Annotated in this window: 46 protein-coding genes and 2 pseudogenes (1 of these 48 cut by a window edge); 20 read left to right on the top strand and 28 right to left on the bottom strand. The window is 71.1% G+C overall.

Going from position 1 to position 57671, the window contains the following annotated elements:
• Positions 1–484, bottom strand: the 5' portion of a protein-coding gene (locus E0H26_RS11480; protein WP_131303582.1) for a bifunctional methylenetetrahydrofolate dehydrogenase/methenyltetrahydrofolate cyclohydrolase. Its footprint begins 377 nt before the window's first position; only the first 484 of its 861 coding nucleotides appear in the window; its start codon is at positions 482–484; its stop codon lies beyond the left edge, outside the window.
• Between the two features lie 437 nt (positions 485–921).
• Here E0H26_RS11480 and E0H26_RS11475 point away from each other — a divergent pair, with 437 nt between their 5' ends.
• From E0H26_RS11475 to E0H26_RS11450, 6 genes are all read left to right on the top strand, one after another.
• Positions 922–2526: a peptide ABC transporter substrate-binding protein gene (locus E0H26_RS11475; protein WP_131303581.1), complete on the top strand. Its 1605-nt coding sequence runs from the start codon at positions 922–924 to the stop codon at positions 2524–2526.
• A gap of 84 nt (positions 2527–2610) precedes the next feature.
• Positions 2611–3549: an ABC transporter permease gene (locus E0H26_RS11470; RefSeq protein ID WP_131303580.1), complete on the top strand. Its 939-nt coding sequence runs from the start codon at positions 2611–2613 to the stop codon at positions 3547–3549.
• 18 nt (positions 3550–3567) lie between these two features.
• Positions 3568–4524 (top strand): ABC transporter permease, encoded by a 957-nt coding sequence (locus E0H26_RS11465; protein ID WP_131303579.1) that lies wholly within the window; start codon positions 3568–3570, stop codon positions 4522–4524.
• A gap of 119 nt (positions 4525–4643) precedes the next feature.
• Positions 4644–5681 carry an ABC transporter ATP-binding protein gene (locus E0H26_RS11460; RefSeq protein ID WP_131303578.1) on the top strand — a complete coding sequence of 346 codons (1038 nt, stop codon included), beginning with the start codon at positions 4644–4646 and terminating at the stop codon, positions 5679–5681.
• Positions 5665–6693, top strand: coding sequence for an ABC transporter ATP-binding protein (locus tag E0H26_RS11455; protein ID WP_131303577.1), 1029 nt, complete (start codon positions 5665–5667; stop codon positions 6691–6693). The genes E0H26_RS11460 and E0H26_RS11455 overlap by 17 nt, the downstream gene beginning before the upstream one ends.
• Positions 6694–6813: 120 nt before the next feature.
• Positions 6814–9186, top strand: coding sequence for a putative bifunctional diguanylate cyclase/phosphodiesterase (locus E0H26_RS11450; protein ID WP_240742112.1), 2373 nt, complete (start codon positions 6814–6816; stop codon positions 9184–9186).
• 35 nt (positions 9187–9221) lie between these two features.
• Here E0H26_RS11450 and purH read toward each other — a convergent pair whose 3' ends face one another.
• Entirely contained in the window at positions 9222–10793 is a 1572-nt protein-coding gene (purH, locus tag E0H26_RS11445) for a bifunctional phosphoribosylaminoimidazolecarboxamide formyltransferase/IMP cyclohydrolase (protein WP_131303575.1), read from the bottom strand.
• Positions 10790–11401 (bottom strand): phosphoribosylglycinamide formyltransferase, encoded by a 612-nt coding sequence (gene purN / locus E0H26_RS11440; protein WP_131303574.1) that lies wholly within the window; start codon positions 11399–11401, stop codon positions 10790–10792. The genes purH and purN overlap by 4 nt, the downstream gene beginning before the upstream one ends.
• A gap of 159 nt (positions 11402–11560) precedes the next feature.
• Here purN and E0H26_RS11435 point away from each other — a divergent pair, with 159 nt between their 5' ends.
• Entirely contained in the window at positions 11561–11860 is a 300-nt protein-coding gene (locus E0H26_RS11435) for a CD225/dispanin family protein (RefSeq protein ID WP_131303573.1), read from the top strand.
• 6 nt (positions 11861–11866) lie between these two features.
• Positions 11867–12559, top strand: coding sequence for a DUF4190 domain-containing protein (locus tag E0H26_RS11430; RefSeq protein WP_131303572.1), 693 nt, complete (start codon positions 11867–11869; stop codon positions 12557–12559).
• A gap of 99 nt (positions 12560–12658) precedes the next feature.
• Here E0H26_RS11430 and E0H26_RS11425 read toward each other — a convergent pair whose 3' ends face one another.
• Positions 12659–13951: a cell division protein PerM gene (locus E0H26_RS11425; protein WP_131303571.1), complete on the bottom strand. Its 1293-nt coding sequence runs from the start codon at positions 13949–13951 to the stop codon at positions 12659–12661.
• Positions 13952–14110: 159 nt separating this feature from the next.
• Here E0H26_RS11425 and E0H26_RS11420 point away from each other — a divergent pair, with 159 nt between their 5' ends.
• Positions 14111–14371: a DUF4190 domain-containing protein gene (locus E0H26_RS11420; RefSeq protein ID WP_131303570.1), complete on the top strand. Its 261-nt coding sequence runs from the start codon at positions 14111–14113 to the stop codon at positions 14369–14371.
• Between the two features lie 46 nt (positions 14372–14417).
• Here E0H26_RS11420 and sucD read toward each other — a convergent pair whose 3' ends face one another.
• The 3 genes from sucD to E0H26_RS11405 form a co-directional block, all read right to left on the bottom strand.
• Complete coding sequence (gene sucD / locus E0H26_RS11415; RefSeq protein ID WP_131303569.1) at positions 14418–15305, bottom strand: succinate--CoA ligase subunit alpha; 888 nt, start codon at positions 15303–15305, stop codon at positions 14418–14420.
• A gap of 3 nt (positions 15306–15308) precedes the next feature.
• Positions 15309–16487 carry an ADP-forming succinate--CoA ligase subunit beta gene (gene sucC, locus E0H26_RS11410; RefSeq protein WP_131303568.1) on the bottom strand — a complete coding sequence of 393 codons (1179 nt, stop codon included), beginning with the start codon at positions 16485–16487 and terminating at the stop codon, positions 15309–15311.
• Positions 16488–17022: 535 nt separating this feature from the next.
• Entirely contained in the window at positions 17023–17427 is a 405-nt protein-coding gene (locus E0H26_RS11405; protein ID WP_111214750.1) for a coenzyme B12-dependent isobutyryl CoA mutase small subunit, read from the bottom strand.
• Between the two features lie 458 nt (positions 17428–17885).
• Between E0H26_RS11405 and E0H26_RS11400 the strand changes: the two genes are divergently transcribed.
• Positions 17886–18599 (top strand): M23 family metallopeptidase, encoded by a 714-nt coding sequence (locus E0H26_RS11400; protein WP_131303567.1) that lies wholly within the window; start codon positions 17886–17888, stop codon positions 18597–18599.
• A gap of 276 nt (positions 18600–18875) precedes the next feature.
• Complete coding sequence (locus E0H26_RS11395) at positions 18876–19715, top strand: M23 family metallopeptidase (protein WP_131303566.1); 840 nt, start codon at positions 18876–18878, stop codon at positions 19713–19715.
• 4 nt (positions 19716–19719) lie between these two features.
• On the opposite strand, the gene E0H26_RS11390 is transcribed toward E0H26_RS11395, so the two are convergent.
• Positions 19720–21285, bottom strand: coding sequence for an ATP-binding cassette domain-containing protein (locus E0H26_RS11390; protein WP_131303565.1), 1566 nt, complete (start codon positions 21283–21285; stop codon positions 19720–19722).
• 332 nt (positions 21286–21617) lie between these two features.
• Positions 21618–24056, bottom strand: a complete 2439-nt coding sequence (gene pcrA / locus E0H26_RS11385; protein ID WP_131303564.1) for a DNA helicase PcrA — start codon at positions 24054–24056, stop codon at positions 21618–21620.
• Positions 24057–24435: 379 nt separating this feature from the next.
• On the opposite strand from pcrA, the gene E0H26_RS11380 reads away from it, so the two are divergent.
• Complete coding sequence (locus E0H26_RS11380; protein ID WP_131303758.1) at positions 24436–24753, top strand: chorismate mutase; 318 nt, start codon at positions 24436–24438, stop codon at positions 24751–24753.
• Between the two features lie 140 nt (positions 24754–24893).
• On the opposite strand, the gene E0H26_RS11375 is transcribed toward E0H26_RS11380, so the two are convergent.
• The 7 genes from E0H26_RS11375 to E0H26_RS11345 all read right to left on the bottom strand — a co-directional run bounded on the left by E0H26_RS11375 (position 24894) and on the right by E0H26_RS11345 (position 33164).
• Entirely contained in the window at positions 24894–25904 is a 1011-nt protein-coding gene (locus tag E0H26_RS11375; protein ID WP_131303563.1) for an ABC transporter ATP-binding protein, read from the bottom strand.
• Positions 25897–26934 carry an ABC transporter ATP-binding protein gene (locus E0H26_RS11370; RefSeq protein WP_131303562.1) on the bottom strand — a complete coding sequence of 346 codons (1038 nt, stop codon included), beginning with the start codon at positions 26932–26934 and terminating at the stop codon, positions 25897–25899. The genes E0H26_RS11375 and E0H26_RS11370 overlap by 8 nt, the downstream gene beginning before the upstream one ends.
• Positions 26935–27019: 85 nt before the next feature.
• Positions 27020–27961, bottom strand: coding sequence for an ABC transporter permease (locus tag E0H26_RS11365; protein ID WP_131303561.1), 942 nt, complete (start codon positions 27959–27961; stop codon positions 27020–27022).
• 152 nt (positions 27962–28113) lie between these two features.
• The gene (locus E0H26_RS11360) at positions 28114–29127 is read right to left on the bottom strand and encodes an ABC transporter permease (RefSeq protein WP_131303560.1); all 1014 of its coding nucleotides are present in this window, start codon (positions 29125–29127) and stop codon (positions 28114–28116) included.
• Positions 29128–29227: 100 nt separating this feature from the next.
• On the bottom strand, positions 29228–30865 hold the full coding sequence (locus tag E0H26_RS11355; protein ID WP_131303559.1) for a peptide ABC transporter substrate-binding protein: 1638 nt from the start codon (positions 30863–30865) through the stop codon (positions 29228–29230).
• Between the two features lie 362 nt (positions 30866–31227).
• Positions 31228–31914: a response regulator gene (locus E0H26_RS11350; RefSeq protein ID WP_131303558.1), complete on the bottom strand. Its 687-nt coding sequence runs from the start codon at positions 31912–31914 to the stop codon at positions 31228–31230.
• Positions 31914–33164, bottom strand: coding sequence for a PspC domain-containing protein (locus E0H26_RS11345; RefSeq protein WP_420812819.1), 1251 nt, complete (start codon positions 33162–33164; stop codon positions 31914–31916). Before E0H26_RS11345 ends, E0H26_RS11350 begins: the two co-directional genes overlap by 1 nt.
• A 183-nt stretch (positions 33165–33347) precedes the next feature.
• Here E0H26_RS11345 and E0H26_RS11340 point away from each other — a divergent pair, with 183 nt between their 5' ends.
• The 3 genes and pseudogenes from E0H26_RS11340 (at position 33348) to E0H26_RS11330 (ending at position 36973) form a co-directional block, all read left to right on the top strand.
• Positions 33348–35099, top strand: coding sequence for a PspC domain-containing protein (locus E0H26_RS11340; RefSeq protein ID WP_131303556.1), 1752 nt, complete (start codon positions 33348–33350; stop codon positions 35097–35099).
• Positions 35096–35362, top strand: a pseudogene (locus tag E0H26_RS29840) (hypothetical protein); the annotation flags it as partial. The gene E0H26_RS11340 and the pseudogene E0H26_RS29840, both read left to right, overlap by 4 nt.
• 363 nt (positions 35363–35725) lie before the next feature.
• Positions 35726–36973, top strand: coding sequence for a phosphatidylserine decarboxylase (locus E0H26_RS11330; RefSeq protein WP_131303554.1), 1248 nt, complete (start codon positions 35726–35728; stop codon positions 36971–36973).
• 55 nt (positions 36974–37028) lie between these two features.
• Here the strand turns inward: E0H26_RS11330 and E0H26_RS11325 are convergent, their stop codons facing one another.
• From E0H26_RS11325 to E0H26_RS11315, 3 genes are all read right to left on the bottom strand, one after another.
• Positions 37029–37961, bottom strand: coding sequence for a CDP-alcohol phosphatidyltransferase family protein (locus E0H26_RS11325; protein WP_131303757.1), 933 nt, complete (start codon positions 37959–37961; stop codon positions 37029–37031).
• A 371-nt stretch (positions 37962–38332) separates the two neighbouring features.
• The gene (locus E0H26_RS11320; protein ID WP_131303553.1) at positions 38333–39238 is read right to left on the bottom strand and encodes an NUDIX hydrolase; all 906 of its coding nucleotides are present in this window, start codon (positions 39236–39238) and stop codon (positions 38333–38335) included.
• A gap of 88 nt (positions 39239–39326) precedes the next feature.
• Complete coding sequence (locus E0H26_RS11315; protein WP_131303552.1) at positions 39327–40274, bottom strand: NUDIX hydrolase; 948 nt, start codon at positions 40272–40274, stop codon at positions 39327–39329.
• Positions 40275–40418: 144 nt separating this feature from the next.
• Here E0H26_RS11315 and E0H26_RS11310 point away from each other — a divergent pair.
• Positions 40419–40721, top strand: a pseudogene (locus tag E0H26_RS11310) (PspC domain-containing protein); the annotation flags it as partial.
• A 277-nt stretch (positions 40722–40998) separates the two neighbouring features.
• Here E0H26_RS11310 and guaA read toward each other — a convergent pair.
• Both guaA and E0H26_RS11300 read right to left on the bottom strand, forming a co-directional pair.
• Positions 40999–42555, bottom strand: coding sequence for a glutamine-hydrolyzing GMP synthase (gene guaA, locus E0H26_RS11305; RefSeq protein WP_131303551.1), 1557 nt, complete (start codon positions 42553–42555; stop codon positions 40999–41001).
• Positions 42556–42708: 153 nt separating this feature from the next.
• Positions 42709–44376: an FAD-dependent oxidoreductase gene (locus E0H26_RS11300; protein ID WP_131303550.1), complete on the bottom strand. Its 1668-nt coding sequence runs from the start codon at positions 44374–44376 to the stop codon at positions 42709–42711.
• A 191-nt stretch (positions 44377–44567) separates the two neighbouring features.
• Here E0H26_RS11300 and E0H26_RS11295 point away from each other — a divergent pair, with 191 nt between their 5' ends.
• Positions 44568–45899, top strand: coding sequence for a hypothetical protein (locus tag E0H26_RS11295; RefSeq protein ID WP_131303549.1), 1332 nt, complete (start codon positions 44568–44570; stop codon positions 45897–45899).
• Positions 45900–46055: 156 nt separating this feature from the next.
• Positions 46056–47132, top strand: coding sequence for an LCP family protein (locus E0H26_RS11290; protein WP_240742111.1), 1077 nt, complete (start codon positions 46056–46058; stop codon positions 47130–47132).
• 13 nt (positions 47133–47145) lie between these two features.
• Here E0H26_RS11290 and E0H26_RS11285 read toward each other — a convergent pair whose 3' ends face one another.
• From E0H26_RS11285 to guaB, 3 genes are all read right to left on the bottom strand, one after another.
• The gene (locus tag E0H26_RS11285) at positions 47146–48549 is read right to left on the bottom strand and encodes a M1 family metallopeptidase (RefSeq protein ID WP_131303755.1); all 1404 of its coding nucleotides are present in this window, start codon (positions 48547–48549) and stop codon (positions 47146–47148) included.
• Between the two features lie 138 nt (positions 48550–48687).
• Entirely contained in the window at positions 48688–49806 is a 1119-nt protein-coding gene (locus E0H26_RS11280) for a GuaB3 family IMP dehydrogenase-related protein (RefSeq protein WP_131303548.1), read from the bottom strand.
• A gap of 39 nt (positions 49807–49845) precedes the next feature.
• Positions 49846–51408, bottom strand: a complete 1563-nt coding sequence (gene guaB / locus E0H26_RS11275) for an IMP dehydrogenase (RefSeq protein WP_131303547.1) — start codon at positions 51406–51408, stop codon at positions 49846–49848.
• Between the two features lie 209 nt (positions 51409–51617).
• Here guaB and E0H26_RS11270 point away from each other — a divergent pair, with 209 nt between their 5' ends.
• Positions 51618–52028, top strand: a complete 411-nt coding sequence (locus tag E0H26_RS11270) for a DUF5319 domain-containing protein (RefSeq protein ID WP_131303546.1) — start codon at positions 51618–51620, stop codon at positions 52026–52028.
• 64 nt (positions 52029–52092) lie between these two features.
• On the opposite strand, the gene E0H26_RS11265 is transcribed toward E0H26_RS11270, so the two are convergent.
• Positions 52093–52887, bottom strand: a complete 795-nt coding sequence (locus E0H26_RS11265; protein WP_131303545.1) for a helix-turn-helix transcriptional regulator — start codon at positions 52885–52887, stop codon at positions 52093–52095.
• A gap of 249 nt (positions 52888–53136) precedes the next feature.
• Between E0H26_RS11265 and E0H26_RS11260 the strand changes: the two genes are divergently transcribed.
• The gene (locus E0H26_RS11260) at positions 53137–53520 is read left to right on the top strand and encodes a WhiB family transcriptional regulator (RefSeq protein ID WP_131303544.1); all 384 of its coding nucleotides are present in this window, start codon (positions 53137–53139) and stop codon (positions 53518–53520) included.
• Between the two features lie 209 nt (positions 53521–53729).
• On the opposite strand, the gene E0H26_RS11255 is transcribed toward E0H26_RS11260, so the two are convergent.
• The 3 genes from E0H26_RS11255 to groES form a co-directional block, all read right to left on the bottom strand.
• A complete protein-coding gene (locus E0H26_RS11255) occupies positions 53730–55409 on the bottom strand; it encodes a sulfite oxidase (protein WP_131303543.1) in 1680 nt (559 codons plus the stop codon).
• Between the two features lie 146 nt (positions 55410–55555).
• Entirely contained in the window at positions 55556–57202 is a 1647-nt protein-coding gene (gene groL / locus E0H26_RS11250; RefSeq protein WP_131303542.1) for a chaperonin GroEL, read from the bottom strand.
• A 70-nt stretch (positions 57203–57272) separates the two neighbouring features.
• Positions 57273–57587, bottom strand: a complete 315-nt coding sequence (groES, locus tag E0H26_RS11245) for a co-chaperone GroES (protein WP_018222648.1) — start codon at positions 57585–57587, stop codon at positions 57273–57275.
• Positions 57588–57671 lie beyond the last annotated feature (84 nt).

Here is a 57671-nt window from a genome sequence, read left to right as displayed (position 1 = left end):
CGACGTTGGCGCCGCGCAGCGGCACGTCGTGCCGGCGGAGCAGTTCCACGATGCCGCGCGGGGTGCACGGCAGCGGCGCGTCGTAGCCGAGCACCAGCCGCCCCAGGTTGACCGGGTGCAGACCGTCGGCGTCCTTGTCCGGGTCGATCAGCTCCAGCACCCGCTGGGTGTCCAGGTGCCCGGGCAGCGGCAGCTGGACGATGTAGCCGTGACACGCCGGGTCGGCGTTCAGCTCGGCGATGGTCTCGTCGACCTGCGCCTGGGTGGCGTCGGCCGGCAGCTCCCGGCGGATCGAGGCGATGCCGACCTCGGCGCAGTCGCGGTGCTTGCCGTTGACGTACGCCTGGGAGCCGGGATCGTGCCCGACCAGTACCGTGCCGAGCCCTGGCACGGTGCCCCGCTCCGCCAGCGCCTTGACCCGTGCCCGCAACTCGTCCTTGATCTCGGCTGCGGTCGCCTTGCCGTCCAGAAGCGTCGCCGTCACGCCCTGATCGTCTCACGACCGACCGCGCCGGCTTGCGCGGACCACTCCAGCTCGGCGACACCCGCACCAAAGAGCTACTTTGCGTAACGTGGGCATAGTCACTTTGAGTGATTAGATGTGCGGTCGGCCATAACAGCTCGGGACAGCCAGGCAGGAATCCCCGTAACACGGCAGCCACGCCGATTCGGCGCGATACGGCAGCAGCAGAGCCGGACTCCGCTGAACCACTCCCCACTTTGCCCCACGTCATCTCGGAAATTCCGGGCGTTCGTATAGCACGGGTGCCGGCACCCGGCAACGCAGGGGGTCTCGTTCTGTTACCCGTTCGCAACCGCTACGTTGCCGACTCGCGGCGCGCGACCTACCGTTGCCCGTCGTTGCGCAGAGTCACCCCACGTTGGGTCTGACTGCGCTGCGTAAGGAGATGAGGAGGCTTAATGCGTGTTCGTAGGCTCGCTGCCTGGACCGCCCTCCCGCTCGCGGTGACCCTGGGCCTGGTGGCCTGCGGCTCGGGCGGCGATGGTGGATCCGGCGAGAGCGACCCCAACGCGGCGGTGCGGATCGAGATAGCCGAGCCGCAGCACCTGGTGCCGACCAACACCAACGAGACGAGCGGCTCGCAGGTGCTCGCGGCCCTGTTCAGCCCGCTGGTGGACTACGACGAGACGAACAAGCCGTACGAGGTGGCGGCCGAGTCGATCACGTCCGAGGACAACACCACCTGGACCGTGAAGCTCAAGGACGGCTACACGTTCCACAACGGCGAGGACGTCACCGCCGACAACTACATCGACGCCTGGAACTACGGCGCGTACGCCCCCAACGGCCAGAACTCCAGCTACTTCTTCGAGAAGATCGCCGGCTACGACGACCTGCAGGGCGAGAGCCCGAAGGCCACCGCGCTCAGCGGGCTGAAGAAGGTCGACGACGACACCTTCACCGTCACGCTGTCCCAGCCGTACAGCGAGTTCAAGTCGATCCTCGGCTACACCGCCTTCTACCCGCTGCCGCAGGCCGCCTTCTCCGCGCCCGGCAAGCTGGCCGAGGGGTACGAGCAGGCTCCGGTCGGCCAGGGCCCGTTCAAGATGAAGGGCACCTGGCAGCACGACGCCAAGGTCGAGGTGGAGCGCTACGACGCCTTCCCCGGCGAGCAGCCGAAGGTGGCCGGCGTCGAGTTCCGGATCTACCAGCAGCTGACCGCCGCCTACGCGGACGTGCTGTCGGACAACCTCGACGTGATCAAGACCATCCCGACGGAGAACCTCTCGACGGCCGCCACCGACCTGGGTGACCGGTTCCAGCAGAGCCCTGCCTCGTCGCTGCACTTCCTGGCCTTCCCGACCTTCCAGCAGGAGTTCAGCAACCCGGACGTGCGCAAGGCGATCTCGATGGCGATCGACCGCGAGGAGATCACCAAGTCGATCTTCAAGGACTCGCAGCAGCCGGCCCGCTCGTTCGTCTCGCCGGTGGTCGCCGGCTACCGGGAGAACACCGTCGGTGCGGCGGGCGAGTTCGACCCGGCCAAGGCCAAGGCGCTGTACCAGGCGGCTGGCGGCCCGTCGAAGATCACCCTGTCGTACAACGGCGACGGTGGCCACAAGGACTGGATCGACGCCACCTGCAACCAGCTCAAGGCCAACCTGGGCGTGGACTGCGTCGGCAACGCCGAGCCGAAGTTCGCCGACCTGCTGACCAAGGTGAAGGCCAAGCAGCCGGTCGGTCTGTTCCGGCTGGGCTGGATCATGGACTACCCGTCCATGGAAAACTACCTGGGCCCGCTGTACAGCACCAACGGCTCGTCGAACTACTACGGCTACAGCAACCCGGAGTTCGACAAGCTGCTCGCCGAGGGCATCAGCGCGCCGAACGAGGACGAGGCGATCAAGAAGTACCAGGCCGCCGAGGACCTGCTGGCGGAGGACCTGCCGGTGATCCCGCTGCGGTTCGGCCAGAACAACTTCGGGCACTCGACCAAGGTGAAGAACGTCGAGGTGGACCTCTTCGACCGGGTCAACCTGCTCAAGATCGAGGCCGTCAAGTAACAGCCGCACGGTACGCGGGTCGGATCATCGGGCGATGATCCGACCCGCCACGCGATTCGCCCCTTTTCAGAGAGACTGCCAAGTATGTTCCGCTTCATCGTGCGGCGGCTGCTCCAGATGGTCGTGGCCTTCTTCGGCACCACGCTGATCGTCTACGCCCTGATGTTCGCCGGCCAGGGCGACCCGATCCAGGCGCTGGCCGGCGAACGTCCGGTCACCGCCGCGCAGCGGGCGTACCTCACCGAGAAGTACCACCTCGACGCGACCGGCGTCGGCGGCTTCTTCTACCGCTACTTCGACTACATCTCGAACCTGCTCCGGGGTGACCTGGGCGAGTCGCTCACCGGCCGGTCGATCGGGGACATCCTCGCCGCCGCCTGGCCGGTCACCATCAAGCTGGCGTTGATCGCCATCGCGGTCGCCGTCATCTTCGGCGTCACCGCGGGGGTGCTCGCCGGCATCCGGCGGGCCAGCATCTTCGACAACGCCACGCTGCTGCTGACGTTGCTGGTGCTCGGCATCCCGACGATCGTGCTCGCCCCGCTCGCGCAGTACTTCCTGGGCGTCAAGTGGCAACTGTTCCCGGCCACCGCCGGTGCCGACCCGGATTTCTACGCGCTGCTGCTGCCCGGCATCGTTCTCGGCTCGCTCTCGCTGGCCACCGCGTTGCGGCTGACCCGTACCTCGGTGGCGGAGAACCTGCGCGCCGACTACGTGCGTACCGCCCGGTCGAAGGGCCTGCCCAACCGGCGGGTGGTCAGCGTGCACGTGCTGCGCAACTCGCTGATCCCGGTGATCACCTTCCTCGGCGTCGAGCTGGGCAACCTGATGAGCGGCGCGATCATCACCGAGGGCGTGTTCAACATCCCGGGCGTCGGCTTCAACCTCTTCCGCGGCATCCGCACCGAGGACGGCCCACTGGTGGTGGGCATCGTCAGCGTGCTCGTCGTGGTCTACCTCGTCTCCAACCTGGTGGTGGACATCCTGTACGCCGTACTCGACCCGAGGATCCGCTATGAGTGAGCGCAGCGAGGTGGCGGCATGAGCGACTTCGAAACCGTGGCGGCCTCCGAGAACCAGGCCGCGCGGCGGGGGCCGTCGGGCGAACCGGGTACGCCGAACCAGGTGGGCCAGCCGCGCAAGCCCCGCAGCCTGGCCGGTGACGCCTGGCGGGACCTGCGCCGCAAGCCGATCTTCTGGATCAGCCTGGTCCTGGTCCTGCTGGTGACCGCGATGGCCATCGCGCCGGGGCTGTTCACCAGCAACGATCCGGCGAGCTGCGTGCTGTCCCGGCAGCATGCCGCGCCGTCCGGCGGGGCTCTCTTCGGGTACGACTTCCAGGGCTGCGACACGTACGCCCGGGCGGTCTACGGCGCTCGCGCGTCACTGCTGGTCGGCGCCCTGTCGGCGCTGCTCACCGGCGTGATCGCGCTGGTCGTGGGGATGCTCGCCGGCTACTTCGGCGGCTGGGTCGACGCGGTGCTCTCGCGGGTGATCGACATCGTGCTCGGCATCCCGCTGCTGCTGGCCGCGATCGTGCTGTTGAAGCGGGTGGCCAGCGACAGCGCCACGGTGCGCCTCGGCTCGGTCATCTTCGTCCTGGCGGTGCTCGGCTGGACGACCGCCGCCCGGGTGGTCCGCTCCTCGGTGATCACCGCACGGGAGCAGGACTACGTGGCCGCGGCCCGGATGCTCGGCGCCGGCAACGGTCGGATCATGTGGCGGCACATCCTGCCGAACGCGCTCGCCCCGGCGATCGTGGTGCTGACCATCGCGCTCGGCTCGTTCATCGCCGCCGAGGCGACCCTGTCGTTCCTCGGCATCGGTCTCAAGGAACCGACCATCTCGTGGGGCATCGACATCAACAACGGTCGGGTGCACATGCGGGAGTCGGCCACCCCGCTGGTCGTCCCGTCGACCTTCCTCGCGTTGACCGTGCTGGCGTTCATCATGCTCGGCGACGCGATCCGCGACGCCTTCGACCCGAAACTGCGGTGAGTCATGCGAGCGCGAGGAGTGAGCGCAGCGAGCCCCGCAGTCGCGAGCGAAAGGCAAACACCGCGAGCGCGAGGAGTGAGCGCAGCGAGCCCCGCAGTCGCGAGCGAAAGGCAGGCCCCGTGAGCCAGTACGCCGTCCGGCCGACCCCGGCCTCCCCCACCCCGCCCGGCGGGCACCTGCTCGAAGTGCGCGACCTGCACATCGAGTTCCGTACCGGTGAGGGCGTGGCCAAGGTGATCAACGGGGTCAGCTATCATCTCGACCCCGGCGAGACGCTCGCCGTGCTGGGCGAGTCCGGCTCCGGGAAGTCGGTCACCGCCCAGGCCATCATGGGCATCCTGGACAGCCCGCCGGCGCACATCAGCTCCGGCGAGATCCGCTACCAGGGCCGGGACCTGCTCGGGCTGCCCGAGGAGCGGCGCCGGCAGGTACGCGGCAAGGAGATCGCGATGATCTTCCAGGACGCTCTCTCCGCGCTGAACCCGGTCTTCCCGGTCGGCTGGCAGATCGGTGAGACGCTGCGCCAGCGGCTCGGCATGTCCCGCGCCGACGCCCGGCGCCGCGCGGTGGAGCTGATGGACCTGGTGCAGATCCCGGCGGCGGCCAAGCGGCTCGGCGACTATCCGCACCAGTTCTCCGGCGGCATGCGGCAGCGCGTCATGATCGCGATGGCGCTGGCCATGGAGCCGAAGGTGCTCATCGCCGACGAGCCGACCACCGCGCTCGACGTCACCGTGCAGGCCCAGATCATGGATCTGCTCGCCGACCTGCGGCGGGACCTGGACATGGCGATGATCCTGATCACCCACGATCTCGGTGTGGTCGCCGACGTGGCGGACCGGATCGCGGTCATGTACGCGGGCCGGATCGTCGAGCACGCCGACGTCCGCTCGCTGTACCGGGCGCCCGCGCACCCGTACACCAAGGGGTTGTTGGAGTCGATTCCGCGCCTGGACCAGCGCGGCGGAAAGCTCTCCACGATCCGGGGCCTGCCGCCCAACCTTATGCGGATCCCGAGCGGCTGCCCCTTCCACCCCCGGTGCCCGTACGCCCAGCAGGTCTGTGTGGACGTGGTGCCGCACGACCTGGTCCTCGGCGACGGCCGGACCAGCGCGTGCCACTTCGCGCAGGAGGTACACGATGACCGCACCCACTAGGCCCACCAAGGTCCGGGGCGAGACGATCCTCGACGTCGACCACGTGGTCAAGCACTTCCCGATCACGCAGGGCGTGCTGTTCAAGAAGAAGGTCGGCGCGGTCAAGGCGGTCGACGGGGTCAGCTTCGAGCTGCGCCGGGGCGAGACGCTGGGCATCGTCGGCGAGTCGGGCTGCGGCAAGTCCACCCTCGCCCGGCTGCTGATGCGGCTGGAGCGCCCGACCGCCGGCCGGGCCACCCTGGGCGGGCAGGACCTGTTCGCCGCCTCCGGCGCCGAACTGCGGCGGATCCGGCGCAACATGCAGATGGTCATGCAGGACCCGTACACCTCGCTGAACCCACGGATGACGGTGGGCGACATCATCGGCGAGCCCTTCGAGATCCACCCGGAGGCCGCTCCCAGGGGCAGCCGCGAACGGCGGGTCCAGGAACTGCTCGACGTGGTCGGGTTGAACCCGGAACACATCAACCGCTACCCGCACCAGTTCTCCGGCGGCCAGCGGCAGCGCATCGGCATCGCCCGGGCGCTGGCCCTGCGCCCCGAGGTGATCGTCTGCGACGAGCCGGTCTCCGCGCTGGACGTCTCCATCCAGGCCCAGGTGATCAACCTGTTGGAGGAACTCCAGGACGAGTTCGGGCTGTCGTACATCTTCATCGCCCACGACCTGTCGGTGGTCCGGCACATCTCGGACCGGATCGCGGTGATGTACCTCGGCCGGATCGTGGAGATCGGCACCGAGGACGAGATCTACCAGCGGGCCACCCACCCGTACACGCAGGCGCTGCTCTCCGCCGCGCCGGTGCCCGACCCGGAGGCCCGGGGACACCGCAGCGTCATCCGGCTGACCGGCGACGTGCCGAGCCCGGCCGACCCGCCGAGCGGCTGCCACTTCCGGACCCGCTGCTGGAAGGCGCAGGACATCTGCGCCACCCAGGACCCGCAGGCGGTGCCGCGGGCGGCCGACCCGCACCCCTCCGCCTGCCACTTCGCGGAGCTGCGCCCGCAGCGGTAGGGACCGGCTCCGTCCTCGGTCGCGCGGTACGGGGCGGGCAGCGGCAGCGCGCCGATCCCTTGTGGAACAAGCTCCTGTCGACGGATGGCGCGCTCCCACGAACTGACTAGGGTCAGAGCCGTGACGCAGGTGGCGCTTCTGCCAACGACGGACCCCACGGTCGAGGTCGCCGCGAGGGACCGCCAGATCACTCCACGGTACGTGTGGACCACTGTCGCGGTCGCCGCCCTCGGTGCCGCCTGGTGCGCCGCGAACTTCACGGTCGGCGCCGGCACCGAGGCGCTCGCGTACACCTTCGTACCCGTCGGCGGGGTGTTCGCCGCCGCGTCCGTCGTCGATCTGCTCCGCCGCGCCGACCTCGCCCCGGTCACCCGACGCTTCTGGCGTGCGCTTCTCGTCGCCGCGGTCGCCATCACCATCGGGTACGGCTGGCTGGCGCTGGACATGTTGACGCACGCCGCCGAGACCCGTACGCGAAGCATGCCGTTGCCGGCCGCGGCCTGCGTGGCGATCGGTTTCGTCGTCGCCATCTGGGCGGTGGCCCGGGTGCCGGTCGTCGAGGCCGGCGGGGTCGAGCGGTGGCGCATCCTGCTCGACCGCATGATCGCGTTCCTCGGCTGCGCGGCGCTGCTCTGTTACGTCGGGCTGGCCCCGATGCTGGCCGCCGACGAGCCGTGGAGCCCGCAGGCGATGGCACTGGTCGGGCTCGCGTTCCTGGTCGCGGTCGGCGCCGCGACCAAGGTGTCCTTCGTCGCGGGCGGCCCGGTGGACCGCGTCGCGCTACGACTCGTCGCGGCCAGCGGCGGCGTCACCGCCGGGCTCGTCGCCGTACTCGCGGTCCGGTACGGGTACGTCGCCGCCATCCCCGCCCAGGCGATCGTGATGCCACTGACCCCGGTGCTCTTCACGCTCGGCGTCAGGGCGCAGTGGCGGGCCGAGCTCGGGACCCGGCGCGGTCGGCCCCGCAACGGCATGCTCCTGCCGTACCTGGCCGTGGTGGCGGTCGACGTGCCGCTGCTGGCGGTGGCGTTCGGTGCCCCGCTGAACTGGCCGGTCCGGGTGGTCCTGATCGCCGCCGTGGTGGTGACCGCGCTGGTCAGCGCCCGGCAGTTCATCGCCTACCGGGAGAACGCCCGACTGCTGCGGAACACCCGCGTCCAGGAGGAGCGCCTCCAGTACGAGGTCAGCCACGACGGCCTGACCGGGCTGGCCAACCGGGTGCTCTTCCGGGACCGGCTCGCCTCCGCGCTCACCGCGACGACACCCGCGTCGGTGCTCCTGGTCGACCTGGACGACTTCAAGACCGTCAACGACCTGCTCGGCCACGGCGTCGGTGACCGGCTACTCGTCTCGGTCGCCCAACTGCTGCGCGCCGAGGTCGGCGACGACGGCCTGCCGGTACGGGTCGCCGGTGACGAGTTCGCCGTCCTGCTCGCCGGCGCGGAGACCGACCCCGAGGAACTGGCCGGCCGGCTGTTGGCCGCGCTCGACCAGCCGATCAGCCAGCACCGCCTCCTGGTGCAGGCCAGCATCGGCATCGCCGACGCCGTACCCGGTGCCACCGTCGACTCGGTGCTGCGCGACGCCGACGTCGCCATGTACACGGCCAAACAGCGCGGTAAGGCGAGCTTCGTCCGGTACGTCGACGGCATGGGTGAGCCGGTACTGGCGCACATGCAGCTCGGCGGCGAGCTGCGGCGGGCCCTGGACGACAACGAGCTGCGGGTCGTCTACCAGCCGATCCTGCGGCTCGACGACAACCGGCTGGTCGGGGTCGAGGCGCTGGTCCGCTGGCACCACCCGACCCGGGGCGTCGTCGGCCCGGCCGAATTCATCCCCGCCGCCGAACGGACCGGCCTGATCGTGCCGCTGGGCCGGTTCGTGCTGCGCGAGACGTGCCGCCAGGCGGCGGCGTGGTCACTGGAGTTCGGGCCGGACGCACTCCGCGAGGCGGGCCTGAACGTCTCCGCGCGGCAACTGCACGACCCCGACTTCGTCGCCGACGTGACGGCCGCGCTCGCCGACAGCGGACTCCCCTGTGAGCAACTGGTGCTGGAGGTGACCGAGTCGGCGGTGCTCCGCGGTCAGCAGGTCTCCCGGACCCTCGTCGAACTCGACCGGATGGGGATCCGCCTCTCGCTCGACGACTTCGGCACCGGCGAATCGTCGCTGAGCCTGCTGCGGGCCTTCCCCGCCGCGATCGTGAAGCTCGACAAGTCCTTCGTCGACGGCATCGAGATCGACGACGGCCAGGCCGCGGCGGCGGACGCCCGGCAGGCGGTGGCCCGCGCGGTGATCCAACTCGCTCACGCGCTCGGCCTGGAGACCGTCGCCGAGGGCGTCGAGAGCGCCGAGCAGGTCGCCGTGCTCCGCGACCTCGGTTACACCCGTGGCCAGGGCTACTACCTGGCCCGGCCGATGACCGCCGACGGCGTCTCCGGTCTACTGGCCCACCAGCAGACCGCGGATCTTGGTGCGAATTGGCCTCCATAGAGCCCGTTCCGTACCAAGATCCGCGAGACAGCAGCCTAGTGGAAGAAGTGGCGGGTGCCGGTGAGGTACATGGTGACGCCGGCCTGCTTGCAGGCGGCGATCACCTCCTCGTCGCGGATCGAGCCGCCGGGCTGGACGATCGCCTGGATGCCGGCATCGAGGAGGATCTGCGGGCCGTCGGCGAAGGGGAAGAACGCGTCCGAGGCGGCCACCGCGCCCCGGGCCCGGTCGGCACCGGCCCGGCTGACCGCCAGTCGGGCCGAGTCGACCCGGTTGACCTGGCCCATGCCGACGCCGACGGTGGCGCCGTCGCGGGCCAGCAGGATGGCGTTGCTCTTCACCGCGCGCACCGCCCGCCAGGCGAAGACCAGGTCGGCCAGGGTGGTCTCGTCGGCCGCTTCGCCGGTGGCCAGCCGCCAGCTCGACGGGTCGTCGCCGCCGGCGTCGATGGCGTCCCGCAACTGCACCAGGACGCCCCCGGTGACCTGCCGCCACTCCGCCGGCAGCGGGCGGAACTCCGGCGCCCGCAGCAACCGGATGTTCTTCTTGGCCTGGAGCACCTCGGCCGCGCCGGGCTCGTAGCCGGGCGCCACCACGACCTCGGTGAAGATCTCGGCGATCTGCCCGGCCAGGTCCACCGAGACCGGACGGTTCACCGCGATGACGCCGCCGAACGCGGAGACCGGGTCGCAGGCGTGCGCCTTGCGGTGCGCCTCGGCCACGTCCGCGCCGACCGCGATGCCGCACGGGTTGGCGTGCTTGATGATCGCCACCGCCGGCTGGTCGGCGAAGTCGTTGGCGGCCCGCCAGGCGGCGTCCGCGTCGACGTAGTTGTTGTAGGACATCTCCTTGCCGTGCAGCTGCTCGGCCTGGGCCAGGCCGGGCGGGCTGGCCGGGTCGGCGTAGAGGGCGGCGGCCTGGTGCGGGTTCTCGCCGTAGCGCAGCACCGCCTGCCGGCGCAGCGCCTGCCCGGCGAACTGCGGCCAGCCGTCGGCGGCCGGGGCCAGGGTGCTGGCGAACCAGTCGGCGACCGCCACGTCGTACTCGGCGATGTCGGCGAAGGCGCGGGCGGCCAGCGCCCGGCGCTGGTCCAGGGTGAAGCCACCGCCGTCGAGCGCGGCCAGCAGCAGCGGGTACGCGGCCGGGTCGGTCACCACCGCCACCGAGGCGTGGTTCTTCGCGGCGGCCCGCACCATCGCCGGCCCGCCGATGTCGATCTGCTCGACGCACTCGTCCTGACTCGCCCCGGAGGCGACGGTGGCCTGGAACGGGTACAGGTTGGACACCAGCAGGTCGATGCCGGCGATGCCGTGCTCGTCGAGCTGGGCGGCGTGGGCGTCCTTGCGCAGGTCGGCGAGGAGGCCGCCGTGGATCTTCGGGTGCAGGGTCTTCACCCGGCCGTCGAGGATCTCCGGAAAGCCGGTCACCTGCTCCACACCGGTCACCGGCACGCCGGCACCGGCGATCGTCGACGCGGTGCTGCCGGTGGAGACGATCTCCACTCCGGCCGCGTGCAGCGCCCGGGCCAACTCGACCAGGCCAGCCTTGTCGTAGACGCTGACCAGTGCCCGCCGGATCGGGCGGCGGCCATCCTCAGTGGAACTCACGGAACTGTGACCTTTCGTCCGGTGATCGTCCAGCCTTCGCGGACCAGTCGGCCCACCTGCTCGACGAGTTGCTGCCGCTCGGCTTCCTTGATGCGCTCGGTGAGCGTGTCGACGTCGTCGTCGTCGCGTACCGGCACCGCCACCTGCGCGACGATCGGGCCGGTGTCCATCCCGGCGTCGACGAAGAAGAGGGTCGCTCCGGTGACCTTCACGCCGTAGGCGAGGGCGTCACGCGGGCCGTGGATGCCGGGGAACGCCGGCAGCAGGGTGTTGTGCGTGTTGAGGTACCGGTCGCCGAAGGCCGCGAGGAAACGTGGGCCGACCAGCTTCAGGAACCCGGCCGAGATGACCAGGTCGGGTCGGTGCTCGGCGACCCGAGCGGTGAGCGCGGCGTCCCACTGGTCCCGCGTCGGATGGTCCTTGACCCGCTCCACGAAGGTGGGTACGCCCGCCGCAGCGGCCCGGTCCAGCCCGGCGATGCCGTCGCGGTCCGCGCCCACGGCGACCACCCGTGCCCCGTACGCCTGGTCGGCGGTCGCGTCCAGCAGGGCTTGCAGGTTGCTCCCGGAGCCGGAGACGAGGACGACGATGCGGGCGGGCTCGGTCACCGGCTCACCCTATCCGGCGGTCGACCGCTGCCCAGACGCTGGGCGCCACGCGGCTCGGCGACTGCCGAATTCGCGCGGACCAGGTACGCTGCCGGTCGCTCGGACCGGCGCACATCCGGCCCGCACCCATCAGCGAAAGCGAACTGAGGAGCACTCAAGATGCAGCCCGAATACCCCTCCCAGCCGCCCCAGCAGATCGACAACAACATGACAATGTCGATCGTCGCGATCTTCCTCTTCTGGCCGCTGGCCATCCCCGCGATCATCAACGCCTCGAAGGTCAACCCGCTGCTCCAGCAGGGCGACTTCGCCGGTGCGCAGGCCGCGGCGACCGAGTCGAAGAAGTGGTCGAAGTGGGCCCTGATCGTCGGCATCGCCTGGATCGCGATCGTCCTGCTGTGCTGCGTTGGTGGCGGCATGCTCGGCGCGATCAGCGGCGGCAACGCGATGAGCTACTGAGCCCGGATGCAGCCCGGTAACCCCGGTCAGGACCCGTACGGCCAGCAACCGCCGTACGGGGACCCGACCTCGTCGCCGCCAGCCAATCCGTACGCTCCACCGCCGGCCAACCCGTACGCCCCGCCGCCGGCGAACCCGTACGCCCCGCCAGCGGATCCGTACGCGCCGCCGGCCGAGGCGAACCCGCCACCGGCGGATCCGTACGGTCAGCAGCCGTACGGCCAGCCGCCGGCCTCTCCCGCACCGTACGACCCGTACGCGCCACCGCCCGCCGGCCAGCCCCCGGCCTACGGGCAGCCACCGGCCTACGGGCAGCCGGCTTACGGGCAGCCACCGACGGGCCAGCCGTACGGCCAGCCCTACGGCGACCCGTACGCATCGCAACAGCCGTACGGTGGCCCGCCGATGTACCCGCAGGCCGGCTTCGCCGGTCCGGGGGGACAACAGAACACCCTCGGCCTGTTGTCGATGATCCTCGGCATCGCGTCGATTCCGTTGTCCTGCTGCTACCTCGGCATTCCGCTGGGCGTGGCCGCGGTGATCACCGGCTGGCTCGGCAAGCAGAAGGCGGACCAGGGTCTGGCCGGCAACTCGGGACAGGCGCTCGCCGGCCTGATCTGCGGTGCGGTCGGGGCGCTGCTGGGCCTGCTCCAGGTCGTGCTGCTGGTGGTGAACTTCAACCTGCCCATGCAGCCGTGACAAAGCTGGATCGAGGGGCGTTCCGGTACGTCGGGACGCCCCTCGACCGTCTCCACCGCCTCCCCGAGTAGCGGTCCTACCCGGAGGCGACGCCGTCGTTCAGGAGGCGAACCGGGTCAGCCAGCGGGTGGCGGCGGCACCGAGCAGCGCACCGGCGCCGATGACCACGGTCGCGGCGAGCGCCACCTGCCAACCGACCGGGCCGAGTTCGGCCAGCCGGCCCGCGCCGAGCGGTCCACCCGACGCCTCCGCGACCGCGCCCATCAGCAGGCCCGCCACCGGCCCGGCGAGCACGGCCGGGAACAGCAACGCCCCCCAGCTCAGCGGCGCCCGTCCGGCGGTGGTCGTGCGGAGCATTCGGCGGGCGAGCAGCCCGCCAACGGCCATCCCCACCAGGGCCGGCAACGCCAGGATCAGGGCCGACCAGAAGCCGTCGACCGGTCCACCCGGAAGGCCGGCGAACAACGGCAGGGCCGGCAACGCGCCGACGGCGACCTCGCTGGTGCGAACCGCCGTGTCGGTGCCCACGGCGAAGCCGGGGCCGAGCAGGTAGCTGGTCGACCAGATGGTGGCGTTGGGCGCGTAGGCCAGGCTCACCAGGGTGATGCCGGCCTGACCGGCCACGCCGGTGCGGTAGGCACCGATCAGGTCGGCCGCGTCACCGCCGCCGGTCGCCACGGCCAGTCCCGCCACCGCCGCACCCGCGCCGAGCAGCACCAGCCCGGCCACCAGTCCCGCCTGCGCGCCCGCCCGCAGCGGCTTCGGCGTCCGGGTGGCAAGCAGTTCGGACACTCCGCTGGTGCGGGCCGCGCCGACACCAGCGGCCAGCCCACCGAGGACGGCGAGGGTGAGCCCGGCCCGCACCACCGACACGCCGAGCCCGCCGGTCCCGACCAGCAGCGCGCCGAGCACACCCAACAGGGCGTACGCCAAGCCGACCGCCGCCGCGGCGGCGAGCGTACGGCCCGCCGACCGGCTGCCGCGCGCCCCGATCGCACGGGTGACGTGCACCCCCGCCCGGGACAACCGCCACACCGCCAGGGCGGTCACCGCGAGCGGCGCCAGACCCAACGGCCCGGTGGCGGTGTCCAGCGGCACCCCGTGCCCGAGCAGCCAGCCGGCCGTCCCGGCGCGCACGGCACCGAGCAGGCTGGCGGCACCCTCGCTGAGCTGGAACAACCAGAGCACGAGCGCCACCGGCAGCCAGGAGGTGAGCGCGGCACCACCGGCGGCCACCAGGGCGGCGACCACCAGCGGAGCGTGGCTGCGGCCGGCGGGCTCGGCGCGAGGCAGCGGCACCCGACGCGGTGGACCGGCACGGCCGGGGGGCCGGGCGCCGGCCTCACGGGCGTCGGTGGCGCGCCGGGGCTGGTCAGGGGTGACAAATGACATTGCTTCTACTCTGGCATGCCGCGCCACCGTCGGCTGTCCGACACCACACCACCAGGGCATCTAGTTGGCCTGATTGCGTGTGACGCCGCGGGTCCTCCTCTAGCCTCGGCACAGGGAGCCGCGATCCACGTGGCGGCAGCTGACGTCCGGAGGAAAGCCGTGAACACTCCGTATCCACCGCCCCCGCCACCGCCCGCCGGCCGGGACCGCACCACGCTCTGGGGCGTGCTGGGCATCGTGACCGGCCTGCTCTGTTGCGGCATCCTCGGCATCGTCTTCGGCTGGTTGTCGATCCGCGACGCGCGGCGCTACCGCAAGTCCCCGGTGCTCGGCTACGTGGCCATCGGGCTCGGCGTGCTCAACATCGTGGTCAGCCTGATCCTGCGGGGCACCGGGAACTACCCGTACTGGAACCGCTGAGGGGCCGACCTCGCGGTCGGCCCCTGCGCGCGGGTGAGCGGTCCGGTCAGCGGCCGGACATGATCTCCCGCATCAGCTTGGCGGTCTCGGTCGGCGTCTTGCCGACCTTGACGCCGACCGCTTCCAGCGCGGCCTTCTTGGCGTCGGCCGTGCCGGCCGAGCCGGAGATGATCGCACCGGCGTGGCCCATGGTCTTGCCGGGCGGCGCGGTGAAGCCGGCGATGTAGCCGACCACCGGCTTGGTGACGTTGGCCTTGATGAACTCGGCCGCCCGCTCCTCGGCGTCGCCACCGATCTCACCGATCATCACGATGGCGTCGGTGTCCGGGTCCGCCTCGAACGCGGCCAGCGCGTCGATGTGCGTGGTACCGATGATCGGGTCGCCGCCGATGCCGACGCAGGTCGAGAAGCCGATGTCGCGCAGCTCGTACATCATCTGGTAGGTCAGCGTGCCGCTCTTGCTGACCAGGCCGATCCGGCCGGTGCCGGTGATGTCGGCCGGGATGATGCCGGCGTTGGAGGCGCCCGGCGAGGCGATGCCGGGGCAGTTCGGCCCGACGATCCGGGTCCGCTCACCCTTGGCCACGTTGTACGCCCAGAAGGCCGCGGTGTCGTGCACCGGTACGCCCTCGGTGATCACCACGGCCAGCGGGATCTCGGCGTCGATCGCCTCGATGACCGCGCCCTTGGTGAACTGCGGCGGTACGAAGATGACGGTGACGTCGGCACCGGTGTTCTTCATCGCGTCGGCCACGTTGGCGAAGACCGGCAGCTCGGCGCCGTCGAAGTCGACGGTGGTGCCCGCCTTGCGCGGGTTCACGCCACCGACGACGTTGGTGCCGGCGGCAAGCATCCGCCGGGTGTGCTTGGAACCCTCGGAACCGGTCATCCCCTGGACGATGACCTTCGAGTCCTTGGTCAGCCAGATTGCCATGATTCAGACCCCCGCAGCCGCCAGCTCGGCGGCCCGCTCGGCCGCGCCGTCCATGGTGTCGACCCGCTCGATCAGCGGGTTGTTCGCGCCGTCGAGGATCGCCCGACCGGCCTCGGCGTTGTTGCCGTCCAGCCGGACGACGAGCGGCTTGGTGACCTCTTCGCCGCGCTGCTTGAGCAGGTCCAGCGCCTGGACGATGCCGTTGGCGACCGCGTCGCAGGCGGTGATGCCGCCGAAGACGTTGACGAAGACGCTCTTGACCGAGGGGTCGGAGAGCACGATCTCCAGGCCGTTGGCCATCACCGCGGCGCTCGCGCCGCCGCCGATGTCGAGGAAGTTGGCCGGCTTGACGTTGCCGTGCCGCTCACCCGCGTAGGCGACCACGTCGAGCGTGGACATGACCAGGCCCGCGCCGTTGCCGATGATGCCGACCTCGCCGTCGAGCTTGACGTAGTTGAGGTCCTTCTCCTTGGCGGCCTGCTCCAGCGGGTCCACCGTGGCCTGGTCGACCAGGGCCTCGTGGTCCGGGTGCCGGAAGCCCGCGTTCTCGTCCAGCGAGATCTTGGCGTCCAGCAGCAGCAGCTTGCCGTCCTTGGTCTTGGCCAGCGGGTTCACCTCGACCAGGGTGGCGTCCTCGGCGATGAACGCCTGCCACAGGCCGACCGCGATCTCGACGACCTGGTCGGCGACCTCGGCCGGGAAGCCGGCGGCGGAGACGATCTCCCGCGCCTTGGCCTCGTCGACGCCCTTGACCGCGTCGATCGGGGCCTTGACCACCTTTTCCGGGGTCTCGGCGGCGACCTGCTCGATGTCCATACCGCCGGCCACGCTGGCGATGCAGAGGAAGGTACGGTTCGCCCGGTCGAGCAGGTACGAGAAGTAGTACTCGTCGGCCACGTCGGCGGTCACCGTGATCATGACCTTGTGGACCGTGTGACCCTTGATGTCCATGCCGAGGATGTCGGTGGCCCGGGCCACCGTCTCCTCCGCGCCCTCGGCCAGCTTGACGCCGCCGGCCTTGCCTCGGCCGCCGACCTTCACCTGTGCCTTGACGACCACCCGGCCGCCGAGGCGTTCGGCGATCGCGCGGGCCTCCTCCGGGGTCGTTGCGACGCCGCCGGCGAGCACGGGCAGGCCGTGCCGCTCGAACAGGTCCCGCCCCTGGTATTCGTACAGGTCCACGATTGCGCGTCCCGTCCCGTCTCCGCGGCGCACCGTCGCGCCGCCACCAGCGTATGGAAAGAAAACAGTGCGATGCCTGACATCAGTGGAAGTTGACGCAGGCCATTGGGCGCAGCCTAGCGATGTCGGCACGGCGGGCAACCGAGCGGGTGCGCGGTGTGCGGTAATCCACAGCCGTCGCAGACGCTGCGTCACCGCTGCGCAGCGGACCGGTCCACGGATCACCCGATCGAGCGATCTTGCCAGGTCGGCGAGGGATCTCGGCGACTGCGCGTAACCCCGCCGGAAGGGCGTCGTTGAGTCAGGTGTCGGAGCGCTGCGAGGCGCGAGGACGCAGCAGACGGCCGATGCCCTGTCGGTCGAGGGGTGGCGGCGGGGCATCGTGCATAGAGGGGCCGGACGTGTGAGGGGTGCGTCCGGCCCCTCACTCTGCCTATGAACCGCCGGGCCACCTCTTCCGGTCCGCAGCGGGGTGTGTTTCGAGCGGGCCACCCGCTGGACGAGCGGTGGCGCCAGCCGGCCGAGCAGCCGGAGGTCAGCCCACCGGCTGCGCGACGTTCTCCCGGACCCACTCCACGATGGACTGCGTCGTGGCGCCCGGCGTGAAGATCTTGGCAACGCCGAGTTGCTCCAACTCGGGAAGGTCGGCATCCGGAATGATGCCGCCGCCGAAGACCACGATGTCCCGGGCATCGCGCTCGTCGAGCAGTTCGAGCACCCGCCGGAACAGCGTCATGTGCGCCCCGGAGAGCACCGACAGGCCGACCGCGTCCGCGTCCTCCTGGATCGCGGTCTCCACGATCTGCTCCGGCGTCTGGTGCAGGCCGGTGTAGATGACCTCCATGCCGGCGTCCCGCAGCGCGCGAGCCACCACCTTTGCGCCACGGTCGTGGCCGTCCAAGCCCGGCTTGGCGACGACGACCCGAACACGAGAGCTCATCTGCGCATCCCTTTCACCGGCTCCGCGGCAATCACCTGAACGAACGGTAACCCGCGCGACCGGGGCCGGGGAACCGGGGCTGGCGAAGACAGCGCGCGGCAGCGGTGGACGGTCGGCGGGAACGAGCGGAACTCCCCGGCATCGCGGCTTCACGCACAGGCACGACCGACACCGGACGAGTCAAGGAGGACGACTCAGCCGATCGGTCACGGTGCGCGACGAACGGACGATAACCAGGACACCCTCCTGGTAGCGGAAGGCATGACAATCATGGACGGAAAGGGACAGAATGGAGCAACGAGTTCGGCGCTCCGGCTTGTGACTCGACTGACGGTTGGCTACCGTGTCCACGGTTGTCATCAGGTCTACGGACGGGTGACGACGCGTCCCAGCCGACACTCGGGCCTCCTCCGGGTGCGGGCTGGACCGCATCGGAACCCCGACAACGGAGGGTATGCGTGCGCCAGCGCCTGTCGTCTGAGCCCGATCGATATCGCGGTCGCCGCCGCGTACCCACCCCCCCACGTAGTCGCTACGCCGCTGTGGTCACCACCGCCTTCGTCGGCGCCGGTGTGGTGGCCCTGGGTGCCAGCGCACTGCCGGACGCCAAGAGCGTCAGCCCGTCGGTGCTCGACGAGCTGAAGCAGGCGTCGATCAGCAGCCAGGGTGCGGCGGACCGCGCCGATGCCGCGGAGCGGGCCTCCCGCGACGGCCGGGGCAGCTCGGAGACCGCCGCCGACACCGGGGTCTGGCTGCTCCCCCTTCAGGGCTACGACTTCAACTCCCCGTACGGCATGCGCTGGGGCAAGCTGCACACCGGCGTCGACCTGGTCGCCCCCGAGGGCACCCCGTACGTGGCGATCCACGAGGGCACGGTCACCAAGGCGGGCTGGTTCGGCGGCTACGGCTACGCCGTGATCGTCCAGCACACCGACGGCAGCGAGGCGATCTACGGCCACTCCTCCGCCGTCACCGTCCGGGAGGGCCAGCAGGTCAAGGCCGGCGACCAGCTCGGCCTGGTCGGCAACACCGGCCACTCGTACGGCGTCCACCTGCACCTGGAGATCCATGTCAACGGCAAGCCGCTCGACCCGGTGCCGTGGCTCCAGGAGCGCGGAGTGGACATCAAGCTACAAGTCGAGGCAATCTACAGCGAGGTAGCCGACTCCTGACTACCAGTAAGGCCCGATGACCGCCCGGATCACGCGATCCGGGCGGTTTTGTTTTGTCGACCCGGCGGCAATGTTCCCCAGCTCACATCCGCGACTGTGGCGGACGCCACAGCTCCGCGCCCGCACGGGTTCGGCCAGTCGGCCACATCGGCGGACAGAACCGGACAGCGGTACGACCTCGGCGGACCGGCACCACCAACCCCGGTACCCACGACATGTCGGATCGACACCAGGATTTCGAAGTCACGTGCCACTTCGATCCAGTGAGGTCCGCCCGTGCAGGACGACAACTCCACCCCGTACCGGAAGATCCCCGACGCCCCGGCCCGCCACCGGCGGCGGGTCGGCTGGCGCGACCGCGGCCTGGTCATCGGTGCGGTCGCCCTGGTTGGTCTCGGCGGCGTCGCCGTCGCGACCCGCGACGGCGACCCCACGCCGAGCCCGGTCTCCCTCGACGCGCAGGCCGAGGCCGCCGCCCGCGCCGAGGCCGCCGCCCGCGCCGAGGCCGCCGCCCGCGCCGAGGCCGCCGGCCGGGCCGACCGCTCGGCCCGCGAACCGGTCGCCCCCAGCACCTCCCCCACGTCGACCCCGACGCCGAGCCCGACCGCGAGCGCCAGCGCCAGCGCCAGCGCCAGCCCGACGGCGAAACCCAGCCCGAAGGCCACCAAGACCACCAAGGCCACGCCGAAGCCGACCAAGAGCGCGACGCCGAAGTCCGCCTGGGTGATCCCGATGGCCGGCGCCGCCATCACCTCGTGCTACGGCCCTCGCTGGGGGACCCTGCACGCCGGCATCGACTTCGCGTTGCCGGCCGGCACCCCGGTCCGCGCCGCGTTCGGCGGAACCGTCACCAAGGCCGGCGACGTCGGCGACGGCTACGGCATCTCCGTCTTCATCGACCACGGCAACGGCTACCTGACCCACTACGCCCACCTGAGCACCGCCAAGGTGAGCGTGGGCGACAAGGTCAGCACCGGGCAGACCATCGGCCTGGAGGGCTCCACCGGCGACTCGACCGGCCCGCACCTGCACTTCGAGGTGCACCAGGGTCAGATGTGGAATCAGATCGACCCCGCACCGTTCCTGCGGGCGCGTGGCATCGACGTGGCCTGCTGACCGGTCAGGACCCCTCCTCCCCGTTGCCGGTGAGCGACAGGACGGGCCAGGCCGCGAGGTCGACGAGCATCTGACGGTCATGGCTGGCCACCACGACGGCCGCCGCGGTTTCCCGCAACGCCGCGGTCAGCTCGTCGACCAACGGCGCCGACAGGTGGTTGGTGGGTTCGTCGAGAATCAGCAGGTCGGGCCGCTCGGCGAGCCGCAGCGCGAGGTTCAGCCGGCGTTGCTGCCCCAGGGACAACCGCCCGACCGGGGTACGAAGGGCCTCCCGGTCGAGCAGGTTGGTCGCGGTCAGGGGCAGCCGGTCACTGTCGCGCAGCTGTCCCCGGGACTGGAGTTGACCGACGTGCCGGTCGTACAGCTCGTGCGCGAGCGCGGTCGGCGGCCAGGCCGGCACCTCCTGCCCGAGATACGCGACGCGGGCCCGCGGCAGCTGGCGTACCGCACCGGTCGACGGTTCGAGTTCACCCGCCAGCACCGCGAGCAGCGTCGACTTACCCGCTCCGTTGGGCCCGGTCACCAGCAGTCGGTCCGCACTGTCGAGGGTGAGCGTGACGGGGTGACGCAGCCGCCCGGTCACCGTCACGCCGTCGCAGTGCAGGATGGCTGACCGCGCGCAGCCGCCGAGTTCGGGCCACCGCAGGCGCAGCGGCGGCTCGGGCACGGTGAGCTGGTGGGCCGCGAGGTCCTCCTGCCGGCGCCGGAGCGCCTGGACGACACCGGGGGCGCGAGACTGGCGCTGGTGCTTGCCGTGCCCCTTCTCCGGGCGCCACCCCGTGCTCAGTCGTTGCTGTGCCTCGTTCACCGCGTCGGCGAGCCGCTGGTGTCCGACCTGCTGGGCCTCGTAGTCCCGCGCCCAGCGTTCGCGCTCCCGGCGACGCCCCTCCTGCCAGCCGGGGTACCCGCCGGCGAACAGCAGCGGTCGACCGTCCTGGCTCGGGTCGAGGTCCAGGAACTCCACGGCCACGTCGCGGAGCAGTGCCCGGTCGTGTGTCACGACCACCACCCCGCCCGAATGCTGACGCAGCCGCCCGGTGAGGAACGTCAGGCTGTCGGCGTCGAGATGGTTGGTCGGCTCGTCCAGCATCAGCAGGTCGTGGCGGGCCCCCAACAGGCAGGCCAGGCGAACCCGGTAGCGCTGACCGACCGACAGTGTCGACAACGGGCGCTGCCGGTCGGTGCAGGCGTCGAGCCCGGCCAACGCCACGTCGACCCGACGCTCGGCGTCCCAGGCGTCCAGCCGGGTGGCCGCGTCGAGCGCGGCGGCGTACGCCGCGTCCGCGCCCGGCACCTCCTCGGCCAGCGCCGTCGCCGCGTCGTCGAGCGCCCGCAACGCGCGGTGGGACTCCCGGGTGGCGGCCCGGACGAGGGTGCCGACCGTCTCGCCGTTGCGCGCTTCGAGCGCCTGCCCGGCCAGGCCGATCGTGCCGGCCCGCTCCACCGTGCCCTGGTCGGGTGCGGTCACCCCGGCCAGTACGTGCAGCAACGTCGTCTTGCCCCGGCCGTTCTCGCCGACGATGGCCAGGCGCGAGCGGGCCGAGACGGTCACGCTGACATCGGACAGCACGACACGTCCGCCCAGTACCACCCGAACACCCTCGGCGCGTACGTGCGCCCGGTGCCCCGCCGGCAGCTGGCTGCCCCAGGATTGTGCTGAATTCAGTTCAAGATTGTTCACTGTCTGCTCTTCGGCTCGTCATGGAGCCGGGCAGCACGAAGACGCCGCCCGGCGAGAACACCAGGACGGCGGAACAGAGCACGATCAGAAGAAGCTGGTCAACCCTGCCGCCGTCAGCGGCGGAACCAGGGCTTCATCGAGAAGGCGCACGAGTACATGCCCCGACGATAGCGCAGCCGCCGCCCACCCCGCTTGTCCGGCGGTGATCGGCGGCGGCTGGCTCAGAGCTTCTCGATCGGGGCGTGCCGCAGCACCAGCCACAAGGTCTGATCACCGAAGTCGATCTGCGCGCGGGCGCCGGGGCCGTGCCCCTCCACGGTCACCACCCGGCCCAGCCCGTACCGCTGGTGGTTCACCCGGTCCCCGGCGCTGACCTTCGGCCCCTGCGGCAGCTCGCTCGCGGTGGCCAGTCGGCTGCCGTCCACGCCGAGCTTGCGCGCCAACTGGACGGCTCTGGGCGTACCTCCGGTGAAGGTGCCACGCCCGCCGGGCGCCCGGTCCGCGCGGCCTCCCACGCCGCCACCACCGCCACCCCACGAGGTGTACGACCCCTCGGTCCGCTCCCAGCGGACCAGTTCGGGCGGCAGTTCCTCGACGAACCGGGACGGCGGGTTGTACGCCGGCTGCCCCCAGGCCGACCGGGTCACCGCCCGGGAGAGGTAGAGCCGCTGCCGGGCCCGGGTGATGCCGACGTACGCCAGCCGGCGCTCCTCCTCCAACTCCCGGGTGTCGCCCAGCGAGCGCAGGTGCGGGAAGACGCCGTCCTCCAGGCCGGTCAGGAAGACCACCGGGAACTCCAGCCCCTTGGCGGTGTGCAGGGTCATCAGGGTGACCACGCCCTGGTAGGGCGCGATGTCGTCCGCCTCGGCACCGTCCGCTGCCGAGCCGGGCTGCGCGGGCACCTGGTCGGCGTCGGCGACCAGCGCGACCTGCTCCAGGAAGCCGGCCAGGGTGGCCCGCTCCCCGTCCGCGCCGGTCGCCTCGATCCGTTCGGTGTACTCGCGGGCGACGCTGACCAGTTCCTGGAGGTTGTCGACCCGGCCGGCGTCCTGCGGGTCGAGGCTCTCCTCCAACTCGGTCAGGTATCCCGAGCGGGTCAGGATCGCCTCCAGCACCTCCTCCGGCGTGCCGTCGACGGCCAACTCCCGGGCGGAGTCGAGCAGCGCCACGAAGTCGGCGATGCCGTTGGCCGCCCGGCTGGAGATGCCCGGCGCGTCCTTGGCCCGGCGCAGCGCGGCACCGAAGGAGATCCGGTCGCGGTTGGCCAACGCCTCCACGCACGCCTCGGCGCGGTCGCCGATGCCCCGGCGCGGCGTGTTGAGGATCCGGCGGAGGCTGACCGTGTCGTCGTCGTTGACCACCGCCCGCAGGTAGGCCAGGGCGTCGCGCACCTCCTTGCGCTCGTAGAAGCGCACCCCGCCGACGACCTTGTACGGCAGGCCGACCCGGATGAACACCTCCTCGAACACGCGGGACTGCGCGTTGGTGCGGTAGAAGACCGCCACGTCGCCCGGGCGGGTCTCGTCGGCGTCGACCAGCCGGTCGATCTCCCGGGCCACCCAGTCCGCCTCGGCGTGTTCGGTGTCGGCGACGTACGCCACGATCGGCTCGCCCGTACCGGCGTCACTCCACAGCCGCTTCGGTTTGCGGGACGTGTTGCGGTCGATCACCGCGTTCGCGGCGTTCAGGATGGTCTGCGTGGAGCGGTAGTTCTGCTCCAGCAGGATGGTGCGGGCGTCGGTGAAGTCGCGCTCGAACTCCAGGATGTTGCGGATCGTCGCGCCCCGGAAGGCGTAGATCGACTGGTCCGCGTCGCCGACCACGCACAGCTCCGCCGGTTCCAGCCCTTCGGTGCCGGCGACCAGCTCCTTGATCAGGACATACTGCGCGTGGTTGGTGTCCTGGTACTCGTCGACCAGGACGTGCCGGAACCGGCGCCGGTAGCTCTCCGCCACGTGCGGGTGCGACTGGAGCAGATGCACCGTCGTCATGATCAGATCGTCGAAGTCGAGCGCGTGTGCCTCGCGCAGCCGCCGCTGGTAGAGCGTGTACGCCTCGGCCAGCGCCCGCTCGTTGGGCCCCGAGGCACGAGCGGCGAAAGCCTCCGGATCGACCAGTTCGTTCTTCAGGTTGGAGACCTGCGCGGCCAGGCCCCGCGCCGGATAGCGCTTCGGATCCAGGTCCAGTTCGCGGGCGACCAGCTGCATCAGCCGCCGCGAGTCGTCGGCGTCGTAGATCGAGAAGGTCGACTTCAGGCCGGCGTGCTCGTGCTCGGCCCGCAGGATCCGGACGCAGGCGGAGTGGAAGGTGGAAACCCACATCAGCCGGGCGCGCGGACCGACCAGCGCGGCCACCCGGTCCTTCATCTCACCGGCGGCCTTGTTGGTGAAGGTGATCGCGATGATCTCGCCGGGATGCACGTCCCGGGCGGCGAGCAGATAGGCGATCCGGTGGGTCAGCACCCGGGTCTTGCCCGAACCGGCACCGGCGACGATCAGCAGCGGCGACCCGGCGTGGGTGACCGCGTCCCGCTGGGGGCCGTTGAGGCCCTCCACCAACTCCAGCGGATCGAGGCGGCCCGGCGCGGCACGGCGCGGCGGCTGCGCCCGGGCGGGTTCGGGTGCGGGCGGGGACACGGGGATGTCGAAGAGAGGATGCATCGCAGGGCGAGTCTATGCCGCCCCTCGGACACCGCCCGCCAGGCGGTGAAGGAAGGGCCCCTGCCCAACGCCGGCCGCATCGCAGGGTCCCTTGTTAACGGTCGCGTTCTCGCAGCTTGCGCCGGTCGTTTCCTTGCGCACCGCCCCGCGCGGGCGGCATACTCGACGGCGTGTTCGATCAGCGCTTCTACTTTTACTACGGCACCGGGAGTCCGGCAGCCGTAGGTCGCGCCTGATCAACCAGACCTGCGAAAGCCCCGGGCTCATGGAGCTCGGGGCTTTCGTCGTCCCGGGATCCGGGCAACGGGCACCAGACGTTGAGAGGTACCCGAAGATGTCAGACGTGATGGAGCAGAGTGGCGTCCCGGCCGGTTCCGGCATGGCCTCCGACGGCAGCGGCCCGGCCGGTGAGCCCGGGTCGGCCAAGCCGGGCACCGGGACCACGGAGCCGGCAGCGGCCGCCCGGATCGCCGAGATCCGGGTACGGATCGACGAGATCGACCGAACGCTCATCGAGCTGTGGCAGGAGCGGGCCGAGTTGTCCCGCGAGGTGGGGGCGACCCGGATGGCCTCCGGCGGAACGCGGCTCGTGCTCTCCCGTGAGCAGGAGATCCTGGAGCGGTTCCGGAGCGTCCTCGGCGCCGACGGCACCCAACTCGCGCTGCTGCTCCTGCGCGCCGGTCGGGGCCCGCTCTGACCGGCCGACCCGCGGTACGCCACCTAACCAGGATCCGGGGCGCCGGCCGCTGGTGACGGCCGACGCCCCGGATCACTGAGGAGGCACTTTCCTTCACCGCCGCGCCCGTACGGTTGGCCGGGCCGGCGGCGTCTATGCGGCTACTCCGTCGCGTGCACCACGTCGCGTACCTCGGCGAAGTGGCAGGCGCTCGGGTGGCCGGACTTGTCCCGGATCTGCAGCAGCGGCTCCTGCTCGGCGCAGACGTCCTGCGCCTTCCAGCAGCGGGTCCGGAACCGGCAACCCGACGGCGGGTTGGCCGGCGACGGTACGTCACCGGTCAGCACGATCTGGTCCCGCTGGCCGCGCAGCTTCGGATCCGGCACCGGCACCGCCGACAGCAGTGCCTGGGTGTACGGGTGGGTCGGGCTCTCGTAGATCTCGTCCTCGGTGCCGGTCTCGATGATCTTGCCGAGGTACATCACCGCGACCCGGTCGGCGATGTGCCGCACCACCGACAGGTCGTGGGCGATGAAGATGTACGACAGACCCAGCTCGTTCTGGAGCTTCTCCAGCAGGTTCATCACCTGCGCCTGGATGGAGACGTCCAGCGCCGACACCGGCTCGTCACAGAGGATGATCTCCGGGTTGAGCGCCAACGCCCGGGCGATGCCGATGCGCTGCCGCTGTCCGCCGGAGAACTGGTGCGGGTACCGGTTGATGTGGTCCGGGTTGAGACCGACCAGCTCCAGCAGCTCCTGCACCTTGCCCCGACGCTGGCCCTTGGGCAGCACGTCCGGGTGCACCTCGAACGGCTCGCCGATGATGTCGCCGACGGTCATCCGGGGGTTCAGCGAGGTGTACGGGTCCTGCATCACCAGCTGGATGTTGCGCCGGCCCCGCCGCCGTTCCTCGGCACCGACCTTCGCCATGTTCCGGCCCTGCACGAACAGGTCACCGGAGGTCGGCGTCTCCAGCCCGACCAGCAACCGGGCCAGCGTCGACTTGCCGCAGCCGGACTCACCGACGACGCCGAGCGTCTCACCGCGCCGCAGTTGCAGGTTGACGCCGTCGACCGCGCGGACCGCGCCGATCTGCTTCTTGAAGACGATCCCCTGGGTGAGCGGGAAGTGCTTCACCAGGTCGCGGGTCTCCAGGACGAAGTCACTCATCGTCCTTGACCTCCTTCCAGAAGTGGCAGGCGGCCGTACGGCTCGGCGTCACCTGGAACAGCGGCGGCGCCGGGTCCTTGCGGCAGACGTCCTGCGCGTACCGGCAGCGGGGGTTGAAGGCGCAGCCCGGCGGGATGTTCGTCAGCGCCGGGGGCAGCCCCTTGATGGCGCTGAGTTCCTGGCCCTTGAGGTCCAGGCGCGGGATCGACTCCAACAGACCCTTGGTGTACGGGTGGGCCGGGCTGGCGTAGATGTCGTCCACGCCGGCTTCCTCGATGACCCGACCGGCGTACATGACCGAGATCCGGTCCGCCACGTCGGCGACCACGCCCATGTCGTGCGTGATCAGCACCAGGCCCATGTTCCGTTCCCGCTGGAGTTCGGCCAGCAGCGCCATGATCTGGGCCTGCACGGTCACGTCCAACGCGGTGGTCGGCTCGTCGGCGATCAGTACCTCGGGGTCGAGCGCCAACGCCATCGCGATCATCACGCGCTGCCGCATACCACCCGAGAACTGGTGCGGGTACTCGTTCACCCGCTGCTTCGCCGCCGGGATCTTGACCAGGTCGAGCAGTTCGATGGCGCGCGCCTTGGAGTCCTGGCGGGACATCCCCCGGTGCTTCCGGAACATCTCGGCGAGCTGGAACCCGACGGTGAAGACCGGGTTCAGCGCGGAGAGCGCGTCCTGGAAGATCATCGCGATCTTGTTGGCCCGGACCTTGCGACGCTCGGCCTCGGACAGCTTCAGCAGGTCGACACCCCGGTAGAGAATCTCCCCACCGGTGACGAAGCCGGGCGGGCTGTCCAGGATGCCCATGATCGCCTGAGCGGTCACGCTCTTGCCGCAGCCCGACTCGCCGAGGATCGCCCGGGTCTCGCCGGCCCGCACGTCGAAGCTCACCCCGTTGACCGCGCGGGCGATGCCGTTGCGGGTACGGAACTCCACCTGCAGGTTCTTGACCTGTAGCGGCAGCGCGTTCGGGTCCAGGCCCGGCAGCGCGTCCATCTTGACGTTCACATCAGTGCTCATGCCGGCACTCCGCTTCGCTCCGTGCCACCCTGCGGCACGACGGCCCTGTGCTGATGAATCGCTCGCTGACACTCGCTCATGGGACTCACCGGAACTTCGGGTCGAGGGCGTCACGCAGGGCGTCACCCATCAGGATGAAGGACAGCACCGTGCCGACCAGCAGCCCGCAGGGGAAGAGCAGCAGCCACGGGTCCTCCAGGAAGTAGACCTGGTGGACCGAGATCATGATGCCCCACGACTGGGCCGGCGGCTGGAGCCCGACACCGAGGAAGGTCAGCGTGGCCTCGGCGGCGACGAACGAACCGAGCACGATGGTGGCGTACACCAGCATCGGCGCGATCGCGTTGGGCAGGATGTGCCGGAACATGATCCGTCCGTTGCGGGCACCGACCGCCCTCGCCGCGTGCACGTAGTCCAGGTCCTTGGACGAGATCACACTGCCCCGGATGATCCGGGCGATGACCGGCCAGGTCAGCAGGAACAGCACCATGGCGATGGTGAACTCGTTCTGCCGCTTGATGACGGTCAGGAAGACGATCGCGCCGAGCAGGAACGGCAGCGAGAGGAAGATGTCCATCACCCGGGAGACGATCGTGTCGACCCAACCGCCGTAGTACCCGGCGAGCAGACCGAGACTGCCACCGATCAGCACCATCGAACCGGTCGCCATGATCGCGATGATCATCGAGGGACGGGCCCCGTAGATGGCGTGCGAGTAGTAGTCGCAGCCGAGGATGTCGAAGCCGAACGGGTGATCCCAGCTCGGGGAGATTCGAGAGCGGTCGGTGCTGCAGGCCCGGGGATCCTGGCTCGTCCACAGCTTGGGGAAGGCAGCCATCGAGCCGACGACGAGGATGTACAGCGAAGCGATCATGAAGACCGGGTCGCGGACGAGCTGACGCCGAGCGTCCGCCCACAGACTCGCGCTGCGCTCCTTGCCACCGACGGCCGGCTGATCCGCCAGCGGGCCGTCACCGCCTACCGGTGCGCCGCCAACGGCGGCGCCGGCACTGGTCAGGTCGCTCATGCCGACACTCCGCTTCGCTCCGTGCCACCATGAGGCACCACCGCGCTGAGCCTGATGATTCGCTCACAACGCTCGCTCATGTCCACACCTCGTTTCGGTCTGCCCTGCCGCTGGCGGCGTGCACCTGCCGCCGTTCGCTCACCACGGTCCGGTCACTCATAGCGGATCCTCGGGTCGAGCACGGCGTACAGGATGTCGACCAACAGGTTGGCGAGCAGGACGACCAGCACCAGCATGGTCACCACGCCGATGACCACTGGCGCCTCGCCACTTCGCGCGGACAACGTCACCAGTCGGCCGATGCCCGGCACGTTGAAGATGGTTTCGGTGACGACCGCGCCGGCCATCGCCGCGCCGATGTCGACACCCAGGAAGGTGATCACGGGGATCAGCGAGTTGCGCAGCGTGTGCACGCCGATCACGCGCCGGTTGCTCAGGCCCTTGGCCCGCGCGGTCCGGACGTAGTCGGCCCGGATGTTCTCCATGATGCTGGTCCGCGTGAGCCGCGCGGTGGTGGCGAGCGAGACCGCGCCGAGCACCATGCCCGGAATGATGAGGCTGGCGAACGGATAGTCGGCCTTGAATCCGGGTGTGACGACCCCAACCGAAATCACGTCGGGGATCCAGTCCTGCGCCCGCAGCACGTTGCCGAACTTGACCCCGACGAACTCCCGCACCACCAGGCCGAGCACGAAGATCGGCACCGAGATGACGAAGACCGTGCTGATCTTCACCGCGTAGTCGGCGAAGCTGCCGCCCCGGAGACCGGCCCAGACGCCCGCCGCGATGCCGATGACCGCCTCGAAGAGGATCGCGATCACCAGCAGCTTGAGGGTGAACGGAAGAGCGTCGGCCACCAGCTGGGTGACCGGCAGCTGCTGACGCAGGTTGACGCCGAAATCGAAGTGCAGAAATATTGCCTGCAAGCGATCGAAGAAAAGCCCGAAGCAGGGGTTGCCCCTCTGGTCGAGGCAGGCATCACCGTAACCGAGTCGCTCGGTGAGCGCTTCGAGCAGCGCGGGCGGCGGAGTTCGGTCGCCGAACAGCGCTCGGACCGGGTTCCCGCTGAACTGGATCGCCAGCGAGGTGAGGTAGTGCAGCAGGAACATGGTGCCCAGCACGGTGGGAATGAACTGGAGCAACCGTCGAATGACGTAGCGCCCCATCTCGGGGTCTCCTCTCGGCGCTGACGTGGCGGCAACGATCACCCTGGTGAGGTGACCGTTGCCGCCACGTCGTGTTACGGCTGGATCAGGAGCCTGAAGCTCAGTTCTGCTTCAGAGAGGTCGCGCCGTAGTCGGCATCCGCGACGGCGTTCCAGACGAACTGGTCCACGTTCTCGCTGTAGATCGCCGCCTCCTTACGCCACCACATCGGGATGACCGGCAGGTCCTCGACGAGCAGGTCCTCCGCCTTCTGGTAGGACGGGATGGCGGCCTGCATCGACGCCGCCGAGTCGCCCTCCTTCATCAGCGCGTCGAAGGCCGGGTTCTTGTAGCCCGAGTTGTTGCTGCCGGCGTCCGAGCCGTACAGCGGGTAGAGGAAGGTCTCCATGAACGGGTAGTCCGGGCCCCAGCCGAGGCGGAACGGACCGGTGAACTTCTTCTGGTCCGCGGTCTCGAGGTACTCGGCGAACTGGAGGTTGACCTTCAGCTCGTAGTCGATGCCCAGCTCGGCCTTGATCTGGTCACCAACGGCCTGCAGCCACTGGTCGTGACCGGCACCGGCGTTGGCCCACAGGGTCAGCTTCTTGCCGGCCGGCCAGCCGCCAGCCTCCTGGAGCAGCTGCTTGGCCTTGGCCGCGTCCTTGGTGCAGTACGAGCAGACGTTCTCCCGCGCACCCTCGAAGCTCGGCGCGACGTAGCCGGTCGCCGGGGCGAACCGGCCGTCGAAGACGGCGTCGATGATGGACTGACGGTCGATCACCAGCGAGATGGCCTGGCGGACCCGCTTGTCCTTGAACTCGTCCATGTACACCGGGAAGCCGACGTAGGTGAAGCTGTCACCGGCCAGCTCGAACATCCGGTCGCCGTAGGTGGCCTTGGCCTCCTTGTAGCGGGCCGGCGGCACGGTGTACATCACGTCCAGCTCGCCGGCCTGGAAGGCGGCGTAACCGGCGTCGACGTCGGCGAAGATCTTGTACTCGATGCGGTCCGGCTTGCCGGCCTCGCCCTTCCAGCCCTCGCTGCGAACGAGGTTGATGCCGACGTTGTGCTGCCAGCTACCGTCGATCTTGTAGGGGCCGTTGCCGATCGGGGTCTCGTTGCACTTGGCGATGTCGTCGACACACGCCTGGGCCATCGGGAAGAAGCCCGGGTAGCCGATCGTGGTCGGGAAGCCGGAGAACGGCGCGTCCAGCTCGACGGTGAAGGTGAGGTCGTCGACCTTCTTGAGGCCGGCGAGCTCCTTCGCCTTCGGCTCCGGGGCCTTCTGCGGGCCCTCGCCGTCCGGGTCCTCGGACTGGAGGTCCTTGACGCCGGCGATGCGCTTCATGAAGTAGCCGTTGTTCTGGGCGTTCGGGGAGTAGGCCGCGAAGTTCCAGGAACGGATGAAGGAGTCGGCGTTGACCGGCTCGCCGTTGTCGAAGGTGTAGCCGCTCTTGATCTTGACGGTCCAGAGCTTCTGGTCAGCGGACTCGACCGACTCGGCCAGGTCCATCTCGACCGCCGAGGTCTGGGCGTTGTACTTGACCAGACCGCGGTAGAGCTGGCGGATCACGTACAGCGACGGCTCGTCGTCACCACCGGAGGGCGTCAGGAACGCCGGCTCCGCGTTGTAGACGCGCAGCGTGCCACCGGACTGGCCGGCGTTGTCGCTGCTGTCGTCGCTACCACCGCCACAGGCAGTGGCCAACATGGCGGTGGCGGTCGCCGCGACCGCCACCTTCAGGAATTTCCCGCGCATGGGAGTGCCTCCTCAGGGCGCTCGGCTCACGAGGGGGTTGTGAGGTGCCTGCCACTGTGACACTCAATGCGCCCAAGCCGGAAGGCGTGTTATCAAGCCGATACCCGCCCGGGACGGTGCCGACATCCACCTGGAGGCGATTTCGCGTCGCCCCAGACGCATGGTATGAGCTGGCCGTCAACTGTTTTTCGCGCCCGAACGGACGATTGGCAGCGGGGCCTTGATGATCTCCGTGACGGCGAGAAATCACTACGTGAGCCCCACCACTCCCGCCCGAATGCTACCCGAAAGGACTAGGGAGATTCCAGACGCGCAGCCACCCCGGACATCCAGGCGATCGATCCGCCGGCCCGGTTGATCGGCTACACGAGTCGGCGGTCCGCCGCCCACCTCGACAGCTCGTACCGGTTGGACATCTGAAGCTTGCGCAACACGTTCGAGACATGCGTCTCGACCGTCTTGATCGAGATGTAGAGCTCGCGGGCGATCTCCTTGTACGCGTACCCCCGGGCCAGCAGTCGCAGCACCTCGCGTTCCCGGTTGGTCAGCTGGTCCAGCTCCGGATCCGCGACCGGGGCGTCCGGGCGGGCCGCGAAGGCGTCCAGCACGAAACCGGCCAGCCGCGGGCTGAACACCGCATCGCCGTCGGCCACCCGGCGGATCGCCGCGGCCAGCTCGTCCGGCGAGATGGTCTTGGTGACGTAGCCCCGGGCACCGGCGCGGATCAGGCCGATCACGTCCTCGGCGGCGTCGGAGACACTGAGCGCCAGGAAGCGCACCTGGGGGTGGCTGCGCCGCATCGCCTCCAGCACCGCCCGGCCGCCGCCGTCCGGCATGTGTACGTCGAGCAGGACGACGTCGGGTTGGGTGGCGGCGATCCGGCTGACCGCCTCGGCCACCGTGCTCGCCTCGCCCACCACCTCGACGTGCGCCCCCAACTCGGCGCGTACGCCGGCCCGGAACATGGCGTGGTCGTCGACCAGGAACACCCGTAGCCGCTCCGGCCCGGCGCCCGCCGGCTCGACCGGTCGCGTCGACTGCTCGGCCATCATCTGTCCCTTTCCGCCGTGGCCGATTCCCGGGCGATCGGCACGATCAACCGGACCTCGGTCCCCTCCCCAGGCCGAGAGCGGATCTCCGCCCGGCCGCCGTGCCGCTTCATCCGCCCGATGATCGAGCCTCGGACCCCATGCCGGTGATCCTCCACGGTATCCGGATCGAACCCCACACCCCGGTCCCGTACGAAGACACTGACCTGGTCGGGTTCGACCTCGGCGTAGAGCGAGACGGTCTGCACCCCGGCGTGCCGGGCGGCGTTCACCAGCGCCTCGCGGGCGGCGGCGACCAGCGCACCGACCCGCTCGTCGGTCTCCCGGTCACCGACCACCACGGTCTCGACCGTGATCGCGAACGTGTCCTCGACCTCGGCCGCCGCCTGTTCCAGCGCGGCCGCGAAGCGTTCCGTCGGTGACGCGGTGGGCTTGTACAGCCAGTTGCGCAGGGACCGCTCCTGGCCGCGGGCCAGCCGCTGCACCGTCTTGACGTCACTGGCGTTGCGCTGGATCAACGCGAGGGTGTGCAGCACCTGGTCGTGCACCATGGCCGCCAACTCGGCCCGCTCCTGCTCGCGGATCCGCCCCTCCCGCTCCGACCGGAGCTGGTTCCAGGTCCGCCACAGCACCGGCGCGGCCACCACGCCGACACCGGCCAACCCGACCAGCGCGAAGATGACACCGTTGACCACGGCATCCAGGTTCTGCGCGGGCGAGTACACCGCGGCGACCCCGATGATGCCGACCGCGACCAGCACCCCGCCGCCGACGAAGCGGAGCACGAAGGCCCGCCGGTCGCTCTCCTCCACCACCGCGCTGAGCCACGGCACCGGCAGCGACTCACCCCACTGGCGCCGCCGCTCCGGCCCGGACTGGTGCCAGATCACGCCGGCGCCGACCGCGATGATCGCGACCAGCCAGCCCGCCGTGCCGGCCGCACCCACCGAGTCGAAGACCATCACCTGGATCAGCAGTACGCCGAGCCCGATCGCGACGAACGGCAGCAACTGGGCCACGTCTCGGCGGGGTGGCACGGCGGTGTCGCCGGGGCGCAGCGGGACGACGGCCCAGAAGGCCGCGTAGAGCAGCAGACCGAGACCGCTCAGCCCGAGCAGCACCATGAAGGCGACCCGGACCCGGACCACCGGGACACCGAGGTGCTCGGCGATGCCGGCGGCCACCCCGGCGGCCATCCGGTGCTCCGGGGCGCGGTAGAGGCGGGGTGGCTGGCTGACGGTACTGATCACGGGCTCCCTGGGCAGGACGTGCGGCCGGATGAGGATCGGTTTCCGGCGCCGCTCCGATCGTCACACGTAGCGCGGTCAACCGACCACGGGGAGGCCCCGGACATTGCGCGTCGTCGGATCTCAGGGTGGGGTCAGGGTCGCTGCCGGAGGCCGCTCGGGCGCCCGGCACCGCAGGATCGAAGCATGACCGACGACGCTGCGCAGCCGCACCGACCGGGGCCGACGGAACCGGAGGCGACACCGCCGCCCCCGTCGTCCGCCGCGCCGGCCGCGCCCGCATCGCCGGGCGCCGCCGGGGACGACACGACACCACCGAGCGCCGACCGGGCGCCCACCACAGACCCGGCCGGTCCCGCCGCCAGCCCACCGCCCGCCGGGCCCTGGGCTGGCAGCCCGACCGGGTACGACGCGGGCGGCACCTCCCCACCGCCCGGTGGCCGTTCGTCCGGTAACCCGCCACCGCCCGGCGGCGGCCCGACCGGCAACCCGCCCGGCGGCGGCCCGACCGGCGGCCCACCACCCACCGGTCCGGGTGCGCCCTTCGGCGGCGCCGGCTTCACCTCCCGGTACGGGCTCGTCCGTCCGCGCGATGGTCGCTACCTGGCCGGTGTGTGCGCCGCCGTCGGTCGGGCCACCAACACGGATCCGGTGCTCTGGCGGGTGCTGCTCGCGGTGCTCGGGTTCTTCGGTGGCATCGGCGTCCTGGTCTACGTCGCCGCCTGGTTGATCATCCCGGGCGAGGGCGACAGTGCCTCCCCGGTCGAGTCGATGCTCGGTCGCGGCAGATCCAGCATGTCCCCGGTCACGGTGATCGTGTTGAGCGTCCTGGTCGCGGTGGGTTTCGGCTACATCGTCACCGACGCGTTCCGCGCGGTGCTGCTCGGCGCGGCGATCCTGGTCGGCGGGGCGCTGCTGCTCAACCGCCAGCAACGCGGGGCGCAGCCCGAGACCGTGCCGCCGACCGTACCGCCGGGTCCACCGCCCGGCCCGGTGCCGCCGGTCAGCTATCCGGTCCCGTCCGCGTACCCGCCGCCCCACGCCGGCCGCACCCAGACCGCGACCGCGTTCCAGCCGTACGCTCCGGTGTCGCCGCCCGGCACGCCGGCTACCGGGCAGCCCGGCGAGCCGACCGTGCACCTGTCCCCCGCGCCACCCTGGCCGACGCCGAGCACCCAGACGGCATCGCTGGGTCAGCCGCCAACCGCGCAACTGCCACCGACGTACCGTCCCCCGTTCGCGCCGCACGGCCCGTACGCGGGGCAGACCGCGCCGCCACCACCACCGCCACCGCCGGCCAAACCCAGGCCGCCGAAGAAGCCCCGCGAACGGTCCGCCCTCGGCGCGGTCACCTTCTCGCTGATCTTCGTCGCGCTGGGTCTGGTGGTCGTCCTCGACCTGCTGGACGTCTTCGGGATCGGCGCCTCGGCCTACTTCGCGGCGGCGCTCGCCGTGATCGGTCTCGGCCTGCTCGTGGGCACCTGGTTCGGCCGGGCCCGCTGGCTGATCGCGCTCGGCCTGGTGACCGCCGCCGCGCTGGGGGTGGCCACCATCGCCGAGTCGTACGACCGGGTCCGTGGGGTGGACGGCTCGGTCACCTGGGCACCGACCAACCACCGTGAACTCGCCGTACGGTACGAGCAGAGCTTCGCCGACGCGGTGCTCGATCTGCGGGCGATCGACTTCGACCAGCAGGACACCGAGATCACCGTGGTCATCAACTTCGGTGAGGCCACCGTGGTGGTGCCGCCGAACGTGGACGTGACCGCCACGACCCAGGTCACCGCCGGTGACGCGAACGTCTTCGGTGAGCGACGCGCCTGGGGCATGGACAACCAGCGCAGGGAGACCGTCGACCTCGGCGCGGACGGGCCCGGCGGCGGAAAGCTTCGCCTGAACCTGCACGTCAACGCCGGACACATGGAGGTGACCCGGTGAGAGCCCATCGCACCGACCTGGTGTCGTTCGCCTTCGGGCTGCTCTTCCTCGCCTTCGCCGCCTGGTGGCTGCTCGCCCAGGTGCTCGGCCTCGTCCTACCGCCGGTCGGCTGGTTCCTGGCCAGCGGGCTGATCCTGATCGGCGTCCTCGGCCTGGTCGGTGCGCTGCGCTCCAGTCGGCAGGCCGGCAAGCCGGAGCCGCCCAGCGCCGATGGCACGGACACACCCGACACCGCCAGCCGGGAGGCGGCGGGTACTGCGGACCAGTCGACCAGCGGCGGACCGCAGGTGCCGCCGGGCCCGGACCTCGGCCCGGACCTGGATCCGGCGGAACGCACGGCGGAGCTGGATCTGGATCTGGATCGGGCCAGCGGCGACGACCGTACGCTCGACCTGACGGCCGACGGCGACCCACCGGGACGGCGCGGCCCGGCTGCCTGACCATGCGGCACCGGCCGTGGGCCGCCTATGCTGGCCGGTGTGCTCCCGCCTTCGCCGGCCGGCCCACGTCGCGGGGCATCCTGCGCGGGTCACCGGCTCGCGCGGGCCGCTCGCGGCCGGGCCGACCTCGCCGCCGGGCGGTGATCTCGCGTCAGTCGCCTCTATCCCGTCAGGAGCCCGTTCGACATGACCCAGTTCCCCGGCGTACGTGCCGCCGGCCGGTCCGGCCCGGTCCGCCTCGGCGAGCGTGCCGCCCGTACCCTCGTCGCCGAGCTCGCCCGGATCAACGACCCCAAGGCCGCCCTGCTGGTCGGCGCGGCGCCGGAGTCCGCGGTGCTGGCCGCGGCCATCGACGGGCTGCTGCCTGGCGACACCCTCACCGTGGTGCCGAGCGAGTCGGTCAGCCCCACGGCACTACGCGAGCATGTCACCGCCCAGGGACGCTGGGTCGCCGATCGGGTCCGGGTCGTGGACAGCCTCGCCGAGGCCGAACCGGCTGCGGTGGTCGTCGCCGGCGAGGCGCTGACCGGCACTGCCGAGGAGGCGCGCGGCACCATCGAGACGCTCACCAAGTACCTGGCCGACGGCGCGGTGCTCAGCGTGGCCACCGCCGTCGCCCGGACCGCCGGCGCCGCCGCCGAGTTGGAGCGCCAGGGTGCGCTGTACGGCGTCGGTGTCGACCTGGTGCTGCGCAACCCGGAGCCGGTGCGCGTGTTCCGGCTCCGCTTCACCCCCGCCGACGCCGCGACGGCGGAGCGTCTCGCCCCGGCCTACCGCCCGTCGAGCGTGCCGCTGACCCGTGGCATGCACATCGACTCCAACGGTGTGGCCGCCGCCGGCATCGCCCTCGGGCTGGCCGCGCTGGCCCGGTTGGCCCGACCGAAGTCGAAGCTGTGGCTGGTGCCCGCGCTGGCCGCCGCGCCGGTGGCCGCGTTCTTCCGCGATCCGGAGCGGGACGTGCCGGAGGACCCGTCGGCGGTGGTGGCCGCTGCCGACGGCCAGGTCCTGTCGGTGCAGCGGCTGCATGACGAGCGCTTCGGTGACGGCGAGTTCCTGCGGATCGCGGTCTTCCTGTCGGTGCTCGACGTGCACGTCAACCGCGCTCCGGTGGCCGGCAAGGTGGTGGACTACTTCGTCGCCGACGGTGGCTTCGTCAACGCGATGAAGCCGGACGCGGAGCACAACGTGGCCGCGTACACGGTGCTGGACACCACGCACGGCACGGTGGTCGTGGCGCAGCGGACCGGCCTGATCGCGCGGCGGATCGTGCAGCGGGCCCCGGTCGGCGCGCTGCTGGCGCGGGGCGAGCGGTTCGGGCTGATCCGGTTCGGCTCGCGGACCGACGTCTACCTGCCGGTGGAGGCCGCCGACCCGCTGGTCGGGCCCGGCGACAAGGTGGTCGGCGGGTCGACCGTCATCGCCCGCTGGCGCTGACCGACACCAAAAGGGGCGTCGCGGTCGACCGCGACGCCCCTTTTCGGGTACGGGATCAGATGGTGCGACGCTGGCGCAGCCAGAGCACCGGCCCGCTGATCAGGTAGCCCACCACGATCAGGCCGAAGGTGAGCCGCGCGTCGATCAGCGCGCCGACCACCGGAGCGAGCCAGACCCACGGCGGCAGTGTGACCAGCCGGGCGAGCTTGGCGTACGGGAAGCTGCTGACCATGGTGAAGGCGAGCAGCGCCACCCCGGCGATCTGTACCGCACCGGGCACCGGCAGGCCGATCACCACCATCAGGGCGAGCACGGCCGCCGCCATCGTGGTCGGTACGCCGCAGAAGAACCGGCCGTCCTTGGGCGAGACGTTGAACCGGGCGAGCCGGATCGCGGCGCAGGCCGCGACGAGCGCGGCGGCCACTCCGGCGGCGGCTGCCGGAACCTCACCGGCGAGCGAGGCGTAGACCACCACGGGCGCGGCGAGGCCGAACGAGCACATGTCGGCCAGCGAGTCCATCTGGGCGCCGAACGGGCTGGACACGCCGAGCCTGCGGGCCAGCGCGCCGTCCAGGCCGTCGAAGACGACACAGGCGATCAGGAGGAAGGCGGCGAGTCGTACGTCGCCCCGCATGGCAACGAAGATCGCGTTGATGCCGAGCAGCAGGCTGGCCAGGGTGCAGGCGTTGACCAGCGCGAACTTCACCCGGCGGGCCATTGTCCGCTCGCCGGGCAGCAGCGGGATGGCGGTGGCCGCCGGCTCCTCGACCGCCGGGGCCTCGACCAGCGGGGCCGGCCCGACCGCGGGGCTGACCGGGGCGATCGCCTCGATCCGGGTCCGGTGGAACCGCTGTAGGCCGTAGCGGCGGCGGGGGTGGTCCGAATACCGGGGCTCGGGCAGGGCGTCGGTCGCGCCGCGCAGTTCGCCAGCTCGGCGGCCGACGCGGACCAGCAGGACCTGACGGGCAAGGGTGCCGCTGCGGCGCAGCGGGCCCGTCCAGCTTCGCCCTGCGGGACGCGGGCTGTCAGTCGTACGACGCCGGCGCCATGGGGCTCTCGGCACGTTTCCTCCATCACCGGATCAGCTGGCCGCCCGTGCGGGGCGGGGTGTCCGGCTGTCTCGTGCCGGACCTTCCTGGTCCGGCAGCCCATTTTGCGGAGTACACCATCGCACAGGGGGGTGGGGATTGGCGATAGCTGCCGGCGGTACTTATATCTCCCCTAACCGCACGAACCGCGCGGTTGTTCCAATCCAGGGCATCATCGCCCGTTTTCCTCCGTCAGCCCTGCCTTCGACTGTACCGGAGGCCGCCCTCCCGGGCTGTCGAGCAGACGGCGGACAACCGCCCGCCGGGACGGCTACCCGACTGTCGCCAGGGCCCCGGCGGCGATCTCCGTCAGCGGCAGTCCTCGCAGTTCAGCCTGGGTGAACCAGGCGGCACGGGCGGTGGATCCGCCGGCCAGTTCGGTCACGGCCGGCTCAGTCGGAACGTCGACCGACACCCGGTAGACGACGCGGATGCCATGCCAGTCGATGGGGTAACCCTCCGGACCGAGCGCGGCCGGAGTGTGCAGATTGTCCAGCCCGATGAGTTCGATCACCCGACCCAGTTGGCCGGACTCCTCGACCAGTTCGCGTAGCAGCGCGGTGACAGGCTGCTCACCATGGTCCGTGCCGCCACCCGGCAGATGCCACTGCCCGGCACCCGGGTAGCCGTCCGCGATCAACGCCAGCAGTACCCGCCCGGCCGGGTCGGTGACCAACCCGTACGCCCCGAAGCGCTGCCGCCGGCCGACCTCCGGCGGATCGAACGGCTCCTGCCGGCGCAGCGCCCCGGACGGCAGCGGTACGACCGGCAGGCCGAGAGCCTCGGCGGTGAACGGCAGCAGCGGCAACCCGGCCACCTCGGCGGGCGTCAGCCAACGAGCCAGATCGGTGCTGCCGTCCCGCTCGGCGCGCAGCGTGCCGCCCACCGGCGTCACGTCGAACAGCACCCGGTCCGTGTGCAGGGCCACCCCCTGGTCGGGGTACGGCACCACGTCCGCGACCACCGCCCGCAACCCGGTCACCTCGACGGCCAGCCCGGTCTCCTCGGCGACCTCGCGGACCACCGCCTGCGCCGGATGCTCGGCATGCTCCAGGCCACCGCCCGGCAGCGACCACACCCCGGGGAAGTCGGACCGCGCAGACCCCCGGGCGAGCAGCATCCGCCCGCTGGGGTCGCGCACCACCCCGTACGCCCCCACCCGCCGCAACTGTTCCACGCCTCGACCCTAGGGCGTGCGTCGATCGATCATGAAGCTGACGGTCGGTGGGGAGATCGGCCGCCAACCTCATGATCGACCACATGCCTCAGGTGAGGCGGGCGGCCTGCACTGCTTCGGCGGTCACCTCGGTGAGCCGGTCGGTGGGGAGGGCGCCCAGTTCTTCGCGGCCGAACCAGCGGGCTTCACAGGTGGAGCCGCCGACGTCGCCGACCGTGGGCGGAGCCGGCTTGTCGACCACCACCCGGTAGAAGGCACGCACGCCGTGCCAGTCGATCGGGTAGCCCTCCGGGCCCAGCGATGCCGCGTCCCGGTGGCTGGCGACACCGAGCAGTCCGATCAGGCGCCCGGTCTGCCCGGTCTCCTCGACCAGTTCCCGAATCAGCGCGGCACCTGGCTGCTCCCCGTAGTCGGTGCCGCCGCCCGGCAGATGCCAGCAGCCCGCCCCCGGGTAGCCATCCGAGACCCGGGTCAACAGCACCCGACCGTCCGGGTCGGTGACCACCGCGTACGCGGCGAAGCGCTGCGCGCGGTGCAGACCGTCCGGGCCGGGTACCGCGTAGAAGGAAGGGAACTCCGGCGCCTCGTCGGGCACGATGTCCGCCGAGGAGGCGGGCAGCCCGAGCGCCCGCGCGGTGAACGAGCGCAGCGGCAACGCCCGGGCCTCGTCGAGGGTGAACCAGCGGGCCAGGTCGGTCGGCCGGTCGACCCGGTCGGTCAGGGAACCACCCCGGACCGAGACCTGGTAGACCAGTCGGTCGGTGTGGATGGTGATGCCGCGCTCGGGCAGTGCCCGCATGTCGGCCAGCACGTCCTGGAGGCTGGCGACGGAGACCGACAGACCTGTCTCGGCGGCGGTTTCACGGACGACGGTGTGGTGAGGATCCTCGCCGTGGTCGACCGCCCCACCGGGCAGGGACCACGTACCGGGGGTGCCGGAGCGCTCCGATGCGCGAACCAGCAACACTCGGTCTACCGAATCAGTACAGACTGCGTATGCCGCGATCCTGCGCAGCGGCTCCAGCATGGTGGTCACGGAGCCAAATTCTCCTCGTGACCCGTTACCGGCGCGGAAAAGAGTCGGATTCCTGACTGATCACTCCCCCCTGAGGCGCAAGTCAGGGTATTGATCCGGGCGGTCACCGAGGTCGATGCGCCCCGAGGCGGGGACCGTGGAGGCATGACTTCCACACCGCATGCCCCGTACAAGCAACTGCGCCGCCCGACCACCGATCGGATGGTCGCCGGGGTGGCCAGCGGCCTCGGCCGTTACTTCGGCGTCGATCCGACCCTGGTCCGCGTCGGGTTCGCGGTCGGCACGCTGCTCACCGGCGGGATCGCCGCGCTGGCGTACCCGATCATGTGGTTCCTGATGCCCGAGGAGCCGGCCACCGCGCCCGCCTGGCCGCACCCGGCGGGCGCCGCGCCGCACGGCCCGGCCTACGGTCCGCCGCAGCCTGCCGGCCCGGCGGCACCCACTCCGCACCCGGCCTGGCCCTTCCCGGCACCGGGCGGCGCACCGGCACCGACCGCGCCGGCACCACCGCACGGCCCGGCACCGACCGCACCGCAGTCCGACCCGGCGCCGACCGTCCCCGCACCGCAGTCCGACCCGGCGCCGCCGACCGCACCGGCAGCGCCGTCCGCTCCCGCGCCGTCGATCGGACCGGACCCGACGACCGAGCCGGCCGTACGACCGGCGACCGTCGACCCGGAGCCGGCGGCCCGGACGACACCTCAGCCGCCGGCCTGAGCCGGCGTCACTCCCACTCGATGGTGCCCGGCGGCTTGCTGGTGACGTCCAGGACCACCCGGTTCACCTCGGCAACCTCGTTGGTGATCCGGGTGGAGATCCGGGCGATCACGTCGTAGGGCAGCCGGGACCAGTCGGCGGTCATCGCGTCCTCGCTGGAGACCGGGCGCAGCACCACGGGATGTCCGTAGCTACGCCCGTCGCCCTGCACCCCGACGCTACGCACGTCGGCCAGCAGTACCACCGGGAACTGCCAGACGTCCCGGTCGAGGCCGGCGGCGCTCAACTCCTGCCGGGCGATGAAGTCGGCCCGGCGCAGCAGGTCCAGCCGCTCCTGGTCGACCGCGCCGATGATCCGGATGGCCAGGCCGGGGCCGGGGAACGGGTGGCGCCAGACCATCGCCTCGGGCAGGCCGAGTTGCAGACCGAGCGCCCGGACCTCGTCCTTGAACAGCGTGCGCAGCGGCTCGACCAGCGCGAACTTCAGGTCTTCGGGCAGCCCGCCGACGTTGTGGTGGCTCTTGATGTTGGCGGTGCCGGTGCCACCACCGGACTCGACCACGTCCGGGTAGAGGGTGCCCTGCACCAGGAACTCCACGTCGCCGTGCGAGGCGATCTCCCGGGCGGCGGCCTCGAAGACCCGGATGAACTCCCGGCCGATGATCTTCCGCTTCTGCTCCGGATCGGTCACCCCGGCCAGCGCGCCGAGGAACCGGTCGGCCGCGTCGACCACCTTCAGCTTGATGCCGGTGGCGGCGACGTAGTCCTTCTCCACCTGCTCGGCCTCACCGGCACGCAACAGGCCGTGGTCGACGAACACGCAGGTGAGCTGGTCTCCGACGGCCTTGTGCACAAGCGCGGCGGCGACCGCGGAGTCCACCCCGCCGCTGAGGCCGCAGATGACCTCCTTGTCGCCGACCTGCTCGCGGATCCGGGCCACCTGCTCGTCGATGATGTTCTCGGGCGTCCAGGTCGGCTCGATCTCGGCGATCTCGTACAGGAAGCGGGTCAGCATCTCCTGCCCGTGCGCGGTGTGCCCCACCTCGGGGTGGAACTGCACGCCGGCCCGCCGACCGGCGAGGTCCTCGAAGGCGGCGACCGGCGCGCCCGCGGACTCGGCGGTCACCGTGAAGCCCTCCGGCGCCTCGGTGACGCAGTCGCCGTGACTCATCCAGACCGGCAGGTCGGCCGGCAGGTCCCGGAGCAGTACGCCGGGGTCGAGCAGGCGGGGACGCAGCGGGGTGCCGCCGTACTCCCGGTTGCCGGTGCGGGCCACCGTGCCACCGAGGGCCCGGGCCATCGCCTGGAACCCGTAGCAGATGCCGAAGACGGGCACTCCCGTCTTGAACAGCCCGTCGTCCACCTGCGGGGCGTCCGGCTCGTAGACGCTCGCCGGCCCGCCGGAGAGGATGATCGCGGCCGGGTTGCGGGCCAGCATCTCGGCCACCGGCATGGAGTGCGGAACGATCTCGGAGTAGACCTTTGCCTCACGCACCCGACGCGCGATCAGCTGGGCGTACTGGGCACCGAAGTCGACCACGAGGACAGGACGCGGCAGGCTCATGTGCAGCAAGCCTACCCACAGTCACCCCCCTCCCCTCCCCCACCCCACCCCCACCCTTCGCCCCGCCGTCGCCCCGCCGATCTTGCACTTCTGGTCGCACATGCGCGGCTTATGCACCCTTTTACCCCGACAGCAACTGCAAGATCGCGGGGGTCAGGGGAGGGCGGGGTGGTGTGGGGGGATGGGTGGGAGGGGGTGGTAGGGGGAGCCCAGTGGGGGGCGGAGGTCGGGGTCGTTCTTGTTGGGCCAGCGGGACATGGCGCGTTCGGCTTGGGCGGTGATGGTGAGGGAGGGGTTGACGCCGAGGTTGGCCGAGACGGCGGCGCCGTCGACGACGTGCAGGCCGGGGTGGCCGTAGACGCGGTGGTACGGGTCGATCACTCCGTCGTCCGGGGTGGCCCCGATCACCGCGCCGCCGAGGATGTGCGCGGTCATCGGGATGTCGAACGGCTCGGTCAGCGCGCCGCCCGGCGTACCGCCGATCTCCTCGGCGAGCAGCCGGGCCGCCCGGTTGCCAGCGGGGATCCAGGTCGGGTTGGGGGTGCCGTGGCCGGGCGCGGCGACCAGTCGAGGGCCCAGCGGCCCGCGCCACAGCCGGGTGGTCAGCGAGTTGTCCGCCGACTGCATCACCAGGGCGATCACCGTACGCTCCGACCAGTTGCGCACCGACAGCATCCGAACGGCCTGCCAGGGGTGCCGGACGAGCTGGCCGAGCCAGCGGCGTACCCGGTGTGGCCCGCCGTCGACCAGCAGGGTCTGGAGCAGCCCCATCAGGTTCGCGCCCCGTCCGTAGCGGACCGGCTCGATGTGGGTCTGCGGATCGGGATGGAACGAACTGGTGATCGCCACCCCCTCGGTGAAGTCCACTCCCCCGGCCCGGGCCCGCCGACGCGGCACCGAGGCGCCGAGGATCGCCTCCGAGTTCGTCCGGGTCAGCTCACCCAGTTTCGGCGAGAGCTTGGGCAGCGCACCGCGCTCCCGCATCTCGTGCAGCAGCCGCTGGGTGCCGAGCGCACCGGCGGCGAAGACCACCTGGTCGGCGTAGCTCACCTGGCGGCGTTTGCGCAGCCAGGCGCCGGTGCGTTCGGTGTGCACCGCGTACCCGTCGCCGGACGGCTGTACGGCGGTCACCGTGGTCAACGGGTGCACCTGGGCGCCGAGCCGTTCGGCCAGCCACAGGTAGTTCTTGACCAGGGTGTTCTTCGCGCCGACCCGGCAACCGGTCATGCAGGCGCCACAGTGCGTGCAGCCGGTGCGCTCGGGGCCGGCACCGCCGAAGTACGGGTCCGCCACCCGCTCCCCCGGCCGTCCGAGGTGCACGCCGACCGGAGTGGGATGGAAGGTGTCCCCCACCCCCATCCGGTCGGCCACCCGCCGCATCGCCCGGTCGGCGGCCGTCACGATCGGGTACGTGGTAACCCCGAGCATCCGCTTCGCCTGGGCGAAGTGCGGGGCGAGTTCGGCCCGCCAGTCGGTGATGTCGCCCCACTGCGGGTCGGCGTAGCAGGCGTCCAGCGGTTCGTACAGCGTGTTGGCGTACACCAGGGAACCGCCGCCGACCCCCGACCCGGACAGCACCAGCACCCCGCCGCCGGCCCGCCGGTCAGCCGCCCGCAGCAGGGTGAGCCGTTGCAGCCCGAAGCAGCCCAGCTTCGGGGCCCAGAGGAACCGCCGCAGCCGCCACGAGGTCTCCGGGAACTCGTCGTCGGCGAACCGACGGCCCGCCTCCAGCACGCCGACCGAGTAGCCCTTCTCGGCCAGCCGCAGCGCGGCCACGCTACCGCCGAAGCCCGACCCGATGACCACCACGTCGTACCGCATGCAGGCATCATTACTCGCGAGTAGCCCCCGCACCAGGACGAATTCCAGGCGATCTTGCAGCGCGAACGCGCCGACTTCGTCGGGCCGGGAGACAACCCCGGAGCCGCACCACGGCGTTCGACCAGTTGTCGCAACCGGTCCATACAATGCGACCGTTCGATGTGAGCGACATTCAAACGGGGAGGCTCAACATGAGAACGGCTCGGCTCGTCATGGCCGCGCTGGTGGCGCTTACGGTCTTCGCGGTCCCGGCGGCGGCGCAGGCCGCGTCCGGCCCGCAGATCCAGTACGCGATCAGCGAATTCGAGGGAAACACCGGCGTCCTGCTCGTCGGCATCCGGTCAGCCGACGGAGTGTCCAAGGTGCACGCCGACGTCAAGAGCAACACCGGCGAGGTCATCGCCTCCACCGACTCGTTCTGGCGCTACCGTGGCGAGCCCGAGGACGAGACCCAGGTGTGGGCCACGCAGGAGCCGTTCATCCTGCCCCAGTTGGGCTACTACCCGGTGGACGTCGAGGTGACCGACACCAACGGCGTCACCACCCGCGTGACGAATGCCGGGAGCTTGGCGTACGTGGTCGTGACGTACATCGACTCGGTCACGGTCAAACCGGCCACGGCGACCTACGAGAGGCGGTCGGTCACCGTGACCGGCGTACTCAAAGGCCGCCAGCCCGGCTCGATGGAAATCCGGCGGGTGGCCGGCGCCCCCATCTCCCTGCTGAACAACGACTGGCACGAGACGACCACCGGCGCGGACGGCAAGTTCACCGCGGCGGTGCCGATCGTCGACGGCGACCGCACGATCTTCGTCAACTACCCGTACGACCCGGCCCGGCCGCATCACCTGTCGTCGTCCTATGACACACCGGTTGTCGCGATCAAGCCGCGCGCGACCAACGTGACCGCGACGGTCTCGGCCAAGAGGGTGAAGGCCGGCGAGTCGGTCACCGTCTCCGGGGCGGCCACGTGGAAGACCCCGGACGGCTGGACGCCGGTCTCCACCGGTCGGGTCAACCTGCTCTCCTGCAACGCTCAGGACATCTGCGATTACCTCGACGGCCAGCCGGTCGCCGCCGACGGCACCTACACGCTGACCGTGACGCCGTACGCGAGCACGACCCTACGCGCCGCCTACTCCGCGCCGGACCGGCCGGACGGTTACCGGGACCCGTACGTGGCTCGCAGCCAGCGGGACGTGGCGATCGCCGTGCTCCAGCCGTCGTCGATCTCGGACTTCACCGCCTCACGCGAGGCGGACGGCAGGGTGCACCTGTACGGGCACGTCCAGTTCCCGGGGCACATGACGCCGGGGACCATTCCGGTCGAGTTTCAATTCTCCGAGACCGGCAGCGGTGATTGGGTCACCGTTGGCGACGACGACCAGTCGTACTGGGACGGCACGGGCTACGAGTTCGAGGGCTGGCTGACCGAGAACCGTTCCGGCTGGTGGCGAGCGCGGTACCCGGGTAACCCGGCCAACTTCCAGGCCGCGACCAGTAAGAAGATCTTCGTGCAGTGACCGTCGGGCCCCCGGGATGACCGGGGGCCCGCCCTCTCCGGATCACCACGATCTACTCCAACCCCTGACGAAAGGTTCCCGACCGTGGATCAGCGCAGTGGGCCTTTCGGCGGCTCAACGCACTCGTGGACGTTGTGGGGAGGGAACCGGAGGTGGTTGACGCTGGTGCTGGCCGGTCTGGTCACCATCGTGGTGATCACGGTGATCGGGGCGGTGACGACGCGGGGCCCCGACGACGAGCAGACGACACCGGCCGCCACCACCGGCAGCCCGAGCACGTCACCCAGCCCCAGCCCCAGCCCGAGCCCGCCGCCGGGGGCCGACATCACCGGCCCGCTCAACCTGCTGCTGGTCGGCATCGACACCCGGGTCAGCGTGCCGGGTTGGGAGCCGCACGCCGACGCCGTGCTCATCCTGCACGTACCAGCCGGTCTGTCCGAGGCGTACCTCTTCTCGCTCCCCCGCGACCTGGTGGTGGACATCCCGGCGTTCGAGCCGGCCGGCTACCGGGGTGGGCGGACCAAGCTCACCAACGCGATGAGCTACGGCAGCCGGGTGCCGGACCGGCCCAAGCGACCGGACCCGGCCCAGGGGTACGACCTGCTGAGCCAGGTGGTCAGCGACTACACCGGGCTGCGCATCGACGCCGGCGCGGTGCTCACCTTCGGCGGCTTCGACAAGCTGGTGGACAGCCTCGGCGGCGTCGACATCGAGGTCGACCAGCGGGTCGTCTCACGACACCGCCAACCGGACGGCAAGCATCGCTCCCCCGGGCCGGGCGTGGGTGGTTACACCGGGCCGCAGATGGTCTACGAACCCGGTGACCGGCACCTCAACGGCTGGCAGGCGCTGGACTACGCCCGGCAGCGCTACCTGCCCGGCGGCGACTACACCCGGCAGCGCCACCAGCAGCAGCTGATCCGGGCACTGGTCGGCAAGATCCTCGACGCGGACCTGGCCCGGCAACCGGAGCGGGTCGAGCAGGTGGTGGCGGCGCTCGGCGACATGCTGGTCTACGTCGGCGGGCGGCGGATCGTGGACTTCGCGTACGCCCTCGGTGGGTTGTCGCCGGAGGCGATCACCCTGGTCGGCCTGCCCGGCGCGGCCGTCGGCCGGGGCGGCTCCTACCGGGGTGAGGAACTGACCCAGGTCGGCCGCCGATTCCTCACCGAACTGCGGGCCGGCCGGGTCGACGCCTTCCTCGCCGACAACCCGAAGCTCAAGGTGCCCTGACCGGCGGTCGGGGTCAGGGCAGGGCGGGCGGGGTGGTGCCGGTCAGCCAGGTGTCGAAGAACGGGCCCAGCGAGCGTCCGGAGATCCGCTCGGCCAGGGCGACGAAGTCCTCGGTGGTCGCGGTGCCGTCGCGTCGCTCGGTGGTCCAGGCCCGCAGCATCTCGAAGAAGGCGTCGTCGCCGACGGTCCGCCGCAGTGCGTGTACGGCCAGCGCACCGCGCTTGTAGACGGCGGAGCTGAACATCTGCCCGGGACCCGGGTCGAGGGTGCGCCGGGTCCAGTCCGTCCCGGCGTACTGGAGCTCGAAGTTGCGCTGAGCGCTCCGCCCGCCGTCGTGCTCCTCCCAGAGCCACTCGGCGTAGCTGGCGAACCCCTCGTTGAGCCAGATGTCGCTCCACCGGGCCAACGCCACGCTGTTGCCGAACCACTGATGGGCGAGTTCGTGGACGACCACGCCGTAGTTCGGCTGACCGCTGCGGAAGAAACCCGGCCCGTAGACCGGCCGGGACTGGGTCTCCAGCGCGTACCCGATCCGCTCGTCGGCGACCACCACCCCGCCGTACGCCTCGAACGGGTACGGCCCGAAGAGGGTGGCCAGGTAGTCGGCAATCTCGCCGGTACGCGACAGCGACCGGGCCTGCGGCCCGGTCGCCGGCATGCCGGTCGGCACGGCGGTGACCAGCGGCTTGCCGTCGTGGGTGGTGGAATCCACCCGGTAGTCGCCGATCACCAGGGTGGTCAGGTAGCTCGCCATCGGCGAACGCTCGGCCCAGCGCCAGGTCGTCCAGCCGGCGGCCGTGGTCCGCTCCCCCGGCACCCCGTTGCTCAGCGCGGCGAGCCCGTCGGGGACCGTCACCTCGATGTCGTAGGTGGCCTTGTCGGAGGGGTGGTCGTTGACCGGGAACCAGGTCGCCGCCGAGTGGGGCTGACCGAGCGCGATCGCGCCGTCGTCGGTGTGCTGGAACCCGCCGCCGCCGAGCACGCCGTCGGTGACCGCCTCCGGTACGCCCGCGTACGTCACCTCGACGGTGAACCGGCTGCCGGTCCCGAGCCCCTGACCCGGCGTGACGACCAGTTCGCCGTCGGCGTGCCGGTGCCGGGCCGGAGCACCGTCCACGGTGACCGAACTGACCTCCAGGCCGGCCAGGTCCAGGTTGAACCGGGACAGTTTCTGGGTGGCGGTCGCCGTGACCTCGGCCCGACCGGTGAGCTGGTCGTCCGCCGGGTCGTACCGCACCGCCAGCCGGTAGTGGTCGACGTCGTACCCGCCGTTACCGCTGCCCGGCACGTACGAGTCGGCGAGGTCCACACTGCCCGGCCGGAACCCGTCGTCGTCTCGCCCGATCCCGGTGCAACTGACCAGGGCGACCGCAGCCACCACCGCGACCGCCACCGCCCGCACCTGCCGCCCTACCACCCTGTTCACCCGCCGAGCCTACCGCCCGGCCGCCGTGCCGATCATGGAGTTGTGGTCGTGGCGATAGACCCGGGAACCGGGACGAACCGGCGACCACAACTCCATGATCGACGCAAGTCAGGGCAGGGGCGTGGGGGGTCAGCGGTCCAGGACCAGGCCGACCTTTTGGAACTCCTTGAGGTCGCGGTAGCCGCACTTGGCCATGGCGCGGCGGAGACCGCCGAAGAGGTTGAGCTGGCCGTCCGGCTCGTCGGCGGGGCCGAAGAGGAGACGTTCCATCGAGCCGATGGAGTCACCGGCGGCCTCGAAGGCACCCCGGGGCAGCGACGGGTGGCTGGCGGCCGAGTGCCACCACGCGCCACCGGCCGGTGCCTCCTCGCAGAGCGACAGCGGCTCGCCGAGCATCACCGCGTCCGCCCCGCAGCCGAGCGCCTTGGCGATGTCGCCGGAGGTACGGATGTCACCGTCAGCGATCAGGTGCACGTACCGGCCGCCGGTCTCGTCCAGGTAGTCCCGGCGGGCCGCGGCGGCGTCGGCGATCGCGGTGGCCATCGGCACCCGGATGCCGAGTACCGACTCGGTGGTGGACCACTCGTCGCCGCCGATGCCGATGATCACGCCGGCCGCGCCGGTCCGCATCAGGTGCAGCGCCGTCTTGTAGTCGGTGCAGCCGCCGACGATGACCGGCAGGTCGAGGTCGGCGATGAACTCCTTGAGGTTGAGCGGTTCGTCGGTGGTCGAGACGTGCTCGGCCGAGACGATGGTGCCCTGGATGACCAGGATGTCGACGCCCGCGTCGAGGATGACCGGGGCCAGCGCCAGGGTGTGCTGCGGGGAGACCCGTACGGCCACCGTGCCGCCGCCCTCACGCAGCTCACGTACCCGCTCGGTGATCAGATCCGGCCGGATCGGCTCGGTGTAGACCTCCTGGAGCCGCTTGGTGGCGCGGGCGTCCTCGCCCAGACCGGCCAGCTCCTCCAGCACCTTGGTCGGGTTCTCGTAGCGGGTCCACAGCCCCTCGACGTTGAGCACGCCGAGGCCGCCGAGCTGCCCGAGCCGGACCGCCGAGGCCGGGCTCATCGTGGCGTCGGAGGGGTGCCCCACGCAGGGGATGCCGAACTGGTACGCGTCCAACTGCCAGCCGGTGGAGACGTCGTCCACGTCCCGGGTACGGCGGCTCGGCACGATGGCGATGTCGTCCAGGTGGTAGCCGCGCTGCGCGGTCTTGCCCAGCCCGATTTCGACCACGTCACGCATGTGGGGCACTCCAGGTGTGTTCGGGGGTGGTGGGAGAGGTCAGCGGGTGTGGTAGTTGGGTGCCTCGACGGTCATCTGGATGTCGTGCGGGTGGCTCTCCTTGAGCCCGGCCGCGGTGATCCGGATCAGCTGGCCACGCTGGTGCAGCTCGGCGATGCTCTCCGCGCCCGCGTACCCCATCGCCGACCGCAGCCCACCGATCAGCTGGTGGGCCATCCGGGACAGCGGCCCCCGGTACGGCACCTGACCCTCGACGCCTTCGGGGACCAACTTCTCGTCGCTGGCCACGTCCTGCTGGAAGTAGCGGTCCTTGGAGTACGACTTCGCCTGCCCCCGCGACTGCATCGCGCCGAGCGAACCCATCCCCCGGTACGCCTTGAACTGCTTGCCGTTGACGAAGATCAGCTCGCCGGGGCTCTCCTCGCAGCCGGCCAGCAGGCTGCCGAGCATCACCGTGTCGGCCCCGGCCACCAGTGCCTTGGCGATGTCGCCGGAGTACTGGATGCCGCCGTCCCCGATCACCGGCACGCCGGCCGGTCGGGCCGCGCGGGCGGCCTCCATGATCGCGGTGATCTGCGGCACGCCGACGCCGGCCACGATCCGGGTGGTGCAGATGGCACCCGGGCCGACGCCGACCTTGACTCCGTCGGCACCGGCGTCGACAAGCGCCTTCGCGCCGGCGTAGGTGGCCACGTTGCCGCCGACGATGTCGAGGGCGACGTCCTTCTTCAGCCGGGCGACCATCTCCAGCACGGCCCGCTGGTGGCCGTGCGCGGTGTCCACGATGAGTACGTCCACGCCCGCGTCGACAAGCGTCCGGGCCCGCTTGTAGGCGTCCTCGCCGACCCCGATCGCGGCGGCCACCCGCAGCCGACCGGCGTCGTCCTTGGTGGCGTTCGGGTACTGCTCGCTCTTGGTGAAGTCCTTGACGGTGATCAGCCCGCGCAGCTTGCCGGCCCCGTCGACGATCGGCAGCTTCTCGACCTTGTGCTGGCGCAACAGGTCCAGCGCCTCGTCCTTGCTCACCCCGACCGGCGCGGTGATCAGCGGCGCCCGGGTCATGATGTCGCGGACCGGCGTGGCCGGGTCGGAGACGAACCGCATGTCCCGGTTGGTGACGATGCCGACCAACTGCCCCTGGGCGTCCACCACCGGCACACCGGAGATGCGGTAGCGCCCGCAGAGCTGGTCGACCTCACGCAGGGTGTCGTCCGGGCTGGCGGTCACCGGGTTGGTGATCATGCCGGACTCGGAGCGCTTCACCAGGTCGACCTGGAGCGCCTGGTCCTCCACGGAGAGATTGCGGTGCAGCACACCGATGCCGCCCTGGCGGGCCATCGCGATGGCCATCCGCGCCTCGGTCACCGTGTCCATCGCGCTGGACAGCAGCGGGATGGAGAGGGTGACGTTACGGGTCAGTCGGGTGAGGGTGTTCACCCGACTGGGCACCACGTCCGACTCGCCGGGTTGCAGCAGCACGTCGTCGAAGGTCAGCCCCAGCGGCACCACCCGGGCCGAGCCGGCGGGCAGCTCGGGCAGGTGGCCGCCCAGCTCGCCAGCATCGATGCCGGCGGAAAGGTCGGTGTGGGGCGAATTCTCCACGATTGCTCTCCTGAGCTGCTCGAACGGGCTTCAGTGAGGGTGGTGTCGGGGGGCACCGGCGAACGCCGGGCGAAGATGCGTCAGCCCCATCGTACCTAGTCGCTCCGGTGGCGCCCGCGTGCGTCGGCCCGCGCGGCGACGGCGGCCCGGAGCCCGGCTTACCCGACGGGGGACGGGCATCGGCGGGTGCTTGGGTCTACGGTGAGGGGGTGCAAGACGAGCCCATGGACCCGTTCACCGGCGACCCGGCCGATCCGGCAGCCGGCCTGGACGATCCCGACCACGACGCGCCGCTCGACCCGCTGACCGACGTCGAACGCCAGGACGTGCTGGAGGATCTCGCCGACCTGGAGATCTACCAGGCGCTACTCGCGCCGATCGGGGTACGCGGGCTCGTCATCGAGTGCGAGGACTGCCGGGAGCCGCACTACTTCGACTGGGACCTGCTCCGCGGAAACCTGCGTCACCTGCTCAGCTCCGGGCGGCCCCGGGTGCACGAGCCGGCCTACGACCCCGACCCGGACCACTACGTCACCTGGGACTACGCGCGCGGCTATGCCGACGGCGTGCACGACACCCTCAGCGAGGGCACCGAGGACGAGGCCACCTCTCGGGACTGACCCGCCCACCTGGCCCCGACCCACCCGGCAGCGGCCCGCGACTCGCGGCCACCGCGCCCGACGCTCAGGCGACCAGGCCGGCGCGGAAGCCGGCGGCCACCGCGTGCGCCCGGTCCCGGGCCCCGAGCTTGCGGAACAGCCGGCGGGCGTGGGTCTTCACCGTGTCTTCGGAGACGAACAGCTCACGGCCGATCTCGGCGTTGCTCTTGCCCTCGGCCATGCCGAGCAGCACCTGCAACTCCCGTTCGGTGAGCCCGACCGTGGACCGGTCGGCGCGGGGCGGCGGGGCGGTCGACTCGGTCCCGGCGTCCGGCTCGGCCGGGTCCTCGCCGCGCTGCACCGGCACCATCGCCGGGCCGCCCGCCGCGTCCGCCGCTGACCAGTTCGGGGAGCTCTCGCCAGCGGGCCGGCCGCCGGCCGCCGGCCGGCTCGGGCTACCCACCGCCGCGGTGTCCCGGGCGGGATCCGCGATCCGGTTCCGGTTGGCCCGTCCGGGGGCGGCCAGCAACAGCAACGCCTTGGCGACCGCGCTGGTCAGGTCATGGTCGACGCCCTGGATCAGGCCGCGGGCTCCGGCGTGGATGGTGGCCGCCGCCGCCTCGGACTCTTCCATCCCGAGCAGCAGCACGGCGGCCTGCGGCGCGCGAGCCAGCACCCGGCGGACGAAGCCGGCGCTGTCGGGGCGGGTCAACGCCGTGTCGGCGAGCACCACGTCGGCGGGACGCTCGGCCAGCCGCAGCATCACCTCGGGATCGGAGACCGCCGTCCGGACAGCACCGGACAGTCCGAGCCGCGCCGCTGCAGAAGTCAAATGCTGTGCAGCGAGCGGCGTCCGAACGCACACAAGAACGGTACGCACAACGATCTCCTCTCCGGAAACGAGCAGACCATGACCGGGCATCCTCGGGAGGAGGTTCCGGGCAATCCTCCCAACTTTTCCGACAGAAAGGGCATATGGCGCAAGTCGCCAGAGCTTTCCGATCAAAAGACGTGTGAGTCCAGAGCGGTCCGGGTACCGAGGGGCTCAGGCCGGGAACGTGCCCTGCGCGGCCCGCCACCCGGAGACCGGCAACAAGCATCTCGCGGTCGCGCGAGAGGAGGGGTGCTGATGTCGAACGTACGTAGACTGCCCGGACCCATCGACGACCTCTGGGACTGGCAACGGCTCGGTGCCTGCCGTGGCCGGGACAGCGCCCAGTTCTTCCACCCGGACGGCGAGCGCGGCTCGTCGCGACTGCGCCGCGAGTCAGGTGCCAAGTCCGTCTGCCGTGCCTGCCCGGTCCGGGCCGAGTGCGCCGCGCACGCCCTGTCCGTACGCGAGCCCTACGGGGTGTGGGGTGGCTTCAGTGAAGCCGAGCGGCTACGACTGCTCGCGGTCGGCTGGGAGGATCTCGCCGACCGCCGACAGAACCGGGTCGACGTCGCCCGGCTGGAGGCCCGGCTGGGCAGCAGCCACCGGTCGACCGTCCCCACCCAACGCAACGTCGCCTGAGCCGGCCCTCCGACGCCGCGTTCCCACCTCGGGGACGCGGCGTCACCGTGCGCCCGGCGACGACGTGTCGGAAACGCCCCGTCGCCGGGGACCCGGCGCCACCCTGCGCCCGGCGTCGTGCGGCCCGGCGTCGTCGTGTGGCCCGGCGTCGTCGTGTGGCCTGGCGTCGTGCGGCCCGGCGTCGTGCGGCCTGGCGACGGCGGGGTGGATCAGGTGACCGTGACGGTGACGGTGTGCCAGCCGGTGGCACCGTCCGGCGCCACGCCCTGCTCCCGGCCGGTCTGGGTCTCGCCGGTGCGGTCGGTCGCCCGGACCTGGAGGGTGTGCTCGCCGGGGGTCGCCTCCCACCGCCAGGACCACTGCACCCAGGTGTCCACCGAAACCGTCGGCGCCAGTTCCGCCTGCTGCCAGGGCCCTCCGTCGACGCGTACCTCGACCCGAGCGATGCCACGATGCTGCGCCCAGGCGACCCCGGCCACCATTACCGGGCCGGCCGCCGGCCGGTTGCGGGGCCGGGGCGTGTCGATCCGCGACTGCGTCTTCACCGGCCCCTGCGCGGACCAGCCGCGCGGCACCCAGTACGCGTCGAAGTCGGCGAAGCTGGTCAACTCCAGCTCGGTGATCCACTTGCAGGCCGACACGTACCCGTACAGGCCGGGCACCACCATCCGGACCGGAAAACCATGCGCCACCGGCAGCGGCTCGCCGTTCATCCCCACCGCCAGCAGCGCGTCCCGCCCGTCGCGCAGCACCGCGGTCGGGGTGCCGCAGGTCCAGCCGTCGACCGAGCGCCCGACCACCTGGTCGGCCCCGGGTAGCGGTCCCACCTCGTCGAGCAGTTCCTGGATCGGCACGCCGAGCCACCGCGCGTTGCCGATCAGGTTCCCGCCGACCTCGTTGGACACGCAGGCCAGGGTCACGTACCGCTCCACCAGCGGCCGGGCGAGCAGGTCGGCGTAGCTCAGCGTCATCGGATTACGGACCCGGCCGTGGATACGAAGCCGCCAGGTCTGCGGGTCGACCTGGGGCACCACCAACGCCGTGTCGATCCGGTAGAAGCTCTTGTTCGAGGTGACGTAACTGGCCAGGTTCGGGGTGCCCAGGTCAGCCCCGGCCGGCACCGGCCGCGCGGCGGACACCGGGGCGGGCAGCGTGATCGCCTCCCGGGCTGCCGACACCCCACGTCGCCCGGCCAGCCACCGCCCGGCGACACCGCCGACCGCCGCCACCCCGAGCACCACGCCGACTCCGCCGAGAAAGCGCCGCCGCGAATCCGCAGCAACCGACCCGCCGGCCCGCGACACAACCGACCTGCCGGCCGGCGACGCAGCCGAGCCGGGAGCCGGCGACGCAGCTGAGCCGGGAGCCGGCGACGCAGGCGGGCCGGTCGGTTCGGAGTATGCGCCGACACCGGCCGCCGGGGCGGCGCCTGGTGAGGACCAGGGCCAGGGGTCCAGTTCGAGCGGGCCGGCGACGAACGCCCAGAGCGTCAGGCCGCCGACCGCCGCCCCGATCAGCGACGGCAACGCGTCGGCGACATCCGCGCCGGCCCGGGTCAGCGCCGCCATGACGCCGAGCGCGGCGAAGGCGCCGATGCCAACCAGGCCGATCAGCAGCCGCCGGACGGCGAGGACACCCAGCAGGGCGGCGAAACCGCCGAGCAACAGCGCCGTCCCGACCAGCAGGGCAATCTTGTCGTACGTGCCGAACAGCGCGATGCCGAGCTGCTTGACCGGTTCGGGGGCAGTGTCCACCACCAGCCCGCCGACCGCCACGAGTGGCGAGGATCGGGGGCCGGTCAACGCCGCCACCAGTTCAGCGCTGCCGATGGCCGCAGCGGCGGCGGTGACGCCGGCAAGGGCGGCGTACCGGGGTGTCGTACTGCTCACCGACCCAGTGTTTCCGACCGGGCCACCCCGGCGGTAGCCACGTCAGCGTTCCGTAATGTCTCGGCACCGGGCCGCCGCACCGCCCGACACACGCGCGTGGGGCGCACCGTCGTCGACGGTGCGCCCCAGTTTTGCGTACGCCTGGGTCAGAAGCCCGGGCCGTGCTGGTGGCCGTGGCCGTGCCCGTGGCCGTGCCCACCGGCGGCTGCGGCCTCCGGCTCCTTGGGCTTGTCCACCACGAGGCTCTCGGTGGTGAGCAGCAGACCGGCGATCGACGCGGCGTTGGTGACCGCGTTACGGGTCACCTTCACCGGGTCGAGGATGCCGGCGGCGGCCAGGTCGACGTACTCACCGGCGGCAGCGTCGAGGCCGTGGCCCCACTGCTGGCCGGCGACCTTCTGCACCACGACGTAGCCGTCGTGCCCGGCGTTCTGGGCGATCCAGCGCAGCGGCTCGACCAGCGACTTGCGCACGATCGACACGCCGACCTTCTCGTCACCGGTGAAGCCGAGGTCATCAGCGAGCACCGGCAGGATCTGCGCCAGGGCGGCGCCACCACCGGGCACCGTACCCTCCTCGACCGCAGCCTTGGTCGCGGCGATGGCGTCCTCGATGCGGTGCTTGCGCTCCTTCATCTCGACCTCGGTGGCCGCGCCGACCTTGACCACGGCGATGCCACCGGAGAGCTTGGCCAGCCGCTCGGCCAGCTTCTCCCGGTCCCACTCGGAGTCCGAGGCTTCGATCTCCTTGCGGATCTGGGCGACCCGGTCGGTGACCTCGCTGGCCTGTCCGCCGCCGTCGACGATCGTGGTGTTCTCCTTGTCGACCACGATGCGCCGGGCGCTGCCCAGCACCTCCAGGCCGACCTGGTCGAGCTTGTAGCCCAACTCGGGGGCGACCAGCTCGGCGCCGGTCAGGATCGCCATGTCCTGCAGCATCGCCTTGCGGCGGTCACCGAAGCCGGGCGCCTTGACCGCGCAGACCTTGAGGGTCTTGCGGATCGAGTTGACCACCAGGGTGGAGAGCGCCTGACCTTCGACGTCCTCGGCGACGATCAGCAGCGGCTTGTTGTTCTGGAGAACCTTCTCCAGCAGCGGCAGCAGCTCCTCGATCGCCGAGATCTTCTGCGTGGTGATCAGGATGTACGCGTCCTCCAGGACGGACTCCTGCGCCTCCGCGTCGGTGACGAAGTTCGGCGAGATGAAACCCTTGTCGAACTGGAGGCCCTCGGTGACGTCCAGCTCGGTCTGCAGCGCGGAACCCTCCTCGACGGTGATCACACCGTCGCGGCCGACCCGCTCCATCGCCTCGGCGATCAGCTCACCGATGGTGGCGTCCTGCGCCGAGATCGTCGCCACGTGCGCGACCGACTTCTTGTCGGAGACCTCGACGGCCTTGCCGAGCAGCGCCTCGGAAACCTTGGCCGAGGCGGCGTCGATGCCACGCTTGAGACCGGCCGGGTTGGCACCCGCGGTCACGTTGCGCAGGCCCTCGCGGACCATCGCCTGGGCCAGCACGGTCGCGGTGGTGGTCCCGTCGCCGGCGACGTCGTTGGTCTTGGTCGCCACCTCCTTGACCAGCTGCGCACCGAGATTTTGGTACGGGTTGGTGAGCTCGATCTCCTTGGCGATGGTCACGCCATCGTTGGTGATCGTCGGCGCACCGAATTTCTTGTCCAGGACGACGTTGCGCCCGCGCGGCCCGAGGGTGACCTTGACCGCGTCCGCGAGCGCGTTGACACCATGCTCCAGCTGGTGCCGGGCGTCGTCCGAGAAGCTCAGGATCTTCGCCATGAATGTCCCTTCGAAGCGACGTTGCCCCGGCCCGGCGAGCCGGACCGGGGCAACGACACTGATCGGTTGCTTACTTCTCGATGACCGCGAGGACGTCGCGGGCGGAGAGCACCAGGTACTCCTCGCCGGCGTACTTGACCTCGGTGCCGCCGTACTTCGAGTAGAGGACGGTGTCGCCGACCTTGACGTCGATCGGCACGCGGTTGCCCTTGTCGTCGATCCGGCCCGGGCCGACAGCGAGGACGGTGCCCTCCTGCGGCTTCTCCTTGGCGGTGTCGGGAATCACGATGCCCGACGCCGTGGTGGTCTCAGCCTCGTTCGCCTGGACCACGATCCGGTCCTCGAGCGGCTTGATCGCAACCTTGGTCGCGGTAGTCACGGGCATACCCTCCTGGGGTACTTGGTTTCGTTACCGGTCGGCACGCCGACCAGCGTCAATCTGCCACATGCCACCGGGCGGGGCCGTCGT

Origin of the sequence: Micromonospora zingiberis (genome assembly GCF_004331455.1) — a bacterium.
Classification (GTDB): Bacteria; Actinomycetota; Actinomycetes; order Mycobacteriales; family Micromonosporaceae; genus Micromonospora; species Micromonospora zingiberis.
The sequence above is the reverse complement of the archived record's forward strand: the minus strand, read 5'-3'. Positions and strand labels throughout refer to the sequence as shown.

Bases quoted from the DNA above. Each gene is read 5' to 3' on its own strand.
- E0H26_RS11360 (WP_131303560.1), bottom strand. From the start codon at position 29,127: ATGGGGCGCTACGTCATTCGACGGTTGCTCCAGTTCATTCCCACCGTG.
- E0H26_RS11465 (WP_131303579.1), top strand. From the start codon at position 3,568: ATGAGCGACTTCGAAACCGTGGCGGCCTCCGAGAACCAGGCCGCGCGG.
- E0H26_RS11330 (WP_131303554.1), top strand. From the start codon at position 35,726: ATGACCCAGTTCCCCGGCGTACGTGCCGCCGGCCGGTCCGGCCCGGTC.
- groES (WP_018222648.1), bottom strand. From the start codon at position 57,587: ATGCCCGTGACTACCGCGACCAAGGTTGCGATCAAGCCGCTCGAGGAC.
- E0H26_RS11380 (WP_131303758.1), top strand. From the start codon at position 24,436: ATGGCCTCCGACGGCAGCGGCCCGGCCGGTGAGCCCGGGTCGGCCAAG.
- E0H26_RS11470 (WP_131303580.1), top strand. From the start codon at position 2,611: ATGTTCCGCTTCATCGTGCGGCGGCTGCTCCAGATGGTCGTGGCCTTC.
- E0H26_RS11280 (WP_131303548.1), bottom strand. From the start codon at position 49,806: ATGCGTGACGTGGTCGAAATCGGGCTGGGCAAGACCGCGCAGCGCGGC.
- groL (WP_131303542.1), bottom strand. From the start codon at position 57,202: ATGGCGAAGATCCTGAGCTTCTCGGACGACGCCCGGCACCAGCTGGAG.
- E0H26_RS11430 (WP_131303572.1), top strand. From the start codon at position 11,867: ATGCAGCCCGGTAACCCCGGTCAGGACCCGTACGGCCAGCAACCGCCG.
- E0H26_RS11295 (WP_131303549.1), top strand. From the start codon at position 44,568: ATGAGAACGGCTCGGCTCGTCATGGCCGCGCTGGTGGCGCTTACGGTC.
- E0H26_RS11350 (WP_131303558.1), bottom strand. From the start codon at position 31,914: ATGGCCGAGCAGTCGACGCGACCGGTCGAGCCGGCGGGCGCCGGGCCG.
- E0H26_RS11260 (WP_131303544.1), top strand. From the start codon at position 53,137: ATGTCGAACGTACGTAGACTGCCCGGACCCATCGACGACCTCTGGGAC.
- E0H26_RS11475 (WP_131303581.1), top strand. From the start codon at position 922: ATGCGTGTTCGTAGGCTCGCTGCCTGGACCGCCCTCCCGCTCGCGGTG.
- E0H26_RS11340 (WP_131303556.1), top strand. From the start codon at position 33,348: ATGACCGACGACGCTGCGCAGCCGCACCGACCGGGGCCGACGGAACCG.
- E0H26_RS11370 (WP_131303562.1), bottom strand. From the start codon at position 26,934: ATGAGCACTGATGTGAACGTCAAGATGGACGCGCTGCCGGGCCTGGAC.
- E0H26_RS11300 (WP_131303550.1), bottom strand. From the start codon at position 44,376: ATGCGGTACGACGTGGTGGTCATCGGGTCGGGCTTCGGCGGTAGCGTG.
- guaA (WP_131303551.1), bottom strand. From the start codon at position 42,555: ATGAGCCTGCCGCGTCCTGTCCTCGTGGTCGACTTCGGTGCCCAGTAC.
- E0H26_RS11455 (WP_131303577.1), top strand. From the start codon at position 5,665: ATGACCGCACCCACTAGGCCCACCAAGGTCCGGGGCGAGACGATCCTC.
- pcrA (WP_131303564.1), bottom strand. From the start codon at position 24,056: ATGCATCCTCTCTTCGACATCCCCGTGTCCCCGCCCGCACCCGAACCC.
- E0H26_RS11405 (WP_111214750.1), bottom strand. From the start codon at position 17,427: ATGAGCTCTCGTGTTCGGGTCGTCGTCGCCAAGCCGGGCTTGGACGGC.
- E0H26_RS11375 (WP_131303563.1), bottom strand. From the start codon at position 25,904: ATGAGTGACTTCGTCCTGGAGACCCGCGACCTGGTGAAGCACTTCCCG.
- E0H26_RS11365 (WP_131303561.1), bottom strand. From the start codon at position 27,961: ATGAGCGACCTGACCAGTGCCGGCGCCGCCGTTGGCGGCGCACCGGTA.
- E0H26_RS11425 (WP_131303571.1), bottom strand. From the start codon at position 13,951: ATGTCATTTGTCACCCCTGACCAGCCCCGGCGCGCCACCGACGCCCGT.
- E0H26_RS11355 (WP_131303559.1), bottom strand. From the start codon at position 30,865: ATGCGCGGGAAATTCCTGAAGGTGGCGGTCGCGGCGACCGCCACCGCC.
- sucD (WP_131303569.1), bottom strand. From the start codon at position 15,305: ATGGCAATCTGGCTGACCAAGGACTCGAAGGTCATCGTCCAGGGGATG.
- E0H26_RS11435 (WP_131303573.1), top strand. From the start codon at position 11,561: ATGCAGCCCGAATACCCCTCCCAGCCGCCCCAGCAGATCGACAACAAC.